Here is a 57,671-nt window from a genome sequence, read left to right on the forward strand (position 1 = left end):
AGAAGTGCCAGCGTTTAGCGCAGAAGCAAACCAATTCCTAGACGACCTTGCTGCAAACTTCTCTGAAGAAGATGCACGCCGTATCAAAGAGATCGAGCGTACAACTAACCACGACGTTAAAGCGGTTGAGTACTTCCTCAAAGAGAAAGTAGCAGACGTTCCTGAACTGCACGCAGTAAACGAGTTCTTCCACTTTGCATGTACTTCTGAAGACATCAACAACACATCACACGCTCTAATGCTTAAAGAAGCGCGTGAAACTGTGATTCTTCCAGAAATTCGCAACCTAATCGACGCAATCAAAGCGCTTGCTGTTGAATACCGCGACATCCCACTTCTGTCTCGTACACACGGCCAGCCAGCTTCTCCATCTACAATGGGTAAAGAAATGGCAAACGTGGCGTACCGTATGGAGCGTCAATTCAAGCAAATCGAAAATGTCGAAATTCTTGCGAAAATCAACGGCGCGGTAGGTAACTACAACGCACACCTTTCAGCTTACCCAGAGCTAGATTGGCACCAGTTCTCTGAAGAGTTCATCACTGAATCTCTAGGCGTAACTTGGAACCCTTACACAACTCAGATCGAGCCTCACGATTACATCGCAGAACTATTCGATGCGGTTGCACGCTTCAACACAATCCTGATTGATTTCGATCGTGACGTTTGGGGTTACATTGCACTAGGCCACTTCAAGCAAAAAACCATTGCTGGTGAGATCGGTTCTTCAACAATGCCTCACAAAGTTAACCCAATCGACTTTGAAAACTCTGAAGGTAACCTAGGCCTTGCGAACGCAGTATTCGGTCACCTAGCACAGAAACTGCCTATCTCTCGTTGGCAACGTGACCTTACTGACTCTACGGTTCTACGTAACCTTGGCGTTGGTGTTGGCTACGCAATCATCGCTTACACTTCAACGCTAAAAGGCATCAGCAAGCTAGAAGTAAACCGTGAAGCGCTTCTTGCTGAACTCGACAAGAACTGGGAGGTACTAGCAGAGCCAGTGCAAACAGTAATGCGTCGTTACGGCATCGAGAAGCCATACGAGAAGCTAAAAGAGCTGACTCGTGGTAAACGTGTAGACGGCGAAGCAATGCGTAACTTCATTGACGGTCTTGAGCTTCCTGAGCACGAGAAAGCACGCCTGAAAGAGATGACACCAGCTAACTATATCGGTCAAGCAATCGAGCTGACAGACAAGCTGTAAGATTCGGAATTCCAAAAATCGTGAGGGTTGACGTGAAAGCGTCAACCCTTTCTTTATTTTAGGGGTAACAGGCTTCGCCCTACAGAACGCTACGATTCGGGGTAAGGGATAAGACTCGATTATATCCATCCAAAAGGCATCTTTGCCAACACTTCCAAAGTTAAGCTTGCCTTTACTAAAATACTAGTTCCTCACTCTCGGTTTCTAGAGCGAAGCGCTCCCGCATCTCGATTCTTTATTTCTATTGCCTCTGGAAGAAAAGAGTAATCGTCCCTACTTCAACGCCAAATTTCTTAATCTTGGTGAGATTAAACACGTGCATTTCATCCTGGCGGTAAAGCCAATCATCAAACGACACCGTGATAGTTGAATCATCCATTTTCAACTCGAAGTCATATTGCCATTGCAGCGCATTACCCGTCTCTTTACCGGTCGCTACACCAATAATGTCGTCCGCTTTCCCTTGATAAGTACCATCTTCGAGTCTGGTAATGACCCATATACGCTGGTCAAGCTCGCCATCATCAAAGACAAAATCTTCCACCAGTGTTAGCTCATTGCCTTTCACTGTACCGACGATATCGACCTCGAAGCGACGCGTTTGCTTATCGGTGTAATCCTGCACCATCCCCCATGCTTTGACATCACCTTCGAAATAGCCGAACAAATCGAAGGCTGGAGTAGCGGGTTGGTAATTGTCGATATCAGCAGAACATGCGCCAAGCAGTGTTGCCGCTGCGACAATCGAAGTTTTTAAGATACGCTTTAGTACTTTCACTACCTTACCTGCCCAATAAGTTGTTTACGAAGTTTAGGAAATTCAGTTTTTGGTGATAACCAAATGGAAAGAAACGCATCATTAAGTCCCTCATCCTTAACATAACCAACTATCTGATAAGGCTTGCTGCCCGCTTGTCGATAGATAAGTTGCCCTGTTTTTCCATCAGTGAGGTAGGTAAGCTCATCGCCTTTTTTGATGTTAGGGAACATGGTGTCAAATTCAGAGATCCAAGCCTGACGGTAAGCTTGCGTGAAACCAAGCTTTTGCCATTGTTCATCCGTCACATCAAGAAGTTGCTGCTTGCTAATGTCTCTTTGATAATTAATTTCGAGCGCAAATGGGTGAGGAGAAATGTCATTAGAAACGAGATACTGTCCGTCTGGTGCTTTTAAGGTTGACTTATAAACATCAAAAACGAACCAAGTAAGTTGTGCTTCTCCAACCGTTTGCCACTGCTGCCACATCGGTAAAGCGCTTGTTCCTGTAATCATCTGAGCTTGTGAAGGCATCACAAAAAGTAAAGCCGTCATCAACAAACTGTTAGTCAGGTTCTGTTTCCAATTTCTCTTCAAGCTTTTCATTTCCGTATACCCTGAGTATCAAAAGCATTACTAAACACCATTCGACAAACAAAATTGCGAGGGTAATGCTTGTGTTGAATCCAAATTCAACGGCTTGGAGCTTGTAACCAGCAAAGTAGCTCGCTGTTCCTCCGATGCCGCCTACTACTGATACGTAGTTTTTTGGGAAACGGTACAAAATTGACTTGAGTTGGTAGGCATACCAAGAAAATAAAACCCACAAGCAGACAAGCCACATGGGCAACCAGACAGTTGGGAATAGGAGGACAGACAATTGCTTGTTGAGAGTGTCAAGTACCAAGCCCATGAACACGACTATGGCAACACTTTTGAGAGCGAAGGGCTCGACTCTCCAACAATACACCAACGTTAGTAACGTAAGCACTAACGTCAGCCATTGCCACTGATAGGTTCCAAGCACGGCGGCGAACCAGCAGAGTTGGAACCATGTTGATGCAATAAACAGTCTCATAAAGGGTTACGGACGTTGAAACGTCATATGAACAGCACTGATGGTTCGAGCTAAAAAGCCCCCTTCACAGTAGCTCAAGTAGTAACGCCACATGCGTACAAATCGGTCATCGTAGCCAAAGCTTCTGACTTCATGCTCTGCTTGATTGAATCGGAAATGCCATTCATTAAGCGTTTTCGCATAATCCAGGCCGATATCGAACAAATCTCGAGTCACCAAATCACTGTGCTTGGTTGTCGCTTGTGTTAACGATGTTACCGAAGGTAGAAAGCCCCCAGGGAAAATGTACTTTTGAATAAAATCGACGTTATTGCTGTAGTAATCGTAACGCTGGTCAGCAATAGTTATCGCTTGAATGGCCATCAAACCACCGGACTTCAGCAAAGATTCACATTTCTTAATGTACGACGGCAAGAACTGTTTACCGACCGCTTCGATCATTTCAATAGAAACCAACTTATCGTACGTTCCGGTTAAGTTTCTATAATCTTCTTTCAGCAACGTTACTTTGTCTGTTAAGCCACGCTCTTTGATTTTCTGCTCAGCGTAAGCATGTTGCTCTTCAGAGATAGTTGTCGTCGTAACTTTACAACCGTATTGCTCCGCCATGTAGATCGCCATAGCGCCCCACCCTGTGCCAATCTCGATAACATGATCGCTAGGTTTGAGTTCGAGCTGCTGGCACAAACGATCCATCTTATTGATTTGTGCCTGTTCCAATGAGTCGCTCTCTTGGTTATAGAGTGCTGATGAATACAGCATGTTGGTGTCAAGAAATGCTTCATAGAGATTATTACCCAAATCGTAATGTGCGTGTATATTCTTGCGCGAATTTTCTTGAGAGTTTCGGTTTGTCCAGTGACTGAATTTATACAATATCTTAGTCAACCAACTGCCTTGTTCTTCAAGTCTATCGAGGGCTCGCATGTTGAGCGCCATTAGCTTCATCAGTGCAGTCAAATCTGGGCTATCCCACCAGCCGTCCATGTAAGCTTCACCCGCTGCGATGCTCCCGCCTTGCAAAATGCGGGAGTAAAAACCAGGATGCTTCACCTCTATCGTTGCGACAACGGGCGAACCTTTGTAATCACCATTTGGTGTAGAAAATCTCTCACTGCGCTCGGTTGTTTCTGTCTTGAAGCTTTCAATCACGGTTAAGCAGCCGATTTCCATTTTCTGTAGACACTGAAAAAGAACCCCACGAGCCGCTTTTTGTGTCGTCGTCAATTCTCGCGGCATCGCCATAGAAGTCGTGTTTAACATGCAGAGTTCTCCTTGTGCTTATTATTTTTCTCGTCTTCACTCACTTGCTCAGGTTCCGCTGTGTCTGGTTGAGCATACTTAGGGTGTGAGTAAAAAGGCGCGCCTTTAATCCAGAGTTTTAATGCGTGCCAATAAATGCCAACCATTACTTTTACCGTTTGAATCGGTGTAACGATCAAGCACTTAAGTAAGCTTTTACTCAAAAAAGGTTGCCCTTTCATCGCCATCGTCGCGTCAAAGTGTTTTTCACCTTTGTGACACTCGAGATGGATATTAAGTTTGTCGGTCAACGGTTTTATCTTCCAATGGTAACGCTGGTCGATAGGGTTAAATGGCGAGACGTGAAATGCTTTGTCTTGTTCCCAGCCAAAGTGTTCATCATCCTTATCCGCAGCAACCGCGTAATAATGGCATTCATTCCAAGGGGTATTGCTCACTTCTGCGAGAAGGTACTGCCATTCGCCTTTATCATCGTAAACGTAGTAAAAGTTCACAGGGCTGAAATAAAGACCGAGATAGCGCAAGTGGCAAACAGCGATAACTTTCCCCGAACAACGAACACCGGTTAATGCTTCAACTTTGTTTTGTACTGCTGATTTAATGCAACCTTCACCAATGTAATCGCTGCGCTTGAAACGAGCCCAGTGCCACCAACGTGAACCAAAGCCCCATACATTCTTCTCTAGCTCGACAAGCTCATCGACATCAATCGCAGGCATGAACAGAGAGTAGTTCAGTTCATGCTTAACTGGGGTAAATCGGCGATGACGAACATTGCCAATAAATAATCTGCTGTTCAACTCGCTCCCCATATCATGCCGCGCCTTTTTCAAAAGGAACCACATTTTGATAGCGGTACTTTTCTTCCAAGCCTTTCACTACGTCAAGTGCACTACGTACACCATCTTCATGGAATCCGTTGTACCAATAAGCGCCACAGAACCAAGAGCTTTGCTTTCCTTGTATCTCATCTTTGCGCTGCTGCGCTGCTATCGACTCCGTGGTAAATACAGGATGATGATAAGTGAATGAGCGTAGAATCTTGTTTGGGTTGATTTGATTGCTACTGTTCAACGTTACGCAAAACGTATGCTCTGATTGAACGTGCTGAAGAATGTTCATGTTATAAGTCAGCGAAGGTAGACGTTGCTGCTCGCCGTCACTGCCATCCAACAAATAGTTCCATGCCGCCCACGCCGCTTTACGTTTTGGCAACAAACTGGTGTCCGTGTGTAAAACCACTTCATTCGCTTGATAAGTCATATTACCCAAGATATCTTGTTCTAGAGGCGAGATTTCATTGAGCATTCTCATCGCTTGATCACTGTGACAAGCGAAGATAACGTCATCAAACCAATACGTCTCACCATGTACCTGAACACCAACACCGTTGTCACTCCTAACGACTTTCTCAACCGGGCTATTGAGTCTAATTTTATCTGCAAAGCCTTTGGTCAATGGTGGGATGTAAGCGCGCGAACCACCTTTTATTACATACCATTGCGGTCGGTTCGTCACATCTAACAAACCGTGGTTTAAGAAGAAACGTAAGAAGAACATGAGTGGAAACGCACGCATGTCCGCTAACGTCGACGACCAAATAGCGGCGCCCATCGGCAATATATAATTGTCAGAAAAGAAAGGGCTGAATTTGTGCTCGTCAAGAAACTCGCCCAGCGTTTGTGAATTTGTTGATTGTTCATTGGCAAAACGTTTTGCCAACTTGTTGAAGCGAAGTATTTCGAAAATGAAACGATAAAATTTAGGGTTTGCCCAGTTACGCTTTTGCGCAAACAACGTTGAAACCGTATGGCCGTTATACTCTAACCCATTACTGTCATTTCGTACGCTGAAACTCATTTGTGTTGGTAACCCTTCCACACCTATCTCGTTCATCATTTGGATGAAATTAGGGTAAGTCCGGTCGTTGTAAACGATAAACCCAGTATCAATAGCGTAGTCTTTGCCAGCGACGTTCACATCGACAGTGGCGGTGTGTCCACCAATGTAGTCGTTGGCCTCAAATAACGTCACGTCATGTTCTTTGTGTAAGTAGTAACCGCAAGTCAGGCCAGAAATACCCGTTCCAATAATCGCGACTTTTTTTCTTCCTACCGTGTTCATGCTTCTTCCTTCTTATGATACGAGTTTTGCGGTGAGCCGAGCTTGCCAGCTGTATGGAAGCAACGAGATAAAACGTAATATTCCGGTGAATCTCGCTGGGAAATAAATATGGCTTTTGCCTGCATCCAATTGTTTTCTGATGGCTTCAGAAGCCTGATTGACCGAGATAATCATTGGCATATCAAACGTGTTTTTGTCTGTTAAAGGGGTCTCTACAAAGCCGGGAAATACGGTTACGACTTTGATGCCTTTCGCTTTCAAATCTACGGCAAGCGTGCGTGCGAAATAACTGACAGCAGCTTTCGATGCTCCGTAGGCTTCAGCGCGAGGCAGCGCGATTTCAGAGGCAATAGAGCCGACGATCACAACACGGTGGCCACGTTCGAATTGCGACTGGCACGCTTCGACACAATTCGCGACACCAACGACATTAACGTTCATAACACGCGCCATAAGTTGTGCATCTACCAAACCGTCATCCATATATTCACAGTCACCCGCATTAAACATCCATGTCTCGGGGGTAAACGGCAACGCATTGAGTGCGGTCTGTGTTTGTTCATAGTCAGTTATATCAAATCGCAATGTAGCGATATTTTGAGATGAAGCTTCTAGCTCTGACAGAACCGCTTGATTCCGACCACAAGCGATCACCTTCCATCCAGCTAGGGCGTAATCGAGTGCGAGTTGTTTGCCGATACCCGACGTTGCTCCAGTTATCAAAACCGACTCTGTCATTGCCCTAACCTCTGTTTAATGGTTCTCACTACTGACCCTAGCAAAGGTAAGTTTTCATAAAGCATCTCACCCAAATCGAAATAGTCTCGGTGATAAATAACCTGCCCCTCGCAAAATTTAAGATGCGATACGCCGTTAACAAGGATCGGGGCGCCTTTCTGCAACTTTGGATGCTGAAGATCCATCGTCCATGTCAAGAACCCAGTTTCTCCAACTTGTTGGTGATCATGAATAACAAAGTCGCAGCGTATTACATTGGAATATAGCGACTGAAAATAATCAGAAAGCGCAGGCCATCCCTCTAGGCGATGAGCAGCATCTTCAAACACCACATCCTGGTGGTATACCCCTTCAAGCAAGTGCAAATTCGCTTTGCTCAACTTCTGATATATGTTGCCAACTGACTGAATGTCCATTTCTATACTCCTACGCTACTTCAACAGTTGTACAAAATTATTATATGTACAAGATAGACCAAACAAGAAAAGTTGTACAAAAATATTTTTGTATAACTTTGTTTCTGTAGAGTGATACGTGATGAAGTACGGTAGCGATCAACAGACACAAAAAAAGGCTTGGTTAAAAAACCAAGCCTTTTCATAGGATTAACTATTTATCTGCTGAATAATTACGAGCAGTTAGTATTGTTGGCTACGAAGTGCAGCAATGCGCTTGTCTAGTGGTGGGTGGCTCATAAGAAGCTCTGTGATAGATTGCTTACCATTGATACCAAACGCCATCATTGTGCCGTCTAGTTGAGATTCATGGCTCATCTTCAAGCGCTCAAGCGCAGCAATCATCTTCTCTTTACCGACCAATTGAGCAGCACCCGCATCAGCGTGGAATTCACGGTGACGGCTGTACCACATGGTTAGGAAGCTTGCTAGGAAACCGAATACCAGTTCTAGCACCATTGAAATACCAAAGTACACCATCATGTTAGTGCCTTGGCCTTCTTCATCATCATTAGATGCCACGATGTTTGCGATAAAGCGAGACAGGAAGATAACGAATGTATTCACCACGCCTTGCATCAATGTCATGGTTACCATGTCGCCATTAGCAATGTGACTCACTTCGTGTGCCAATACTGCTTCAGCTTCATCACGCGTCATGTTGTGTAACAGACCAGTAGAAACCGCAACCAGAGAGTCATCGCGCTTTGCGCCTGTCGCAAATGCGTTGATATCTGCAGCATCGTAAATTGCCACCGTTGGCATACCAATGCCCGCTTGTTGAGCTTGACGACCAACAGTTTCCAACAACCAATGCTCAGTCTCATTACGTGGGCTCTCGATGACCATACCGCCAACAGAACGTAGCGCCATGCCCTTCGACATCATTAATGAGATAAACGCACCACCAAAGCCGAACACTGCGGCCATGACAAGTAGACCAGACAGACTGCCTGGTTGCATTCCAGTTACAGCGTAAACAATATTCAGAACAACACTAAGAACCAGCACAACGGCTAGGTTAGTTGCTAGGAATAACATAATTCGCTTCATTACTTTTCTCCGAGGAAGCTTATCGTTTTTTAGAACAGGTTGTTTTTCAAGACACCTATTTTTAAAACGGATTATTATAAGAACACCTTGTTATAAGAAACAGAACGCTACAAAAGGCATTTCTGCTTGGTTTTGTGTTCCGTTGCGTTATAGATATAGTCTATCCGCGATAAAAACAAGGTTAAGCAATAAATTGCAACATTTGTTTTCGAGACTGAAATAATACACACCTTTTTACACTCTTAAATCAGTACTTTATCGTCGGTATAGACTTTGGTCTTATTGTGCGACTTTCTGTACATGCTAAATTCGGGTCAGATGAACGAAACGGAGCATGCTCTAAAGGACAATAAAGCAGCTCTAAACTTCCATGTCTTGAGGGAAAAATCATGGTAGAAACTAACGACTATCAAATGGCTATCGATTTACTTTGCTGTCACCTAGGTATCTCAGAGGATGAGGCAAAACAGCAACTGGGTATTTCAACAGAAGCTCAAATGGCAAAACGTGTTTCTGAAACACAGTCGGCTTTGATGGGTCTGAGCCAAGAAAAATAACCAGAATCTTTATTTGTTATTCAGACACAAAAATTTACATGAAAAAAGGGCTGCATGATGCAGCCCTCAGATTGATGACGAACCCCACCTTTTTCGGTGGGGTTCTTTTTTATAAGCGACCGTAGGTCGCGATCGCGATATTTTTCGCTATACCAGATTTAATCTGTTCCAACTCTTAAACAAGTATTTAGAAGCTAATATTTGTCTTATTTGAGCCATATTGAACCCCATTTTTTGTAAATAACTCATTACTAGAGCTATCTTCTTGATGTTTTGAGCTGCGGCAGCTAACCAACACTGCATTTGCACTTTGCTTAGCCCACGGAAGCGGGCATAACGGTGCCCATGGTGCTGCTTAGCATCAGCGAAGCTTCTTTCTACCGTCTCACTTCTTCGTCTATACGTCTTCTTCCCATAGGGAGAGAGCCGCATTTGGTTCGCTCTCTCCACTGCATCTGTATAGATGTGTCTGGTGATGACTTTCTTCATGTTTTTACTTTGAGTACAGTCATTTCGCATTGGGCAGAGCACGCATTCTTTCGGGTCTGAGTGATACTCTCTATAAGCATCTCGTGACGTCGTTTTGTAGATAAGCGTTTGCCCATTTGGACATCGATAACTGTCACTCTCTTTGTGGTAGATAAAGTGCTTCTTCTTGAACGTGTTCTTTGTTCTTGATGGCCTACGGTAGCCGAACACACCTAAGATATTTCGGCGCTCTAATGACTCTGCCACGGGAGCGGTAAAATAGCCGGCATCGAGACCAACAGCTATAGGGTTAAGGTTGAACTGCTCTAGCGTGTAGTCCAGTCGTTCAATATAGGGTTGAGAGTCATTGATATTACCTGCCGTCGCATGAGTGTCGACGATGATCCCATGCAGACCATCGACGGTACGATGGTCAAGGTAGAAGAAGCCTTGTGGTTTATTGTCTCTCGTCATAAAACCACTTTCTGGGTCTGTAGTACTGACTTTCGTATTCTTTGTTTTAGGCTCGGATACTCGTGCCTTAAGCGACTTCTTTCCTTCTCGTTCTCGGTCTAATGCAACGTCTTCATCAAGCATGTCGAGGTAAGCACTGGCTCGAACGTCTCTGACCTCATTGGTGTGTTTATTTTTGTTAGCGTTTGCTTTGAGGTGAGTGCTGTCGGTAAAGAGTTGCTGCCCAGCGACCAAGCCTTTGGCCATAGCCTGCTCAACGATGTTGATAAAGATACGTTCGAATACGTCGGTATTATTGAAGCGGCGAATACGGTTTTGGCTCAGTGTTGAAGCATGGATAACCTTCTCCGTTAACGACATGCGCAAGAACCAACGATAGGCTACATTGACTTCAATCTCTTTAACGAGCTGTCGCTCGCTTTTGATTCCGAAGAGGTAGCCAATAAAAATGATTTTGAAAAGTCGAACAGGGTCAACAGGTGGTCGACCGTTATCTTGACAATAGAGGTGAGCGACTTGGTCCCGGATAAATTCGAAGTCTATGGCTTTATCAATTTTGCGGACTAAATGGTCTTTAGGAACTAACTGCTCCATCGTCACCATTTCAAATTCGTATTGTTGAGGAGAAGGATCTTGTAGCATATTGGAGTATCCATTTTTCGATACCCCTATTAGATCAAAGGTCTAGCCTGATGGCTAGACCTTTGTCAGCAGTCTGAGGGCTGCATGATGCAGCCCTTTTGATTTCTGATAAAAAGTCAGCAGTTAAACGTTCAGTAACGGGTCCACGTTGATGTATTTGCCCAACTCTTTACGTTTTGCACTCGGGATATAAGGGATCTCACCGAGTTTTGGTGCATCTAGGCGTTCTTCAAGCATATCAATGATTTCTGCGTAGTGCTCAGTGCCCGGATTTACTCGGTTTGCCACCCAACCTACGAGATTCAAACCATCCGCTTTGATGATCTCAGCAGTGAGCAAAGCATGGCTCAAACAGCCCAGTTTAATACCGACAACCAATACAACTGGCAACTGCTCTTGCTGTACCCAAGTCGACAAGCTATCTGTATCAGACACAGGAACACGCCAACCACCAGCCCCTTCCACAAGAACAATGTCTGATTGCTCTTTGTGTTGAGCCAATTTTTCACTCAATACTTCGTACTTAATTTCTACATGTTCATGCTTTGCGGCGATGTGAGGAGAAGCTGGCAATTCCAAAGCGTATGGGTTTACATCATCGTACGCGATATCTAGCGTTGCCGCTTTTTGCAAATGCAACGCATCAGAATTACGCCAACCTTGCTCAGTTTTATCGCTTCCTGCTGCCACTGGTTTATAACCAATGGTATTTAGCCCTTTTGCCGCTAATGCTTGCAGAATGGCTTTAGACGCTACGGTTTTGCCTACATCAGTATCCGTACCAGCAATAAAAAAAGCATCAATCATAGATGTATTACTCCAAAACAAACCTGATAACTTGCAGGTAGAAGACCTTGATCATTTCTAAATGCTTGGTACGCGCCCTCAACTTGCAACAAAGTGCGACGGCTCGTTAGGCCATGTGAGCGCCCGCTTACGTGATTTGCACCAATGCCTTTGAGATCACGCATGACAGAAAACGCTGAATCGTACCAAACTGTGATGGGGGTCAAGTCTAGATGATGGTTGTGGCACCAAGATTGCGCTAACGCAATTTTTACCTGATTGTGGGTAATAAAGTTATTCACGTGTTGATATGCATCAATTTTTGACCACGATTCGCGCAACTCATACAGAGAGCCATCCATTAGTGTCGAAAAGCAGCCAGTGCCTCCCTTTTTTAACACACGACGAATTTCTCTAAGTGGGTAACTGAGATCCGCACACCACTGCAATGCCAAGCTGGAGAAAACATAATCAAAACTATCGTCCTCAAAAGACAAATTTTCAGCATCAGCTAACTGGTACTGCATTCGGTGTGCACCACAACGCTGCTTCGCTTTATCTAACATAGCTTGTGAGATATCACCACAAACCACTTCGGCGCCACGTTGTTGGAGCAGTTGAGAGAAGTAGCCCGTACCACACCCCAAGTCTAAGACTCGTTTATTGGTTAAGTCGTCAGGCAGTTTTTGTAATAGCCTTTGTCCCACATCACGTTGAAACGCGGCATGCCGGTCGTAGGTATCTGCTGCTTTGCCAAAAGACGACGCTATCGCCTCTTTATCTTGAAGGAAATTGTCTAACGCAACGTGCTCTGCATTATCCATTACTGCGCTCCTAATGCTTGCTTCAGTGCCATTGAAAGCGTTTGTATTTGTTCTTTAGTGTGATTGGCCGTCAGTGTAATTCGGAGTCGTGAGGTCCCTTTCGGAACCGTTGGTGGGCGAATCGCGCTCACCCAAATACCGTTTTGACGACAAGCGCTTGCAACCTGTAAGGCCAGTTCCGATTCACCAATCATAAATGGCTTAATCGAAGTTTGCGTTTCGACAAAACCGTCGAGATCGTTGAAGCTATCTCGATAAACTTCACTAAGCTCTGTAAGCTTTTCACGTCGCCAAGACTGCTCTTGAACCATCGAGACAGCATGTGTCAGCGCGTAGGCTTGTGCTGGAGGCATCGCCGTGGAATACACATGGTGACGAGCAAACTGAGTTAAAAAGTCTCCCGTTGCGTGATCACATAGAATGGCAGCGCCAGACATTCCAAATGCTTTGCCGAAGGTAACGATCAATATCTCGGGCTTAACCATCGCCAATTCGCAAGAACCACCACCAGACTCACCAAGAACACCAATGCCATGAGCGTCGTCTACGGCAAGCCATGCATCATAGTTCCCAGTGACTTCAGCAATATTCGCAAGCGGTGCACAATCGCCGTCCATGCTGAATACCCCTTCGGTCACCACAAGGTTGTTATCTTCACCGCTTATGAGTGATGAAAGGTGCTCGATGTCATTGTGCTTGAAGCGCTTCATCTTAGCCGGTGACAACGCCCCCGCTTCCATCAATGAAGCATGATTCAAACGGTCTTGAATGAGTACGTCTGATTTTTCTAGTAAGGTAAACAACAAGGCTTGATTAGCACTGAATCCCGAACTAAACAGAATTGCTCTGTCGTAGCCCAACCATTCGGTCAGTGCGGCCTCTAAATTGCTGTGTGCTGCACTAAAGCCAGTGACCATTGGTGATGCCCCACTGCCACTGCCGTATACACTTAAACCTTGCTGCCATGCACGAACGAGCGCTTGGTCATTGGCCAAGCCCAAATAATCATTACTTGAGAAATTAATGTAGCGTCTGCCTTCGTGTTCTAAAACGGACTGGTTACCGGCAAACACCACATTCATAGAACGATTCAACCCTTGCGTTTTACGCTCAGCAAGGGCGGACTCGATACGAGATTTAAACGCTGGCATCGTAGAAAAGGTCGTCTTTTGTTGGACGTGCAGCAACGCGCTCTACGACGCGATCCAGCAACTCGTTTTCTTCGATTTCATCAGGTTTTTGAGACACCTCTTGGCTGTTGATGCCGAGCTTGTTAAACAGCATCATGTCCTTGTCTTCAGAAGGGTTTGGCGTGGTCAGAAGTTTGCAGCCATAGAAGACGGAGTTTGCACCAGCCATAAAGCACAGCGCTTGCATCTGCTCGTTCATATCTTCACGGCCAGCCGATAAACGAACCGCAGACATAGGCATCATAATGCGGGCAATTGCTATCAAACGAATAAAGTCAAAGGGCTCAACGTCATCCACTTCTTCCAGTGGTGTGCCCTTCACCTTCACGAGCATGTTGATTGGCACGCTTTCCGGATGTGTTGGTAAGTTAGCCAGTTCCACAAACAAACCTGCTCGGTCATTGGCACTTTCGCCCATGCCGATAATGCCACCAGAACAGATCTTCATTCCGGCATCACGTACGTGAGACAGGGTATCTAAACGGTCTTGGTAAGTACGTGTGGTAATGATGTTGCCGTAAAACTCAGGTGAGGTATCAAGGTTGTGGTTATAGTAATCCAGACCAGCGGTTGCCAGTTGCTTAGCTTGATCTGGCGTTAACATTCCAAGCGTCATACACGTTTCTAGACCCATGCCCTTCACACCTTTGATCATGTCGGTCAAATGCGGCATGTCACGCTCTTTCGGGTTTTTCCATGCTGCGCCCATACAAAATCGGGTTGAGCCAGCGTTTTTCGCTTTTTGTGCAGCATCGAGTACACGTTCAACTTCCATCAGACGCTCTTTTTCGATGTCTGTGGTGTAACGAGCACTCTGAGGACAGTACTTACAATCTTCTGGACAAGCACCTGTCTTAATCGACAGAAGCGTGCTTACTTGAACATGGTTGGTTTGTTGATATTGACGATGTACAAGCTGCGCTTCGAATAGGAGATCCATGAATGGTTTTTCCATGAGATCGCGCACTTCAGCATGCGTCCAGTTATGACGAACTTCCACGTGTATTCCTTTAGTCACTTTTGTTGTTGTGTTGACAGTCTACTGAGTCTCGATAAACTGTCAACACAACACAAAAGAACAAAGTTTACATCTGTTTATTTTTTAATCTCAATTATTATTGGAATCGCACATGGATCTCGCCTTCGACCGCCAGCATATCTGGCATCCTTACACTTCGACATTGACACCTCTGACCTGCTACCCAGTAGAATCCGCAAATGGTGTTCACATTAAATTGGAAGACGGTACAGAGCTTGTCGATGGCATGTCTTCTTGGTGGTCGACGATCCACGGCTATAACCATCCGCACTTAAATCAAGCCGCTCACCAGCAGATCGATCGGGTCTCTCACGTGATGTTTGGCGGGATTACCCACCAGCCAGCAATCAGTTTGTGTAAGAAGTTGCTATCCCTCGCACCAAGTAACCTTGAACATGTATTCCTTGCCGACTCAGGCTCTGTTGCTGTAGAAGTCAGCTTGAAAATGGCGCTGCAATATTGGCATGCGAAGGGCGAACGCAGACCAAAGTTTCTTACTTTGCGACACGGTTATCACGGCGACACTTTCGCGGCAATGTCGGTTACCGACCCAGATAACTCGATGCACTCCCTCTATAAAGGCTTTTTACCTGAGCATATCTTTGCGGAGTCACCAACTTGTGGATACTGGGACGAATGGAAGCCAGAAGATCTTGCTGACTTTGAGCACAAGATTGAGACGCACCATCAAGAACTCGCTGCGGTGATTCTAGAGCCTATCGTTCAAGGCGCCGGCGGCATGCGTATCTACCATCCAGAATTTCTCAAAGGCGTGCGTAGGCTTTGTGACAAATACGGCTTGTTATTGATTGCAGATGAGATCGCAACCGGATTTGGGCGCACAGGCAAATTGTTTGCCTGCGAACATGCAGATATTCAACCAGACATTCTGTGTGTCGGGAAAGCACTCACTGGCGGCTACATGACGCTATCAGCGACCCTAGCCAGCAAACACGTCGCAGACACCGTTTGTGGCGGTGATGCTGGGTGTTTTATGCACGGTCCAACCTTTATGGGGAATCCACTCGCTTGTGCTGTAGCTACTGCAAGTTTGGAATTGATCGAACAAGGTGATTGGAAGCAGCAAACCCAACAAATCGAAACACTGTTTTCTGAATTACTGCCAAAACTTGAAGAATACGAGTTGGTGAAGAACACCCGTTGGTTAGGTGCAATTGGTGTTGTAGAAACGCATCGCCCAGTGAATATGGAAACCATCCAAGCCTTGTTTGTTGAACACGGAGTTTGGATTCGTCCATTTGGCAAACTGATTTATATGATGCCGCCGTTCATCAGCAAGCCGGAAGATATTGAGAAGCTAGTTAATGCGATTGATGCTGCTTTGCAACGTAAAGACTGCTTCGCTTCATAGTCCAATTCAACACGAAAACGGTTTGAGTATTAAACTCAAACCGTCTCTTTATTTATTAGAACAGTAAAGCTATCGAAGTTGACTGTCTTTACTCGCTCGTCGATTGAATAATACTTGGCGTTGAGACACCAATTCGATTGTTGACTGACATTCGATACACAAACGAACGCCTTTCATAGCAAGACGACGCGCTTCCGGAATCTCATCACCACACTCATCGCAGTAATGGGCGCTTTCACCCTTTGTGATACTGCCACGAACACGGGAAATCTCGTCGTCTATTGTGTTTTGAATTTGTTGGCTGACGCTATCGTCGTTTGCCCACCCTACGGCCATAAGCCCTCCTCGTTACTTGAATGAGAAAATCTACTTACCGTGGTAAGGTGGATGATTATATCGATTACAAATAACAAGATAATTAGGGTAAATTTGAAAACACTATTACACTTTGGTAATAATCATTCTGTAATCGATTATTCGGCTCTCTCTTGGAAAAGCAATGCAAGGTGACTCATACTCCCTTCCTCACATTGGAAATACTGCGTGTGCTCTGACTCTCTCAAAGTAACACTGAGTATCTTATCTGCCTCATTAAACTCCTCGCTAAAGTACTCACTGACTAATATGACGCGCTCACCAATACTAAATTCCAGTGACTTCTCATCTACCAACGCTCGATGGTAATGTTCGACACTATAATCTTGAGGTTTTATCCGCTGTAAAACTGGGCTTTGATTCACAATGGACTTATTAAAGATAAGCCCGCCTTTGCCTTGCTCTATCGAAATACTAAAGTTCATAGTTTGGTTTACCGCGCATTCAAAGACTTTTCTATGCGAGGTGTTAGCAACAGCAAACGTGCTCATCATGGCAGCACCTAAACCCCAAATAACCACCAATCGTTTCATTACCATTCAGACAACACAGTAAATAGCGCTTGTTCAGACATACGGGTTAATACATACCCATGTGAAGATGAATAAGAGCCACTGAGTACACTATTCTCTTTCGTAATAACGATATCTTCGATGCCATCAAGATTGTAATCACCTTTTGCTACAACCGTAATAACTTGAAAACCGTCAGTCGAGTCGTAGTACTCCGCTCTCAATTCGCTGACGATCCGAGTTCTTTGGATGTGGTCCGCTTCATCCCACGTTGATAGCTTCTTTGCTTTCTTCGCACTCTCGTCAGAAATAACAAAAGCAAGCGCACTTGGAGCTAAACTAGGAAAGCTATCATCTAACTTAAAATCCGATATAAATGAGCGCTTAGAGGCAGCTAACTTTGCCATCTCACTCCATGTTTGACACTGTGTTAAGTACGCTTTAAACGCACCGTATTCATAAGCTTTAGCCGCAGTAAAGCCCGCTGAGTTTGCAGTAGCTAAGTCTTTGCAATTAGACACTGAGTTTGTGTCATCAGACGCACTTCTCAACTCAAGCTCATACCCCCAGTCTAGTGAATTACGCAGCTGCATATTTTCTTTGGAAGGTTGCGCTACTTCGCGCGCGAAAAAGAGGTCGGTTCGCTCACTATCTAAGTAACGAGGCTGAATAAATTCACTTGCGACGACACTCTCGCTAGCGAGCAAGGTGAGCGCAAAAGTAGCAAGCAATGAAAAATGGTTTAGTGACATAACGTTTAGCAACAAGGACAAATAAGGCCGTTAGATTGTCACGTTGAAAACCGCTTAGAAAAATATCATTTGTTACGCACTATCAGATTCTGGGCGAACTCATCATTACACGGTGCATTAATATACAAACAGTACGTTTTCACGCGACGCAGATAACAAAAAACCCAGCACTGAGGCCTGTCTCTTGATCACAAGTCTAGTGATCAAGAGACATTGCGAGTTCGTAGCCTTCAAGGATGGTTTGTAGTTTAAACCATCCTTCCCAAAGCACCTTTATTGAAGCTCTACCCGTCCTCTTGGTATCTTTCCAACCGCCTAATTTAGCGAGATTTTTGTACGCCCAGCCCATATCGGGCACTTCTTTAGGTAACGTCTTACTTTCTAGTTTCAACCACAGTAGCTTCCAAGCTTTTTTGCCCAATACCTTTTCACAACTTTCTTTCGTTAGCTCATCAACTTCTTTAATGAAGCGTAACGCCAATAAACGCGTAGCAACAAAGGCATAGATGACACTTAATCTCTCTAAGTTATCTTTACTTTGTAGCCTGAGTGACTCCACATCTGTCCCTTCACTTTTCCAGACTTTATGAAAATCTTCAATCAGCCATCTGCGCTCGTAATAACCGATAATTCTCATAGCGTCTTCAACGTTGTTTATTGGCTCCGACGTCAAGAGGTGCCATGCTAACTTGTCTTTTGATGTCCCTTGCTCAAGGCAACCAACATAATAAACAGGTATGCCTGCGTGCTCTTTTTTGTTTGCCGGAGCCTTTAATGTCACCTGACCATATTTAACATCAAGCTTTACATCTCTCGCTTTTCTCCCTCCTTTTTGGGGGATGGTAAGCTCTTTTGTCTCGACGCTTGGTAACGCTTGCGCATAGTCGTAAAGCTTTTGAGCGTGCTCTTCTAGACAACGACTTTGCATTGAACGAACGACAAAACGCTGCTGATGTTGACGTTTATAAGTTAAGTATTCGAATAGGTCAGCTTCTCGGTCACAGACCGAGATAACATCTAACATTTTATCCCCTAGGCGTTCAACGACACGGCGAGAAGCTTGCTCCCATTTGTAACTCTCTTTCTCCTTATAAGGACGAGTCGCGTGTTGGTGCTTTTGCCCACGCTTAGTAATATCTCGGCTCCATCGTTGCTGCTCTATCAGGCCAACAATGGTCTGACTTTGTGGTGCAAAAAGTAACGTCGAATGTACGTGGAGAGCTCGAATTCTATCGCCTTGATTCGTGTGCCCGAGTTCATCTTTTATACTTCGATGCGGAAAACTGAGCGTTGTTGTATCTTCAAGCGCGAGTAATTCCTCATGCTCGTTAGCTCGGGATACAGTTGATTGAAAGCCTGCTTCTGCGATGTCTTTTGCATCGATGTTTTCATTGCGGATAAAGCGATATGCACCTTCCATATCGGCGGGAGAAAAAGGAAGTTTAGCCACGGAGACTCCTGGTTGATTAGCAATGGAAGTCGCTAAACTGATGAGGCGTTGTGTTCTTCGAGGGTCTTTAAGTTGTGCTTGTCCAAATTGTTCTTGTGCCCAAAGTTTAGCGTCTGAGTGTGTCATCTTAGTGTTTCAGTAAGGATTACTAAGTGATCAGATCGCACACACGTGAAAGAGTTCAAAAAAAATCCCCAAGCTACAAGCTTGGGGATTTGTGTATAAGAGACAGGCACTGAGGCTGGGTTTTGATGTTCTAGTGGTTAATGCATTAACCGATGTGCGTTGCGCCCGCCATGTACTTTTGAAGTACAGTAGGGATTGCAATGCGACCGTCTGCTTCTTGGTTGTTTTCTAGAATAGCAACCATGGTACGACCTACAGCTAGACCAGAACCGTTTAGCGTGTGTACAAGTTCAGGTTTCTTCTCACCTTTACGACGGAAACGCGCTTGCATACGACGAGCTTGGAAGTCCCACATGTTAGAACATGAAGAGATTTCACGGTAAGTTTCTTGAGCAGGAACCCACACTTCTAGGTCGTAAGTTTTACGAGCACCGAAGCCCATGTCACCTGTACATAGAACAACCTTACGGTAAGGAAGTTCAAGAAGCTGTAGAACTTTCTCAGCGTGACCTGTTAGTTCTTCTAGCGCGTTCATTGAATCTTCTGGCTTAGTGATTTGTACTAGCTCAACTTTGTCGAACTGGTGCATACGAATCAGACCACGTGTATCACGACCGTAAGAACCGGCTTCAGAACGGAAACATGGAGTGTGAGCTGTCATCTTAAGTGGTAGATCCGCTTCGTCAGAAATCGTGTCACGAACTAGGTTCGTTACAGGCACTTCTGCTGTCGGGATTAGAGACAGTTTACGTGGTTCTTCGTCGTTTACTTTTTCTACTAGCGGCTCTGTGTGGAAAAGGTCTTTACCAAACTTAGGAAGCTGACCAGTACCGAATAGGCTGTCAGAGTTTACTAGGTAAGGTACGTACATTTCAGTGTAGCCGTGCTCTTCTGTGTGAAGATCCAACATGAATTGAGCGATCGCACGATGTAGACGAGCAAATTGGCCTTTCATCACGATAAAACGTGCACCAGTGATCTTAACTGCGCTTGCGAAATCAAGACCGCCACCCATTTCACCTAGGTCAACGTGATCTTTCAGATCGAAGTCGTAAGTCTTTGGCTCACCCCAACGAGAGATTTCAACGTTGTCGTTTTCATCTTTGCCATCTGGCACTTCATCTGCTGGGATGTTTGGTACAGAAAGCGTGAATTCGTCTAGTTGAGCCATTACTTGCTCAAGTTCAACTTTCTTCGCATCAAGATCGCTACCTAGCGTACCGATTTGTTTCTTGATTTCTTCTGCGCCTTCTTTGTCGCCAGCCGCCATTTTTTGGCCGATTTGCTTGGAGATGGAGTTACGCGTGGATTGTAAATTTTCTACTTCTACTTGAATGGACTTACGTTGTTCTTCAAGTTTACGAATAGTATCTACGTCTAGCTTAAAGCCACGACGCGCCAGTTTAGCAGCTGTTTCATCCAGCTCTGTACGAAGTAATTTAGAATCCAGCATTGTTAATCCTATGCTTTTTGTTGTGAAATCACGCGCACTTTCCAAGCGTGCGCGTTAAAAAAATTTACTGAACAAATGTATCCAAAAACGCCTACTTTTCATAGCGCTTTTGTGGGCTATTTGCGTCTAAAGTAGCCAAGTAATCTAACTTTTCGCCGATTTTGGTCTCTAGACCACGATTTGTCGGCTGATAGTACCTACGATCGCCCATTTCAGGTGGCAAATATTGCTCACCAGCAGCGTAAGCGCCAGGCTCATCGTGCGCGTAACGATACTCTGCCCCATAACCCATATCTTTCATCAAACTGGTTGGTGCGTTTCGAAGGTGATGCGGCACTTCATATTCAGGTAAGTTATGAGCGTCCGTGAGCGCTTGTTTCCACGCCACATATACCGCATTACTTTTTGGCGCACACGCTAAGTACACGATCGCCTGTGCAATCGCACGTTCACCTTCTGCTGGACCAACACGGGTAAAGCAATCCCAAGCAGACAGTGCCACTTGCATTGCGCGAGGGTCAGCGTTGCCTACATCTTCAGAAGCAATCGCCAATAAACGTCGAGCAATGTACAAAGGATCACAGCCAGCAGCAATCATACGCGCAGACCAATACAGCGCGGCATCAGGGTTAGAGCCACGAATCGACTTGTGTACAGCAGAAATAAGGTCGTACCAAATATCGCCCTTGTTATCGAAACGGGAAACCTTCTCTCCCGCCACTTCAGCAAGCAGCCTTAAGCTTATCTCTTTTTCGCCTTGCTCATTGTCCTCTGCCATATCGTAGAGTAGCTCAAGGTAATTGAGAGACATACGAGCGTCGCCGTTAACCAGCTCAGCTAAACGGTCCAGTACATTGTCGGCAAAGTTCGCAGGCGTATTACCAAGGCCGCGTTGTTTGTCGTTAATCGCTTGATTCAGTGCCAGTGAGATTTCATCCTTATCGAGAGACGTCAGCTTGTACACGCGAGCACGAGACAACAATGCGTTATTCAGCTCAAACGATGGGTTCTCTGTCGTCGCACCGATAAAAGTCACCGTGCCATCTTCGATATGTGGCAAAAACGCGTCTTGCTGTGATTTATTAAAGCGATGCACCTCATCCACGAATAGGATGGTACGACGACCCGCCATTTTGTTCTCACGCGCTTTCTCGATAGCAGCACGAATCTCTTTCACGCCTGAGGTCACAGCTGATACACGTTCTACTTCTGCGTTGGCGTAGTTTGCCGCCACTTCCGCTAGCGTCGTCTTACCTGTGCCCGGAGGCCCCCACAGAATCATGGAGTGAATATGTCCAGCCTCTAACGCACGGCGTAGCGGCTTGCCAGGATCTAAAATGTGCTGCTGACCGATGTACTGTTCAATCGTTTCCGGTCTCATACGTGCAGCAAGGGGACGAAAATCTTCGTCCCCCGAGAAATCTAATGTGTAATTGCTCACTACCTATTAATTCCTTTGGTCATCCACTTCCACACCATCTGGAATTGTGAATGTAAATCTGTCTGCTTTGGGTTTACCAAGCTTCACATTTTTGAACGTGAACAAGCCTTTTTGCCCATCTTGTTCCACTACATTGAAGCCTTTTACCACACCTTTGGCATCAATATTAATCTGGAATTGACCTTGTGTGGAGTCTACCGCCGTAGGAATGAGGGTGAATTCGTCACCTTTTTGCGAAATCTTGTAGTTATCCCAATCACTTGCACGATTACGAGTTAACAAAACAAATGGCGTTTGCTCAGTAGCTTGTTCTTGCCAGTAAATACTCACTTGCTCGATAAATGGGCTGTAGTACCACAACGTTTTACCATCAGAGACAAGCAAGTTCTCATCCGGGAATGTGGTGCTCCAACGGAACAGACTTGGACGAGAAATCTCAACCGTTCCTTCCCCTTCCATGACGGTTTCACCTTCAGGACTGATGACCTGTTGAGAAAAATCCGCACTGAAGCCTTCGTTTATCGCTAGGCGTTTGCTTAGTTCATCTTTTGGAGACGCTGCATGTGCAGTTGAAAAGAGAGAGAAGCTTAAAACAAGCGCAGAGAATAGTTTCGCTGGAAATAGTTTTTTCATTCAGATACCTATCAGAGGGTCAAAGACCTAAAGTTGCTCACCTCAGTTCGACTGAGGTGAGTAAGACAAGTTCATTAATCTTTTGGTGGCGCAGGAGCAAGGACTTCGCGGTTTCCGTTATGGCCCGGCGCACTCACGATGCCTTGTGCTTCCAGTTGCTCTACGATACGCGCAGCTCGGTTGTAACCAATCTTGAATCGACGTTGAACGCCCGATACAGAACCGCGACGAGACTGAACGACGTGTTCCACAACTTGATCGAACAATGGATCGACTTCTTCGTCAGATTCCATTTGTTCACCCGGTAGCAAGGCTTCAGGACCTTGGTCACCACTGATGATTTCATCAATGTAGTTTGGCTTACCGCGCGCTTTCCAGTTATTTACAACAGCATGAACATCATCATCCGATGCAAAAGCACCGTGAACACGTGTCGTATGACTAGAACCAGGCGGTAAGTAAAGCATATCACCCATACCAAGTAGCGACTCTGCGCCACCTTGGTCAAGAATGGTACGTGAGTCGGTCTTCGTCGATACCGTAAACGCAACACGAGTTGGGATGTTTGCTTTAATGAGACCAGTAATTACATCAACCGATGGACGCTGAGTCGCAAGGATTAAGTGAATACCTGCTGCACGAGCTTTCTGAGCAAGACGCGCAATCAGTTCTTCAACTTTCTTACCCACAACCATCATAAGGTCGGCAAATTCATCGACAACCACAACGATGTAAGGCAGTTTTTCTAGCAACGGCGGCTCAGTATCCATACTGTCGCCTTCTTGCCAGAATGGGTCGTGAATTGGGTGGCCAGCATCTGCTGCCATCTTCAACTTCTCGTTAAAGCCTTTCACGTTACGCACGCCCAATGCAGACATCAGTTTGTAACGACGCTCCATCTCGCCTACACACCAACGTAGTGCGTTAGACGCATCTTTCATATCAGTTACAACTTCAGAAAGAAGATGAGGAATACCTTCGTAGATTGAAAGCTCCAACATTTTAGGGTCGATCATGATGAAACGTAGGTCTTCTGGAGACGCTTTGTAAAGCATACTCAAGATCATCACGTTTACACCGACTGATTTACCAGAACCAGTGGTACCAGCAACCAGCACGTGAGGCATCTTCGCAATGTCGGCAATCACCGCTTCACCCGCGATGTCTTGACCAAGAACGACCGTTGTTGGTGACGTGGCTTGTTCAAACTGAGGGCTACTGATTACATCAGATAGGAATACCGTCTGACGGCTCATGTTAGGAAGCTCTAGACCGATGTATGGTTTACCCGGAATCACTTCAACAACACGCACGGCCATAGCAGAAAGTGCACGCGCTAAGTCCATTGATAGACCAGAGATTCGACTTACTTTCACACCCGGAGCCAAATCTAGCTCAAAACGAGTGATAACCGGACCTGGGTAAATCCCCACAACATCCGCTTTGATTTTGTAGTCTGCAAGCTTGGTTTCAACCAAACGAGCCACTTGTTCTAGCGCATCACGATCAATAAAGTTTTCACGTTTCTCAGGGTGGTACAACAATTCAATAGTCGGCAATGGCTCTTCTGGTACTGGCAAGTTTTGATCTTGCTGTACCAAGAACGGGTTTTGCTTCGCCGCGACCTTCGCTTGAGCACTCGAAACCAGATTTTGGAACGCTGCTACGTCTTGATCGCCTTCTTGAACTTCTTCTACCTCGACTTCTTGAGGAGCAGGTTCAAACGTTGCCGAAGGTGCCTGCGGTTGAGCTTGAGGTTGAACGGCAACTTGCGGTTGCACATTCTGAGTTGGTGTTACTGTTGATTGCTGTGGTTCAGCGTGAACAGGTTGAGCTTGATGAACAGTTTGCGGTGCTACGAATTCATCTTCTTCATCCAATACATCAAAGTTAGAAATCGTTGGTTCGATGTGTTGGTTCGGCTCTGTCTGTTCAGTGATGTTATCAAGAGAAGCCGAATCAATCATTGGCTCATCTTGCTGATGTACTGTGTCTTGAGCAACATAAGACTGCTGAATTTGCTCCGCTTCGAACTGCTCGTATTCAGAGTACATTGATTCATGCTCAACAGGCTCAGACACAAAAGGTTCAGCTTGAGCGATCTGCTCACGTTGCACATACGGTTCAGCCTGAACGTCAACTTGAGGTTGAACTGGCGCTTGGTATGAAGCTTGTTCTGATTGCGCAGCATAAGCAGGCTGAACAGGTGTCGGCTCAATAGGTTGCTGTATCGGCGCTGCGACATTTTCTTGTGCAACTGGCACTGGTTGAACTTCATCCGCCCAGTCATCCGCTTGTTGTGCCGCGGCTTCTAACTCTTCAATCGTGACATTAAGTTGCTTAGTGCGTTCAACCGTTGGGTCCACGTTGTCAGTGTTTACTGCTTGAACAGGCTCAACAGGCTGTGCTTGAACAGGTGCCGCTTGAGCAGCAGTTTGAGCAATAGAGGCAGGGATAACAACTGACTGCGGAGCAGGCTCGGCCGGTTTCGGTGAAACAGACTGAGATGTAGCTTGTTCTGCCGCCGCGGATTGAGGCATGTAGATTGGGTACTCATGCGCAGGAACCGACTCTTTTGGTTCATCCACTTCGTACGCGGTTAAGTGCGGTAGCGGCTCATCTTCCAGATCGTCACCACGACGTTTCGTCATAACACGATCGTCAACAAACTCATCCAATTGTGGTTCTAGCGTTTCTTGCTCTGAGCCACGTGCCTTATTAGTGACTGCAGCAATCAGACCCAAAGCGCGATCGCCAAGCCACTCGACAATTTTTAACCAAGAGATACCACTAAATAGCGTAAAGCCTGCGCCCCACAAGAACAGTAATACCAAGGTTGTGCCAAGCACATTCAACGTTGGTAACGCGAGACTCGTCAGCACATCACCAACAACACCGCCAGAAGAGAAATACCAAATGTCGTCAAAGTTAATGTCTGCAAGACCACAGCTGGTAAGAATAAGGATAACTAAACCTAATAGACGGGTTCCCCACAGCATTAGGTCAATTGGATCGTCCTCTGAGCGTTTACGACAGATCACCCATGCCCCTGCAGTAAGCAAGAATGGCAGTGGATACGCTAGGGAACCAAATGTGAAAAATAGCGTGTCGGCAAGCCAAGCGCCGAACAAACCACCAGCGTTATCGATCTCTCCGCCCCAAGCAGTTTGGGACCAAGACGGATCGGCTGGGCTAAACGTAAATAGTGCAACGGCCAACAATACCGAACTAAGAACGCCAACGATAAAGCAGCACTCTTTTAAGCGTTGGAAGCCATTAAGACGCGAAGACTGAGGCTCTTCACTGGTTTTGATGATGGTTTCGACTTTCTTTGCGTTCTCTTTGAACATAAATCAACTTGAATATGGAAATGAATTAGGAATAAGCAAAACATTCCGAGCGGCAAAAGCCGCTCGGTAAATTGATTTAACCATATCAAAGAGAAAAACCCAATTACTCTATCGAGAAAGCGGAAGCATTTACCGCTTTCTTTGCAAGAATTTAACGAGTTTTAATCACAAGCTGGTTACTTTGCTTCACTTCTTCCATAACTACGTAGGTGCGAGTGTCATTTACGCCAGGTAGACGTAGTAACGTATCGCCAAGTAGTCGACGGTAAGCACCCATATCAGATACACGGGTTTTTAGAAGATAGTCGAAATCACCTGATACTAGATGACACTCTTGAATGTCGTCTAGCTTTTGAACAGCTGCGTTAAACTGTTCGAATACATCTGGCGCACCACGGTTAAGCGTAATTTCTACGAATACCAATAGTGATGCATCTAGGAACTGCGGGTTTAATAGCGCAGTGTAACCTGTGATGTAACCTTGACGCTCTAAGCGACGCACACGCTCCAAACACGGCGTTGGAGAAAGTCCTACACGTTTTGAAAGTTCAACGTTCGAAATACGACCGTCTTTCTGCAGTTCATTAAGAATGTTGCGGTCGATACGGTCTAGTTCCTTGGACGGCTTCTTATAGTTCTCTGCCATTTTTTATTCCACCTTATTACTTCCTTGCAAAAAAATATACTACAACTTTTTAATATTTGGTGCCAAATATTACAAATCAACATCTATACTAGATATTAATTCGACAATAACACCCTACAAACAGTTAATACAACCATTTTAGAAAGAGGACACAGGATGATCATTGGCGTACCTAAGGAAATCAAAAACCACGAATACCGTGTGGGAATGATCCCAGCTAGCGTGAGAGAACTTATCTCACATGGTCACCAAGTTTTAGTTGAGACCAATGCAGGTGCCGGCATTGGTTTTTCAGACGATGATTACATCGCTGTAGGCGCATCCATTCTTCCTACTGCTGCAGACGTCTTTGCGAAAGCAGACATGATTGTAAAAGTAAAAGAACCACAAACCGTCGAGAGAGCAATGCTCCGCGAAGGGCAGATTTTATTTACTTATTTACACCTAGCACCAGATTTTCCACAAACTGATGAGCTAATCAAGAGCAAAGCTGTCTGTATAGCGTATGAGACTGTAACAGATAATATGGGTCGTTTGCCACTGTTAGCACCAATGTCAGAAGTAGCAGGTCGGATGTCTATCCAAGCTGGTGCACAAACGCTGGAAAAATCACACGGTGGCCGTGGTTTACTGCTAGGTGGTGTACCTGGTGTTGAGCCTGCGAAAGTCGTTGTTGTTGGCGGTGGTGTCGTTGGTGCGAACGCAGCTCGTATGGCTGTTGGTCTTCGTGCTGACGTAACAATCCTAGACCGCAACGTAGATACACTGCGTAAACTAGACGAAGAATTCCAAGGCCGCGCGAAAGTGGTTTATTCTACAGAAGACGCGATCGAGAAGCATGTTCTAGAAGCTGACCTAGTGATTGGTGCAGTTCTAATCCCTGGTGCAGCTGCTCCTAAACTAGTAACAAAAGAGCACATCGCTAAGATGAAGCCAGGCGCAGCGGTCGTTGACGTAGCAATCGACCAAGGTGGCTGTTTTGAAACTTCTCACGCAACGACACACGCAGAGCCAACTTACATCGTTGACGAAGTTGTTCACTACTGTGTGGCTAACATGCCGGGTGCCGTTGCTCGCACATCAACATTTGCACTGAACAACGCAACACTGCCTTACATCGTAAAACTCGCGAATAAAGGCTACCGTGAAGCGCTTCTAGCAGATAACGGATTCCTAGAAGGCTTGAACGTTATCCACGGTAAAGTGACTTGTAAAGAGGTTGCTGAGAGCTTTGACCTAGAATACGTTGAACCAGAGAAAGCTATCGCAATGTTCAACTAATGACAAAATAACGCACAAATTGTCACGTTTTGTTTACAAAAGCCCACTGAGAAGTGGGCTTTTTTGTATAGAGCATTTAATTATAAAAAAGATCTAAAACTTATAAGCACAAATTAAAATGTTTCGAGGTGTAACTGATTTAGCGCAAAATTCTGCCAATCTAACACGATAACCACGTTCTTCAAGATAAAGTGCTTTGTCTAAAGCAAGCCAAATCTCCAATGGTCGTTGAAACACCAATTGAACCAAACTCAAACGCTCCATCTGCCAAAAACGCTGCTCAGCCAAGTTTTCAAACTTCGAGAAGTCAATATCTTGAGTCAACTCGATATCCTTTTGCTCTGCGGCCCAATGGCACAAAGATTCAAAACCATCACTTAATTGCGACTTACGAATACTCGGCACCGGTTGATATTCGGTCACCCCTAACGCTTGTCGCGTGATCAAATCAAACCCTAAGCGAAACACCATTTCTTGCTGACGATGACGGCGCACACGCTCACCTCCAGTCACAGTTTGCTGTAAAGGAATACGAAGCTCTTGCTTGGACAAAGAAAGAGAAGAAGCGCTGCCCTGCTCCGACATTGGCTGATATTGCTCAGACTGAATCAAATGGTAACAGCAAGGCGAGATTGTCATCGCGGCGATGCCGTTTTCGCTGCCGTACTGCATTAATCGAACATGGAGATCGCCACATGCGTGCAATGCCACCGCATGTTGTGTCGGCTTGAACACGGCTTTTGCCGCAGAATCAAACGCGTCACCTTGAATAAACGTCATGTTCCAATGATGCTCATTCGCCGCTTGTTGCCCTGAATCACACAGTGCTTGTTGGAATTCAAAGCTCGTCACTGGCTGGTTCGTTTGTGTGGTAAGAATTCGCCCTAAATAGCCTTTGCCTGAGCACCACTCTAACCATTCTTTGCCGTGATGATGTTGAATAGCCGCCTCGCCCATCGAACTTATTTGCTCTAACTTGCGGCCAGGAATACCACTGTCTAGACCGCGAGCAAGCTCCAATCCATTTAATGAAAGTGTTTCTAAACGAGTAAGAGCGGCAAGCTGTTCAAGATCAGGTAAACAAGTTCCGATCGCTTTTAATAAAAGCTCAGGTTCTGATTTGTATTCTTCGATCTGAGAAGGAGTAAGAGACGCTAACCATCGACACAACTGAGGGTGTTGCTCTTGCCAAGGTAATGATGCGTGAACGCTGCTTTTAAAGGGCTCAAATCGCCACAACGATTGATTCTCGATTAAGCAGTCATTAATAAATTGAAATTGCGTTTTCATAGCTCCCCTACAACGAGCGCATTGTAGAGGGAATCGAAACTTGAATGAAGTGTTATCTGACCGGAAGCTCGATGTCTTTAAACATCTCTTCGATTTCCGTATTGGATTTAAGCGAGATCGCCTGTTCCACAACCGGACGAGTCAAGTGCGGCGCAAAGCGCTCCATAAAGTCGAACATGTAAGAGCGTAAGAACGTACCGCGACGGAAGCCAATGCTGGTCGTACTCGCACCAAACAAGTGGCTCGCATCAATCGCCACCAAATCACCATCTTGGTCGTGATCGACTGCCATGCTCGCAATCACACCAACACCAACCCCCATACGAACGTAAGTCTTAATGACGTCTGCGTCCGTAGCGGTAAATACTACTCGTGGTGTTAGACCTTCGCGGTTGAATGCGGTATCAAGCTCAGAGCGACCCGTAAAGCCAAACACGTAAGTCACCAGCGGATACGCCGCCAAATCGTGGATCGTTACTTTATCTTTCTTCGCTAGTGGGTGGTCTTTTGGTACCACGATAGAGCGATTCCAGTGGTAACAAGGCAGCATGATCGCATCTTGATAAAGGTGAAGCGCTTCCGTTGCAATCGCAAAATTCGCCGTACCTTTTGCGATAGCCTCAGACATTTGGGATGGTGTGCCTTGGTGCATGTGCAGTGACACTTTCGGGTAACGCGCCGTAAAGCCCTTAATCACATCAGGCAACGCATAACGTGCTTGGGTATGTGTAGTAGAAATGTTCAGCGTACCCATTTCAGGGTGGGTGTGCTCCCCTGCTACCGCTTTAATGCTTTCAACGCGAGCGAGGATCTCTTGAGAAATTCGCACGATTTCTTCACCAGCGGGTGTCACCTGCGTTAAGTGTTTACCACTTCGTTCGAAGATCTGAATACCCAATTCATCTTCCAGCAAACGTACCTGTTTACTGATACCCGGTTGGGATGTGTATAGGCTCTCTGCCGTCGCAGAAACATTCAGATTATGGTTCACAACCTCAACAATGTACTTCAGTTGTTGCAGCTTCATCGTAATCCCTTACTCATTTATCGAGATAATAACGTCATACCCATCGTGGCCGCTCTCCCGAGCATATGAATGCACACGATATAATGTTTAGTTATAACGTGTTAGCAACTAAATGAACAGTAATTTCTAACTTATACCCGAAGCTCATAGCAAGGTCGTTCAGCGCTGCCAATATGCAAAGGGTTGAATCATTAAAAATAGGTTTTTTCAGGAGCTCACCGCATTCCCTACTGATTTCCACAGGAAAACGTGTTTGGAGCAAAATAATCAGATAAATAGGGTGCCGAGAAAGATAAGATTCATGTATTCTTGAACGCTGGACACAGAAAAGTAACAAGTAGTAGAAGCAAAGATATGAATTTGACTTTAATAATCGCTTTGGTTGCCATCCTACTGGTATTGATCCTTGGCTATAACATCATGTTGCAGTACAAGGTAAAAGTAGAGACCGCGAAAAGACAGGAGTCTGCTCGCTATGTGGCGCTGATTGACGGTACTGAAGAGCTCATCGGGCACGCTCATCATATTCCTTTCAGCAAGGACTTACTGCTGTGTCTTAACAACCGTATTCTTGATGCACTTGAAAGCATGCGCGACCTTGATCCAAAGAACAAGCAGCTCGTGCAGCGCATCGAAAACATGAAGCAGCAAATTTCTCAATTGAATGAGAGCAGCGCAAACGGCGAAAGCACCACATTCAAGATGCCGAGCAGCGATAAACAAGCCATTGTAATGTTAAAGCTCGTCAAACGTCTTCGTGATGCGGTTCGTAATGAGCACAACAAAGGCCGTTTAGATACGCAAACTTACGTAACAGAGAACGCGCGTCTGGAAACCATGCAGATTCGAATTAACATCGAAAACGTTATAAAGCGTGCGAATGATTCTATTGCTCGTGGCCAGCCAGGCACTGCACTGCAACTGCTTCGTAAAGGCATTGATGCCCTAAGTACAAAGAACGATGCGTACTCGATTCAAGCAAAACAAAAGCTGGAAGAAATGCTTGGTGATCTAGACAAGAAACGCCAAGACAAGAATGAAGCAGAGATGCAGCAGCTTGCCGATAAAGAACGCGACAGTGATATGGATGCGCTCTTCGGCGAAAAGAAAAAGTGGTAAACTCTCCACAAGCTTTTCGCACTACTCGATTAAAGGCTGCGTTTGCGGCCTTTTTTGTATCTTGTATTTGCTCAAGATGCCGATGGTTACACCAAAACAGAATACAAAGTACTAAGAACTAAAATGATTAATCTCGACGCCTATCAGGACCTTCTTGCTCCAATTAACCAATTCTTGCAATGCAGCACCCCAGATGAATGGGTTGAGGAAGCAAAGAAACCCGAAAACCTGCCAACGATTTTAGTAGATCACCTACTGTGTGAACTCAAAGCAGGTCAGTCTGCTATGCTTTTAATCCGCAAATACGCAGTAGACGACGCAAGCTCACTTGCCCTACTTGATTGGTTCAAACCTTATGAGGACTTCGCTTACCGCAAAACTGGCTCACTCGAGACCTTAAAAGGTAAGAGCAACATTTCCAAAGCGATTATTGCTAAGTCGGATTCACCATACAGCCAAGATCTTATTGATAAGATGGTTCTGCTGATCAAAGAAGAGCTGCACCACTTCTACCAAGTTCTAGAAATCATGGAAAGCCGTAGCGTGGAATACAAAAACATTCCGGCAAGCCGCTATGCCAAAACGCTGCTTTCGCACATGAAGACATACGAGCCAGAAACTTTGATTGATAAGCTCATCATCGGTGCCTACATCGAAGCTCGCTCGTGTGAACGTTTCGCCAAACTGGCTCCGCACATGGATGACGATATCGCCAAGTTCTATGTTTCTCTATTGCGTTCAGAAGCACGCCATTACCAAGATTACCTAGTTCTGGCAGAACAAATTGCAGGAAAAGACATCAGCGAGCGTGTGGCGGAATTTGGTCGCATCGAAGCAGAACTGATTTCAACACCAGATGAAGATTTTAAGTTCCACAGTGGCGTTCCAGTGTTAGCGGCGTAGATCATAAACCCGACGTTAAATAGCAAAAAGCCGGACATCGCGTCCGGCTTTTCTGTATCTTGTTCGTCGCTTTCGAGAATAACACATTTCAGGCTACTCGTAGCATAAAAGTCGTCACCCCAGCAAGACTAAGGATCTACTTTCTACGAGACTAGGGTCTGTTGACCTTTTGAGCTGATTTTTGCAGCGAATTGTTGGACATTTATACAAGGCAGAGACTTTACTGTGTAGCTAGCCTACATGAGAAGTCGATAACGCAGTAGAAATGACCAACAAACGCTGCCCGAAGGGTTCGGCTAGGCGCCCCCGGCTAAAACGATTTTGACTAGGTGTCCCTATCCGAACAAAATTCAACCGCGAAAGGCCAACAGACCCTAATTAGTTAAGAGTCGGCTGCTCGCAAACTAAGAACGCGCACTCAACTCAATACGTTGTAAATTCGCATCAATACTCTGGTCGCCTTTGAGCCTTTCCCAAAGCTGCCCTAACAAATCTAAGCTGCGTTCACTTGGATAACGCTCAGTCGATTCTAATAGCTGCCACTCACCGTTCGCTCCCTTCTCAGCAAAGATAAACTCGAACGACAAGTTGTTAGACATACCCAAACGTAGGTCCGACACAATCAATGCATCGTCTTCTACGCGGTAGTTGAGGTAATCGTGAGAGAAAGCCTTAAGCCCTTTCAATGTATCGGGCTTGTCAGCCAATGGCCAACTCCCAAGTGGGTGAGAGACAAAATCAATATGGTCGCTGCCATCAAGAACAGACGCCAATCCTTCCCAATATTGCCCTTCATCCATGACCACTACACGCCACAAGAATGTGTTAAACGGCGTTGGCGTAATCAATACCTGTTGGTTCGGTAAGTTCTGCGCAAGTAAGTTTTGCTCAACCCGAGACGAGATCATCTGCTGAGAAGCATAACCCCAGCCAAGATAAAGCGTCGAAATCAGCACCACGCTTTGGCACCAGCGTCCACCGCGCGTTTTAGAAAACAGTGCCACACCAATCGCCAATAATAATGGCAAGGTATAAAGCGGATCGATAATGAACACATTCCGCAGCTCAAAATAGCCCTCAAACGGCCAGATCAGCTGCGTGCCATAAGTGGTCATCGCATCCAACAAGGTATGTGTAACAAACACGCTTACAGTCAGAAAGAAAACGCGTGAAAGATTCCAGAAAGCATCTGGTCGCCAACGACAATAAAGCCACGAGATCAACAACGCAAAAGGAGGCAAAACGAGTAGAGAGTGGCTAAAGCCTCGATGCTTAATCGTATTTTGCACCGCATCGCCATAATCTAGCATCACGTCTAAATCTGGCAATGTTCCCAGTAGTGCGCCTGACAGCAGTACTTTCGCGTTACAATGTTTACCTGCAATTGCGCCAGCAACCGTTGCGCCCAAAGCTGCTTGTGTGATTGAATCCATACCCTGTTATCTATACTCATTCATGACAAAGATTGATTGAGTCGAAAACTAAAACGCAATCTCATGAGTGTCAAACAACTCACCCAATTTACTTCTCTTCTTTACTTACTTTTACACAACACTTGCCGATCAAATGTAGAGCGCATTCAAGAGCATGAGATTACGTCATGATTCAGGTTACAGCGTTCTTTCAGCATCCGAGATTTTCTTCACTAACGCTTCTCGGCGCAGATCGAGTATTTCATCGATCAATTTCTCTTTCGCATTGATGCCAAAATGCTGAGCGTAGTTTTTCACTTTTTCAATTTCATTCGGGTGTAAACGGTACACCTCTTTTTTTAAACGCGCTTCGGCTTCACTTTTAATAAAGCCTTGGCTTTGCAACAATTTAATGATGGCTTCATCGGTTTGGTTTACGTCTCGTGTCATGGTGTTCCAGTTTAAAAGTCTGCGTTTTCCGTAATGCGGCTTGTGCTTTCAAGTCGCACAACTTATAGACCAAACATGACAACGTTATTGCAGACCAAGGTCATTTATTAGCAAAATATGAAATGCACCTATAAAAGAAAACGCTCGCTCTTCGCCAAACGGTTCATCCAAATGATAAAAAGCAGAATCTAAGACTAAGGGTGAACGACCTAATCTAAACCATAACAAACGGAAGCTTTATTTTTTCAAGGCCGGATTGCACCTCCGGTTTTATTTTCATCACGGCCCTTTCTTGCTCAACGGGTTCCCTAAATATGAAAGTAAGAATCCTCACGTTCTGTGCTTTGGAGACAGAACCTTTCAAGAGCATAAAAATCGATCTGCTTCACATAAATCATATTATATTGGCTATTCTTTGACCAAACCAACCAGCCCCGCAGCATTCACACACTCAATTTCAGAAGCAAAATCATAATCCACAAAGCATAAGTGACGGGTTACATTGTCAATAATTGCCGTTGGTCACTTTTTGAACAGCACTAATTTCAATATTTGTGCTTTCCCACTCCACTCCATACTTTGCATAGTCAACATTGTTCATATTTGTGTTATTTAAATACAAGCAAGGCCAATTTCTTTGCATTTCGTGAAGAATGAAGTTAACCGCTGAAAACCATGGAGAACAATATGAAGAATACCCTCACGAATATTGTCGGTAGTGCGTTGTTACTGACAACATTTGCCTCACATAGCGCTCAAGTGAATTTAGTTAACCCTAGCTTTGAAGAAAACTTTTCTGGTTGGACAGAAGTCGATCCTACCGCAGTGTCTGGTGTTGCTTACGACGGTGCTAAATCGGCAAAATTCCAAGGCGACGGTGCTCGACTAGAGCAAACCATCACGGTCAGTAGTAATACGGAATACACGCTAACCGCATATGTACAAGGAGAAGCCAACATTGGTGTGGATGTGGGTCAATACACCTACAGTCAAGCGGCATCCAACAGTGATTGGGCGAAAACAACAGTCACATTCAACTCATCAAACGCAACCGAAATCACCATCTTCGGCGAATACAATACTGCCGAAGGACGTGTCGATTTGTTCGAACTCTCATCATCAGAGCTCGTCGCCCCACCGACGACGTCCTTACCTATGTTCGATCTGGAACCATCTGCTTCACCTTCGGTCAACTTTCCATTAAACGGTTGGAAGTTGGATTTACCCGTTGATGAAAACGGCAACGCTTCTGGCAAATCAAGGGAAGTCAAAGAAGACGAATTGCAAAGCGGATACGAAAGTACAGAATTTTTTTATACAGGTGATGATGGTGGCCTCGTCTTTATCTCTCCGGTTCAGGGAGCAACCACCTCAAGCAATACCAAGTACACCCGTTCTGAAATTCGTGAAATGCTACGCAAAGGCGACACCAGTATCGCCACCAAAGGCATTACAAAGAATAACTGGGTTTTTTCGAGTGCTCCAATCGACGACCAAAATGCGTCTGGCGGTGTTGACGGCGTATTAGAAGCAACGCTTGCAGTGAATGCTGTAACTTCAACGGGTGATAGCAACCAAGTAGGACGAGTTATCGTTGGTCAGATCCACGCCAATAATGATGAACCGATTCGACTTTACTATCGCTTATTACCAGGTCACACCAAAGGCTCACTGTATTTTGCGCATGAACCTAACGCAGAAGCCTCTACAGACAAAGAGCAATTCATCAACTTAATTGGCAGCTCCGCTGATAATGCCTCTGAACCATCTGATGGTATCGCACTAAATGAGCTTTTCTTATATCGTATCGAAGTTCAAGGTAATCAGTTGATCGTGACAATTCAGCGAGATAACTACGAAGACGTGACAGAAACAGTCGACATGACGACGAGTGGTTACGATGTTGGCGGTCAGTACATGTACTTTAAAGCAGGCGTCTACAACCAAAATAACACTGGTGACCCGACAGATTACGTGCAAGCGACATTCTACCTCCTCACCAATACCCATGTGGGGTATGTCGGCAACTAACCCAATAGCTCACAACCATGCGGAAGGCTAACCACCTTCCGTATTCTTGAGTATCACAACCCTATAGAGCTTAGATAGAAGCGTGTTATAGACAAAACAAATGGCATAAATTCACGATTTATTGTCTTAGTTATAAAACTTGATTCAGCCCTCACTTTCCCCCCAACCCTTGTTATAAAAGTTAGATCCCTCGCACTATTCTCTTGATTAGCAAGTGATCTGACCATCATTTAGCCACATCGTATATATCGCACTCACTTGTCATACAATATCATTTCTTTTGTAAGTTTAGGCACGAACACCAAAAGGAATTCACGATGAAAAGTCACGTTGAAATCGCCATGGATGCCGTTGAATTAGTTAAGCCATCCATAGAGCGACTGTTCGAACGCACCAACAGGAAGGAACTACATATCGTGGTGATGGATCCAAGGATCAAACCTTGGGAATCCTCATTCAATGAAGCCATCCTTTACCAAACCTCTTTAGGTACCCCAGAAGAATGGACTATTCCATTCGATGAATTTGCACGTAACAAAGCACACCAAGCATGGCGTAACTCACGTCCAAACATTCACAACCAAACCACTCAAACATCTTCACTGCAAGAGAACGACTTACTGTTTTTTGGCTCCTTTGTACACGGCGACGTTGTTGTTGCGTGCAGTGGTGTCGAACAATGGTATGACATGCTCGTCAGTGGCTGGATTGCGGTCGCTTTTGAGCAACTCTGCATGAGCGAATATCAAAAAAACAAAACAAACCACCCTACACAAGCTTATAAAAACTAACGGAAACAAAAGGTCGATTATTATGAACAAGCTTCTTAAATCTCTACTTGTCGCCGCTGGCATCATGGTTTCTGCAACTGCCGTTGCCGCTGATTATCCAACCAAGAACATTCGCCTCATTGTGCCGTTTGGCGCAGGTGGCGGCACAGACGCAGTTGGCCGCACACTAGCGAACTCTGCCAAAGATATTCTGGGACAAAACATCGCCGTGATGAACCGAACTGGTGGCGCAGGTGCGGTTGGCATGAGCTTTGGGGCACAGCAACGCCCTGATGGTTACACCTTAACTGTCGTAACGCGTGAAATTGCTTCTCTGCCACAAATGGGCTTGATGCAACATGACGCGAGCGATTTCAAACTCATCCGAATGGTAAACCTCGACCCTGCGGTGGTACTGGTTCATAAAGACAGCCCATACAACACGATTAACGATTTGATCGCCGAAGCGAAGAAAGGCGATGGCCGCGTGAAGTTTGCTTCTACCGCAGCACCAAACTTCTACTTAATGGCGTTGGAGCAAAATCAAGGCATCAAACTTAATGCGATTCCTTACAACGGCGCGTCTGAAGCGATTCCTGCGGTATTGGGTAAACATACGGATGTCACCATGGTGACGCCAGGGGAAGCTATTGCGCAACTGCGTTCTGGCCAATTGAAAGCGCTGGGTGTGATGTCAGATGAACGTATCGAATACATTGCTGACGTTCCAACATTGAAAGAGCAAGGTGTCGACGTTGTAACAGGAACATGGCGTGGTATTGGCGCTCCGAAAAATACTCCAGATGAAGTCATTGAAACACTAGGTAAAGCCTTTGATGAAGCAATGGCATCGGCAGAATTCAAAGAGTTCATGGAAAAAGGAGCAATGACCATTCACAACATGGATGCAGAAGCATTCACACAGTTTGTAGACCAAGACAGCAAATCGCTGAGCAAACTGATCCAATAAGTGATGTTCTGAAACGAAGAGCATCGCTTTGATGCTCTTCGATATGAGGAGAAGCGACATGAGTCAAAATAGCCTACAACAAAAAGGCTCACAGCCAACTATTTCGGACAATAATCAAGTACCGAAAAACAATCATTCATCATCCAATGCTTCAACCCTATCGCTATTCGATAGAGACATCATCTTCCCTTGCTTGATGATCGTCATCAGCGCCATCATTTTGGTGATCATCAGCCAATTCGACAAGCCACACTTTCAAGACGCCAGCGTAAACGCTCAGTTCTTCCCAAGTGTTATCGCCATCGCTCAGATCATCATCTGCATTGCCTTAATCGCACAACGCAAACTTAAAGCCCCTTTGAAAACCAACTCCCTACCACTGTTTTCTAAGATGGCCGTATTTGGCATTGGCTTTTTGATCGCTTATGCCGTTCTTATCAACCTCGTCGGTTACCTAATCGCAAGTCTGATTGCCTTCACGGTTTACCTAATGTGCTTCAAAGTCAAAAAACCGTTGTATTACCTGATTGCTTGGGTATTTGTTTTTGGCGTTTATTACCTATTCGGGGAAGTCTTTTACATCTCACTTCCGCAAGGTTTGTTTTATTAAGGAGAGGCTATGTTTGAACACTTACTTAATGGCCTACTGACTGCATTTAGCCCTGAAGTATTGCCTATCTTAATCTTTGGCGTCGTTGGCGGTATTATCCTCGGTGCTTTGCCGGGCTTAACCGCCACCATGGGTGTCGCGATCTTATTGCCATTCACCTTTGGTATGGAATCCACTCCTGCTCTCGTCATGTTGATCGGTGTTTATATCGGCGGAATTTATGGCGGCTCAATTGCGGCAATATTATTAAAAACCCCCGGCACACCAGCTTCTGCCGCGACCGTATTGGATGGACATACCTTAGCAGCTAAAGGTCAAGCCGCGCGCGCACTCAGTATCTCTGCCGTCGCCTCTTTTGTGGGGGGATTACTAAGTACCATCGTATTAATTGCAATCTCTCCTTTACTAGCGAACTTTGCATTGCGCTTCAACGCACCAGAATACTTCGCCCTTGCATTGTTTGGTTTAACTATCATCGTGAGTGTTTCTTCGCAAAACATCTTGAAAGGCTTGTTGGCAGGCACGATTGGCTTACTGGTGTCTACCATCGGATTAGATCCAATCAGCAGCGTCCCTCGCTTCACCTTTGGTGTGATGGATCTTTATAGCGGCATTAATGTAATTCCGGTTCTGATTGGTTTGTTTGCTTTGTCTGAGGCCATCAACCAAATTGAAAAAATCCTCAAAGAGAAGCAATCAGAAGTCCCGAACTTTGACCGTAAACTACTCAGCAAAAAAGACCTTAAAACCATTCTGCCAACCGCGACCAAAAGTGGCCTTATCGGTACCGCTATTGGTTCAGTTCCGGGGGCTGGTGCAGATGTGTCTGCGTTTGTTTGTTATAACGAAGCAAAACGTGCCGCGAAGAAACCGGAAGAGTTTGGCAAAGGCTCATTGCATGGTTTAGCAGCAGCCGAATCGGGTAACAACGGCGTGACGGGGGGCTCATTGGTTCCCTTACTGACCCTCGGTGTTCCGGGAGATGCAGTAGCCGCCGTACTACTTGGTGCCCTCATCGTACAAGGTTTAACGCCAGGGCCATTGTTGTTTGCTCAAAACCCTGAAGTAGTATACGGCGTATTTAGCTCGATGCTAGTCGCAAACGTCGTGATGCTTTTGGTTGGCTTACTTGGTATTCGCTTCTTCTGCCGAATCATTGAAGTGCCAAAAATGCTGATGATTCCAATCATCATCTTCTTGTCGGTTGTTGGTGCTTATGCCATCAACAACTCAATGTTTGATGTAGGTATCGCCATCGCCTTTGGTTTGCTTGGTTTCGTGCTTGGTAAGATGGACATTCCATCCTCTCCTATCCTATTAGCGATCATTCTTGGGCCAATGGCAGAAACCAATCTACGCAAAGCCTTGCTCATGTACGATAACTCCTGGTCATTCCTTTACGAACGACCAATTGCGCTAGCGTTTGTTTTGCTGGCTATCTTCTCTGTGTATTCGACATTAAAAATGAAGAAGAAAGCCCAACCTCAAACGACTACTTAGCGATACACTTTATTGAGAGAGTTTCCCTCTCTCAATCCAACAAAAAGCCGGACATTCACGTCCGGCTTTGTGTTAATGAAATGCAGAGTTCTTAGTGGAAATACACCAGCATCTCGACGTCATCCCCTTGCTGAACAGCATTCAATGAGAAGTGTACGTAGCCTTCATCTGTCACTGGGATTTGCAGGTATTCATTGCTGCCCCAGTAGTTTGATGCGTACTCGTGTTGCTCTGCGGTTGGCCAATAACTACGGCTTGCGTATAAATCAACATTGCCACTGTCTGCATCGCTATTTTTATCCGTTAGCCACACTCGCACTTCTTGCACACCCTGAGGAACATAAACCGCCGCATAGCGTTGTTGATGCACCGTTAAGGTTTTGGCCTGACCCGACTCTAACACCACAGGCGTTAAGTCATCTTGCTCTTGCGTTGGCGGCGTTGGTGTTTCAGTCTCTAAAGAAGCAACGAGGGTCACTGCGCTAAAGTCCGTTCGACCAGCGATGCTGATGTAGTAACGGCCCGCCTTAATATAACCCGATTGCTCCGGCTCAAACGTCACAAATTCATTGCTGCCATCGCCATATTGGCTGAACTCAAAATCGTAGTAATGCGCTTCTTTCTCAAAGCTCATGTACAAATCCGCATCGCCCTGGCTATCGCCGTGAATCGTAACTTCAAAGTGGGTACTGTTCTCAGGTACATCAACATAGAACAACTGCTCACTGTAAGCCGCACCACTTAACACCACACTTTGATTTGCTGCGAGTTGCGTTACTTGATCAGAAGGCTCTGTCGGCTCACCCGGATTTGGTTCTGGGTTTGGATCAGGCAGCTGTGGTTCGCTAGAGACAGAATCTAACCAACGCTCAAACTCGCCATTGTATTGCTCACCCAATAATTGAACTTGTTTTGCCCACTCAGCAAACTGACCAGAGCGAGAAAGCGCCAGTAAGCTATCCACTTCTTGCGGATGCTCTTCCAACATAAAGCGTACCGCTAAGTAGCCCCAACGATAAACGCGATTGGTATCATGAGAGTAAGTGGTCGCCAACACATCGGATAGGCTCATTTTACCATCGGCAATCAAACCAATCGCTGCGTCGTAACCTTGCTTGTAATGCATGTACTCAGCAAAGCCCTCTAACCACCACACAATGTAACCATGCGCCAAGTTATCGCTAAAAGAACCATATTGGTTGAATCGTGCATCAAGGTAATGGGTGTATTCATGCTCCAAGTTGAGAATGGATAACTCGTCACCATTAGCGTAACGGTAAGCCACAAAGCGCGCCACGTTGCCTGCTTGTGCAGGATTTCCTTCAAGATACTGACCGCCGTTGTCCGTGGTGTTGCCAAACAAGAAAGACGAGTAATCCACGTAGCTGCTTTTGTTGGCAAACACCGCCACTTCTACTCGCTCATTGTTGTCGTCTGCCACTGGTTGTTGACCAGTATTCGCCACTTGGTGGAAGTCCGTCTCTTTCGCTGCCAGCACATCACACGCTCCAATCGCTTGTGCTTCAGTCAAGTCTTGGGAACGGATAATCGCTGGGCCTTGGCACTCGTAACGGTTCGGTAGCACTCGCGCCGCTAAATCACGCTTCGCTTGGTCTAAATCCAGACCATTCAAACCTTCTGGTGCGAAGTAGCTCATCATCTCAACTGCCGCTAGCCAAAGTTTGTCGTGTTCGCTACCAAGTGGATTTTGATCCATCACTTGTTGCATAGCTATCAATGCTTTTTGTTTTGTCGCTTTATCTGGACTTGCCAATAAACGACCCGTTTCACGCACTGCGTTATAAACCAAGAAACTTGCGTCCGTATCTAACGCCCAAGCATTATCACGGGCGAATGTCACTAATGTATCGATGTGTTGAGTATGGCTTGCCATATAGCGGTAAAAATCATCTCTCGCCGCATGCCCTGCCATTGCTCGGAACAAGTTATTTAACCCATCTACCCACTGAGTATCCTTCGCGGTTTCAAGGTTGAAATGACCCAGCGCCGCGAGTTGGGCCTCCATCGTGAGCGGCAGTTGCTTCACGTTATCAACCATCAAGGTTAGGCTTTTCATTGCGTCCACTTGTTCGCGACCTTGGTCTAAGGCGTGTGGATTGGCTAAAAACGCATTAATCGACTGGGCAAAACGTTGGCTCAACGCGTCAGAAAAGTTCGGCGCTTGCGCGTTATAACGAACGTAATAAGCGGCGCGGACAAACTCACCCAGATTTTCGAGTTTACGTGCTTGTTCAGCTTTACCTCTATAGCGTGTAATTTCTTGATTCAATGCAATTTGGATACGGCTTAAGCTCACTTCGCTGTAGATATCGTTTAACGAATCGGCAGGTGCAGAGAACCAAGAACCGTAACAATTGTAATCCGCTGCAGAAACCGCAGAAGCGAGATCAGCTACTTGCTGAAGATCGTTAACATCACATTGTTCTTGAGCAAATGAAAAACAGGACACACTGGCGAGCATGCATGCAAGCGCCAAGCGATGACGCGGGAATAGACGGGTATGAGACATAACAACACTCATTAATTAGTTATATATTTGAGGGCGCTGTTATATTCCTTACAACAAACAAGGTGAATTGAGTTGCATAGGATTTATGAAGTTAGTTCAGAAATTAGATATTTAACTCTAATTTATAAAGACAAAACCAACATATTCATTTGCTCGTAAGTCATCAAAACGGTTAACAAACACACTAGGGCATCCCAAGAGCCAATCCGACTTTAACTGTCTTTGTCACAAATTGGTCCGCTTTTTTATCTAGTTTCCTTTAGTTAACTACATTATCTTTTAGAATATCATGCTGTATAGAATGTGACTCTACATTTCTAACGTCCGAATTTATACCTATATAGCTAGTTTGACATTGTGTATTTCATTACTTTTCTTATGTATAAGATTATAATGTTATGGTAGGCTTTAATGAACATACGTTAATATTATAAACAGCCTACCTTTATTTGTAATCATCTCTTTTAGATAATTACAATCATATGATATAAAAGTATTCTCACTATGTTAATTTTAAGATTTAAACTCTATCTTTCACTTTTGCATGATAGTTTTGTCTAGTCAACTCAGAAATAAGGAACTCTTCATCTAGTAACTTTAGAAAGTTATCACATCTAACTAGACTATTTAAGTCAAACTTACTCCCATCCTCACTAAATTTCAATTTATCTTTAAATACAGGATGCTTCAATGCATAGTCAATTAGTTTTTCATTAGAAATATTATTTTCTACAACTGCTGAACCATTAAATATTTTCACAAACTTTCTAGCAAACCTTATATCATTTTCAAGTTTACTTTCAAACTTATTACAACATTCAACTAAAGACATTGATTTTAGTTCGACAACATACTCTTTAGCTTTGCTTTTTAATATCTTATCAAAAGCAAAATCTTTCTCAAATTTAGTGGCGTCCTTTACTAAATAATAATCTTTTACTCTAGCAAAGATAAAGTTCTCGTTTAATCGAATAACATCTTCACTAATTGGTACAATTCTATTACCACTAAAAGTTACCATTAGCCGTGACTTATGTTTAAACAGATTGACAGGCTGAATTAAATTGTAAAAGCTCATAGTTTCACCATTACTACTTTTAAGCCTTACAATAACCGCATGCACATCACTCAGACCTGAGTGCTTTACGGGGTATGCCTCAAGAGTTTTGTTCGCTGGTAAAGTATGCGCAGTATCAATTGCATCTAGCTCAGCTAATCTATCGTCAAAGTCATAGAAATACAGGGCGTTGGGTCTTCCATCATTCTGAGATAACGGTAAACATTCAAACCCCAAATTATCAGCAAACGTTTCTTTTATCGATGATACATACTTTTGCTTATACTCATGTAACGCAGTATTATCAATATCAGAATCGAAAACATTATTGAATTTATCTAAGAAGAAAACTTTAATACCAATACAATTATCTACAACCGTCTTTATATCGTTCTTAACATCGTTTTTATTCATAACTTTATATCTCGCGCAAAACATACAGAATTTGAAAGGAACTTATAACTAACATTATCACCAATCTTTATTTCATTTTTTGTAATTATTAATATTGATTGATAGAAAGCATTACTATCAGACAGATCAGTTTTATACAGTTTATAACCAAATATAGCTAAAGTCGGGTTTGCATAATACTTCTCTGTTCTTACAAAGATAACCCCTATAACTAATATTAGGATTAGATATGCAATCACTTTGTTTAAGCTATCAAAACTCATCCCAGCAAATGGCACAATATACGTAGCTAAAAAAGTAAGACTTTCATAATCCTCTCCCTCACAACGCATAACTTTTAATGTATCTTCGCCACCACCTTTTAAATAATATTTAAATTGCCTACGTAAATACTCACAATAAATTATCTGAATTATTGAAAACAAGAATAAAAAATCTTCAGATTTTACTTTTTTGAAGTCAAAATCATTCAATAAAAGAATAAAATCAAGCCTAAAAGTTAGGACTGCAACAATCACAAACAGAAAGTAAAGAGAGAGTAAATACAACTGTGATTGCTCTCTAGTCCCCAGTTTCATTTTTATTTTCCTGACTAAAATCGTTCATAATTATCACTTAAAATAATGTTCACGATGATACTGGAGAAACGCCTGTTCAATCTTGTGCTTTTTGTTCAGCGTTAACTGTTCGTCTAGGCCAATCAAACTGAAATCATCCGCGATTGAGAACACACCGTTATCAAACATCACGTGATGGTTTGGACATAAGCACAGGATATTTTCGACCACATCAGGGCCGCGATGCGGTTCACCCAACGGTTGAATGTGTGCAGCTTCTGCGTAGTGCCCTGCTCCAGTATCAATGGCTAAACCGCATACTTGGCATTGATATTGATGCCAGTCTTTTACCTGCTTTGCCTTGTTGTAATCTCGGACGATCTTGTTGACCGTAACGGCTTGGCGGGACGTTACCTCATAACGTGCTTTGGTTGTGTCTTGCACCTCTGCCGCAGGTTCCGAATCAATTTGGACAAGTTTGTAGCGCCATACTTTGAAGCCAGAAAGTCCTCGCTCGCACCAATAGTCTTCAACGCGGTATAAACCCGCGTATTGATAACCTTTGACTGGAGAGTAATGGCTTTGGTGTTTATGGCTTCGAGTAACGCGAACAGGTAAGCCCTCTAGCTTGTTTCTAGCCAGAGCGAGGTTGGTGCGTTCTAATTTTTGATCGGCAATTTGTTTATTGCTGTTTTCGTCACGGCCACCTGCTCCGGTATAGATGATGACGTTGCCAAAATCTTCGTCGTCTTCATAACCACCGGAAAGCACGATTGAGTCAGCGCCTTCTTTAGCGCCGCCACTGATACCAGCCTGCGTTGGGGGATGAATGCCAGATTTGGCTAACGCGGCTCGATTTTCGAACATGTCACCGACCTCAGTATCGGGTATGTGTCCAAAAACTCTCATAGTAAACCCTTGTCTGTGTACTACTCAGCGGAAAAACGTGTCGAGAGGAGTGACGAATTTCCAACTGACACATGCACTAACGGTATCACATTCAATCAGGTTAATATGCGTGAAACCTTCTCATTTTTCACAAGAAGTTTTTATGGTGACAATCGTTTATTTTCATATAGATAGCGAGCAGCATCGGGTAAACGACATGGTCAATTTTACATCTCAAACAAAACGAAGATCACAACTTATTATCAAAGTCCGACGTGCGGTTTTCTGTCATCCATATTTAACGTGCTAGTCATAATTATCAATAAGAATAATCACGCTAATTCGACTTATGGACAGACAGATGAAATTGACACAATGGATTGTTGGGCTAAGTGGCTTACTCACATTACCAAGCCTTGCAGACACAGATGTATACCTTACGAATAACTCAAACCAACCGTTAACTATTCAGGTAAAACATGAGGGCAGCGATTTACTGGAATACGGTGAAGAATGGCAACAACATGTGCAAGTGCTTGGTCCTTGGGAGACCAAATCAATCCTGAGCTTTAACCGTTGGGAAGGTGTAAAAACCGGCCAGAATTATCGCTTTGAGACGGTGGTTTCTAACCCGCGGGGTGAAAACATAACGTTAAACCAAGTGATGGAAGGCCATTGGTATAATTCAACGATTGAATATGGCTTGTCGGCTACGGACGTCAGCTTAGCGCTGAAAAACGATCGCAATATTCACCGTTCTAGCACCGATGCGTTTGGCACTCGCACTTCAGAACTGGCTTTTAAATCGGCCAGCACGGCTCGTTACGATGATTTGTATTACACCATCACACCGAACAAGGTCGATGAAGTTGTCGATATCGATGAGCAAAACCTCAAATTGATGACTTATAACATTTGGGCGCTGCCTGCGATTGCTTCACACATTGGTGATCGTTACGAACTGATTCCTGATTACGTCAAAGGTTACGATGTGCTGGCACTACAAGAAGTGTTTGCCAGCGGCCGTGATGCGTTCTTGCGTGAACTTGCAAAAGAATACCCTTACCAGACTAAGATGCTGGATAAAGAGGGGTTCAACATTTACGACGGCGGCGTGATCATCGTTAGCCGTTACCCTATCGTCAATCAGGCGCAATATGTGTTCCCAGATTGTAGTGGTACCGACTGTTTTGCCGATAAAGGCGTGAACTATGCAGAGATAATTAAAGGTGGCCAAGCTTACCATGTGTTTGCAACGCATACAGCGTCTCTCGATACAGACACTTCGCGAGACTATCGTCAGCGTCAGTTCAAGCAAATACGCTCGATGGCTCAGTCTTTGAATATTCCAAGCGATGAAACCGTGATTTACAGCGGCGATTTTAACGTGAATAAGCTTAAGTTCCCGGGGGATTACCAACAGATGTTGGCAAACCTGAGCGCGATTGAACCACAATATTCGGGCTATACTGCATCAACGTTTGATCCTCGCATCAATAACTTTGCAGGAGAGGCTTTATCCGGCGGTGAAAATGTGGAATACCTAGATTACGTGATGGTGAGTAACGAGTACGGTTTGAAATCGTTCAATGACAACCGTGTTGATGTTCCTCGTTCAACGGCAGAGAGTTTGTGGAAGCACTTCAACCTGTCGGATCACTTCCCTGTTAGCGCTGTGATCAAGCCATGAAACGTAATGCGTTAATCACTGCGTCCGTCGTACTGGCGGGCATGGTTTTATTTTGGATGAACGATAACAAACGCGAGAGCTTAATATCGCTCTCCCCTGCTTTTGACCGAGCCCCTAATTCACAAACTGAGAGCACGGCTTCAGTTGCATCCAGCTTGATTTCTAATTCAAAAACCAAGGCCAAAGATACTGCGTCCCCGCTTGAGGTCCTCGCCGAGGGATTGAATCAGTCACAAGGTCGCGCTTTAAAAACAGAAATTGAGACGTTTTGGCACACTTGTATGTCCGACCACAATTGTGAAACCAAACTTGCTGAGTTAGAAGCTTATTTGTTCGAAGAGCGTTTTGCTTTAGTGGCGAACTACCATCAACTTAATAGTCTGTGGCAACAAAGCGTGGGTAGTTTATTGTTTGATGAGCAACAACCACTCGCCTCTCGAGTGGCGTTATTAAAAGCACAAGCAAGCAAGATATGGGGTGAGTTGGCAGAAGTAATTTTTGCTGATGAATTTGCCCTTTACGATTTTAGTTTGCAGGCAGAGCTGTTGGATTCGACTCCCGCTCAAGACTACGTGCAAGCCTTTGACGATTTAGTTAGAGAGTGGCAAGGCAATGAGGAAACGTTGGGATTAGCCAGCGAGCAAGCAAAGTACGAGCGCGCGGTGGCGTTAATTCCGGATAACGTGAGCCAGACAGAGCGCGAGGCTTTGATTGAAGAGCTTCAACAAACTTACCTTTCTGAGCAAGAGAGTGACGAGATACGCGCTCGCGAACAACAAGTCGCTGAGCAAAAGCAGCAAGTTCGTGATTATCAGAGTGAGTTGCAACAGCTTGAATCCAAACTAGCAACGCAAAGAGCGGCCAGCCACTCGGGTTTATCGGACTCGGAATGGCAGCGTTATTACCAACAAGAGGTGGCGGATTTTCGTCGCAAGTTCTTTGCGGGTTAATGACTCTTCTGTATGAGCAATTGGAACTAGAGATTCCCTACTCGCTCATTCTTCGCTCTGGGGAATGACGCAGTCGGGCATCTCAGTGCGAAGTGAGCCCCTATAAACCACCTCTCAAACCTCAAACGAGTCGTTCCAGCAAGCCTAGGCGCGACTAGGAATCTGGTTTCCGCGAATGCTTGATACAAGAGGTCGCCCACTTAAAGCGACCTTTTGTTATTCATTCTGTTGGTACAACTCAAGAGTTACAACACGCGTAAGCATTCTTCTGGCGGCAAGCTTAGGAGCGAGTTGGCGAAGTTGATCTTCTCATCTCGCCATCTCAATGCGGCCTCTCGGCTTTCTTGCGAGTGTCGGTCGGCCTGAAAGTAGCTTTGTCTTGGTAGTCCGTTCGCTGGTGTCATCACCATAGATTGTTCATTCAAACGAATCGTAAATAGGAACTGACCACGTTGCCCTGTTTGCGCAGCTGGGTGGTGCAATGTGGTATCACAGCAATAACGTTTATCGCGTAGTGCACGGCATGTGTATTCAAAGACATCTTGAGCACCACGCCCAGGAAACGCGGTATAAACACTAATACCATCACGTTGCAAAGACTGATCACCCGCCGCCAGTTGCACCGCGTATTGGATCATCCTAAAGCCCAGAACCACACCACCAATACTGTTCAATCCACTATATTGAATTGCGCCTTCTAAGCTCAGACGAAGTTTGTCTTCCCCTTCATAAAGAAAAAGATCAGGCGATGCCCAATCACTCTTTGGAATAAGCAGTTGAGTAATATCCGAGTGTTCCATGCTGGTCTCCGCAACAATGAGTGTGTTTGAGACCACAAACATATCGTAATGAGAATTATTATCAATGAATTTAAAGAAAAACTGAGAGAATGAAAAGGCACGGCTCACTACAATACATCGTGCCTATATCAGAAATGCCAATCCGCTGAACTCAAATTGAACTCCTTGAGCCAAACCGGATTTCGATCGTAACTTCAGAACAGATTCAAGCCAAAGACCCCTTTCACATCAAATAGCACTTGCTCGGTTTTCTCACGCGAACGTTGGCTGCCTTGTTTTAGAATTTCGACAAGTTGTGCTTTGTCATCTAAGAACATGGCGCGTTTTTCTCGGATTGGACGAAGCATCTCTTGCAGACACTCTTCCAACACATTCTTGGTTGTTCCGTCACCCAGTCCACCATGGCGATAATACGCTTTTAACTCTGCCACATAAGCTTTATCAGTATGGAACGCATCAAGGTAAGTGAACACGATGTTGCCTTCTACTTTGCCTGGATCTTCAATACGTAAGTGGTTTGGATCGGTGTACATGGATTTCACCGCCGCTCTGATTTCTTTCCCTGTCGCCCCTAAGTTGATTGCGTTACCCATACTTTTCGACATTTTGTTTTTGCCATCAGTGCTTGGCAAACGTGGCGCGTCACTGAGCAGTGGACGACACTCTTTCAGAATGGCTTTTCCGCCAAGATGGTTTATCTTTCTCACGATTTTATTGGTTTGCTCTAGCATTGGCAATTGGTCATCACCAACAGGGACAAGTGTTGCGTGAAAGCCGGTAATGTCGGCCGCTTGAGATATTGGGTAAGTCAAAAATCCAGCCGGAATGGAACGCTCAAACCCTTTGCTTTGGATTTCGTTTTTCACCGTCGGGTTACGCTCCAAGCGTGCGATAGAAACCAAGTTGCTGTAGTACATGGTTAGCTCAGCAAGCGCCGGAACTTGAGACTGCAAGCAGATGGTGGTTTGAATCGGGTCGATACCAACGGCAAGATAATCCGCCACTACGTTCAAGATATTGGAAGAGACTTTGGAAGGATTGTGCGCGTTATCGGTTAAACCCTGCATATCGGCAACGAGAATAGTTTGATCGTGCTGAGTTTGTAGCGCAACACGCTGTTGTAGTGAGCCGACGTAATGACCTAAATGCAGAGGGCCTGTGGCTCGGTCGCCAGTGAGAATGACTTCGCGTTGTTGAGTGTTTTGTGTGGTATCCATAACTTATCTCCGAATAAAAATAGATCGCTACTGGAGATAAAAAGATATGACACTCTTAGCTACCGTCCAGCAGCGTAAGAATGCGAGGATTCCGCGCCGCTCTAATTAGAGCGCCACCAGAAGAAGTTTGATGAAGGTGTGAATGTCGTTTTCATGCTTTTAAAACTAACAAGGAGCAGAGCTGAAAACAACCCTACTCCTTGTACAATTTGATTTTTCAGTTTTGGCACGCATTGCCAGCACGGCATCAAATCTGGATATACATGGCGATGACCAGTGCAGCGCCAAATAGGCTACCCGATACAAACGCACACAATACCGCTTTATTCTGTTTGCTTCTCATCCTTTACTTCTCGACTTTAGAGCACGTAGAGCAACGCTGATTGCTGCGCTCTCATACTAAGTTGAACAGTGATAAATCCTTTCCGGTGAATCGATACGCCAAACAATCTTCGGTTCACTCTGTTGCACACAGCGTTACGATTTTTGGCGAAAACTTAAACCACTTAGTCCAAGAAGTGTGATGGCGTTAGAACAAGTTAAATAAGAACCGACATTGTTTACTAAACAGCGTTTATTAAATTAGGCGGGTCTCAATAGAAGAATACGTGCGATTGGTTGCGCTTAACAGCCCACGGTGACGGTTTCAAAATTCGGTTCTGTTTCTTCTCCCGAAGTTTGGGTATATAGCCATTCTCTAACGCTTCTGCAGTTTAAGCGAACCCAATGTTGAGTTTATTTTTACCCGGCGCTTCTGAATCAGAAACGGAGGCATCCGCGCCTCCGCTTCAGTTAAGTACTTCAGTTAAGTACTTCAGTTAAGTAATAGTACCGATCATGCAGGATATTCGTGGAAACCCATTTTCTCGGAGATCACGCGGCCAGCATTGTGTAGCATGGATACGTACTCTTCACGACGAGACTCTTCAAAGCGCACCGTTGGGAACGACATGGACACACCCGCAACCACATGCCCAAAGCGGTCATAGACAGGAACCGCGACACAATATAAGCCAGGTTCTTGCTCTTCGTTATCTTCCGCGTAATGCTGCTTACGAACTAACTCAAGCTCTTTGAGCAAAGATTCAACGTCTTTATGAGTATTTTTTGTATGACAAATAAACTCAATATCTTTCAATGATTCTCTGACAAATGCTTCTTCGCGTTCCGCTAAAAGTACTTTACCAATCGCGGTACTGTAGAGTGGATTGCGGCGTCCGACACGTGAGTGCATTCGCAATGAGTATTTAGCATCCAGTTTATGGATGTAGATGATCGCGTCTTCATCTAATGCTCCAAGGTGTAATGCTTCCCCTGTTACATCGGCGATCTTGGTCATCTCGATGTCTGCTAATTCGATAAGATCTACATACTCTAGCGACTTCGCTCCCAATTCAAACAAACGAATAGTTAAGCTGTACTTATCGGCTTCACCCTCTTGGGATACATAGCCTAACGTCTTCATTGTTTGAAGAAAACGGTAAGTCGTCGCCTTCGACATCATCAATCGTTGAGACAAATCCGACACGCCAATTTCTTTCTGCTCGCCTAACGCTTCTAAGATACTAAAGACCTTTAGAACGGAAGAGACGGATTCTGGTTGTGTGTTCTTTTCTGCCATATTTTCGCTTTTCCACATCAATGTTTCAGCCAGTATACCTTTAGTGTTCAAAAAAAATGAAAAGCTTTTTCAATAAAAAATCTTATTTGTATGATAAATCGTCGCGTAAAGGTGACGTACATCATAAAATTTTTAAAACACCTTTTCATTTTAGTTGATCGCCTGATTTCATTTCTATAAAGTGACCTCATCTGATGGCAATAAGTCATACATTAATACTTAATTTGCATGGTAAGGAACTCATTATGATTCTCGATTCGTTCAATCTTGAAGGAAAAGTCGCTGTTGTGACTGGGTGTAATACTGGACTTGGTCAAGGTATGGCGTTGGGTTTGGCTAGCGCAGGCTGTGACATTGTCGGCGTGAACATTTCTGAACCAACAGAAACCAAACTACAGATCGAAGCGCTTGGTCGCCGCTTTTTGGATGTACGTGCGAATCTTATGGTTCTAGACAATATTCCGAGCATCATTGATCAAGCTGTTACTACGTTTGGCAAGGTCGATATCTTGGTAAACAACGCTGGCATCATTCGTCGTAATGACGCTCTCGAATTCAGTGAGCAAGATTGGGATGACGTAATGGACATCAACGTCAAGTCGGTCTTTTTTATGTCTCAAGCCGCAGCCAAGCAGTTCATTGCTCAAGGTACTGGCGGCAAGATCATTAACGTGGCGTCCATGCTTTCATTCCAAGGTGGTATCCGCGTGCCTTCATACACGGCATCGAAAAGCGGCGTGATGGGCGTAACGCGTTTAATGGCGAATGAATGGGCAAGCAAAGGTATTAACGTAAATGCGATTGCGCCGGGCTATATGGCGACTAACAACACCGCAGCTCTGCAAGCAGATGAAGAACGAAATAAAGCAATCGTCGAGCGCATCCCTGCAGAGCGGTGGGGTACACCAAAAGATCTGGCAGGGCCGTGTGTCTTCCTTGCGTCTTCTGCTTCTGATTACGTGAACGGCTATACCATCGCGGTCGATGGCGGCTGGTTAGCTCGTTAAGGAGAAAGTGATGTTTGTATTTAATAAAGACATTGCTCTGGAAGATCTTGGCGATGGTATCAAACGCAAAGTTTTGGCTTACAGTGACAACATGATGAGCGTCGAAGTGTATTTCGACAAAGGTGCGGTCGGCGCTTTGCACAGTCACCCTCATGAGCAAATTACTTATGTGCTCTCCGGTGAGTTTGAATTCACCATTGGCGACGAGACGAAAGTCGTCAAAGCCGGAGATGCGCTATATAAGCAGCCGAACATCATTCATGGCTGTACTTGTTTAAGCGAAGGTGTGTTGCTCGATAACTTCACGCCTATGCGCAAAGATTTTGTCTAAATTTAAAAGATTATTATTGGAGAAACCCATGAAAATTGCACTGATGATGGAAAATAGCCAAGCGGGTAAAAACGCGATTGTGCTAAACGAGCTTGAGCAAGTGGCTCGTTCACAAGAATACTCAGTATTTAACGTAGGCATGAGTGATGAAAACGATCATCACCTAACTTACATCCACCTAGGCATCATGGCGAGCATCTTAATCAATTCTAAAGCAGTGGATTTCATCGTGACTGGCTGTGGTACAGGGCAAGGTGCCATGATGTCATTGAATATTCATCCGGGCATTGTTTGTGGCTACTGCTTAGATCCATCTGACGCATTCTTGTTTAATCAAATTAACAACGGCAATGCCTTATCGCTTGCGTTCGCAAAGGGCTACGGCTGGGGTGCAGAATTGAACGTTCGTTATATTTTCGAGAAAGCATTCACAACCGGAGATCGCGGCCAAGGTTATCCACTAGAGCGAGCAGAGCCACAGCAGCGAAATGCTGCCATTCTTAACGATGTGAAGTCTGCTGTCGTAAAAGAAAACTACCTCGATACGTTAAAAGCCATTGACCCAGAACTGGTAAAAACTGCAGTAAGTGGCATGCGTTTCCAGCAGTGTTTCTTTGAGCACTGTCAAGATGCGGAGATCGAAGCATTCGTACGCGAAATCTTAGCTTAATGTCTTAAATCCCGTTGCCGCTTTTCTTCCATCTTTAAGCGGCAACGGTTTTACGCATATATTCCACTACAAAATATAATAATACATATCACTCTTTCTTAGCGTGGTATATTTTCTAATTCCTTCAAAATAAAATCGTATCATCGCCCTACCTCCCCTCCAATCAAAACCAATTTAAAACACAATATTTCAATCACTTAATCTAAAAATCTATAAGCAAAACCATTTCTTTATTGTTTAAATAACAAAATTGAAATGCGTTTCATTTGTCACATTTTTTGTGTTTCCTGTTCGATCTTTTGTCATACATATTAAATAATGAACCAACGTTTTAAAAAACAGAAACCTTATTTTTAAAATCACTAGGGGTACAAAAATGAACATAGATATACTCGTAGTCGCCGTTTACTTTGTGTTTATGATCGCCGTGGGGATCATCTTTAAACGCTTGGCCGGTAACTCAACCAGTGACTACTTTAGAGGTGGCGGCAAGATGTTGTGGTGGATGGTAGGCGCAACGGCGTTTATGACCCAGTTCAGTGCGTGGACGTTTACCGGTGCAGCAGGCAAGGCCTTTACTGACGGCTTTCCGATCATGGTGATCTTCATGGCGAATGCGTTTGGCTTCTTGTTGTCTTGGTTATTCTTCTCGTACCGTTTCCGTCAAATGCGAGTAGTGACACCTGTAGAGGGTGTGCGCCGCCGCTTTGGTGCGACGAACGAGCAAGTGTTCACTTGGGCAACAATGCCAACCAGTATTGTTTACACAGGTATTTGGTTGAATGGCTTGGCGCTGTTCGTGAGTGCGGTGTTCAAAATTGACATCGAGACCACCATCATAGTCACGGGTTTGATCGTTCTGTTTATTTCTGTGATTGGCGGCTCATGGGGCGTTGTGGCGTCAGACTTTGTCCAAATGGTTGTCATCATGGCCGTAACTGTAGTGTGTGCCGTAGCGGCGATCATTAAGATCGGTGGCCCAAGTAACTTGATCGAGCAGTTCCCTACCGATTCAATCATGGGACCGGGTATGAACTACCCATTGCTGTTCGTCGCTTGGTTTATCTTCATGTTCGTTAAGCAGTTGCAAAACATCAACAACATGCAGGACTCTTATCGTTTTCTTACTGCAAAAGATTCTATCAACGCACGTAAAGCGGCTCTGCTTGCCTTTGTGTTGATGCTTGTTGGCCCTGCGATTTGGTTTATGCCTCCTTGGGTAACTGCAGTTATCTACCCAGACGCAGCACTTGCGCACGTCGATGCACTTGGCGGAAAAGCAGCCGATGCGGTTTACCTTGTGTTTGTAGAACGTGTGATGCCAGTCGGCATGGTTGGCCTACTTATGTCTGCCGTGTTTGCAGCCACCATGTCTTCAATGGATTCTGGCCTCAACCGAAATGCGGGGGTTTTCGTTCGTAACTTCTACAACCCAATCATCAATAAAGATGCGTCTGAACGTCAGCTTATGCGTGTCAGCCAAGCGGTAACCGTTGTGTTTGGTGTACTGATCATCATGGTCGCATTGTTCATCAATTCATTGCGTGGTTTGAGCTTATTCGACGCAATGATGTACGTGAGTACCTTACTTCAAATGCCGATCTTGGTGCCGTTATTCTTCGGCATGTTCATCAAGAAAACGCCGGATTGGGCAGCATGGGCAACGCTTGCTGTTGGTATGGTGGTCTCTTATCTCGTGAGCTTTGTGATCACACCTGACGTTATCGCTAACATGCTAAATCTTGAAAATGGCTTTACCAGCCGTGAAGCGTCTGACCTGATTGTAATGAACGGCATCATCGGTCATCTACTGATTACGGGTGGCTTCTTCTGCTTAACCACTAAGTTCTACAAAGCACCTCAAGAAGCGCGCGCAAAAGAGCTTTCGGAATTTTGGACGGATGTTGATACACCAGTGGTGGAAGCTGAAGGACAAGATGAAGTGGATCGTCAACAACGCAGCATGCTTGGCAAACTGATCTTGGTGTTTGGTGCTTTGGTTATCACCATGGTGTTGATTCCAAATCCATTCTGGGGACGCATGGCCTTCCTATTCTGTGGTGGCGTTGTGCTTACCGTTGGTGCCTTGCTTCTTAAGAGCGCCAAGAAAACTGAAGTACTGTCGACACAGTTACAACACTAACTCTCGTTTGAATTCAGACCTTGGAGGCTCGAAGGGTTGAGCCTCCTACATTCACAACGAACAACAGACAAGTCTTGAGTCAGTCATTTTTTGCAGAGTGACTCGCTGAATACTTTTTGAGGCAAGAACCATGAATCAAGATTACATTCACGATAATTTTCTTCTCTCCAGCCCACTTGCTCAGGATCTGTATCATCGCTTTGCCGCACCGATGCCGATCATAGACTTTCACAATCACCTTGAAGCAAAAAACATTTGGCAGGACACAAAACACGAGAACCTCACCCAAGCATGGCTTAATAGCGATCACTATGTGTGGAGAGCGATGCGAAGTAATGGAATCGACGAGCACTACATCACTGGTGATGCAACGGACACAGAAAAGTTCGCCAAATGGTGTGAAGCAGTGCCTTACTTGATTGGCAATCCCCTTTATCAATGGTCTCATCTGGAGTTAAAACGTTTCTTTGATTGCGATTTATTACTCAATCCAGACAATCAAAAAGACATCTGGGGGTTAAGCCACCAGCAATTCAAACAAGGAAACAACAGTACTCGTGATGTACTGAAACAATTAAACGTCGAAACCTTGTGTACCACGGATTCGCCTTTATCCGACCTTGAGCATCATCTTGCGCTCAAAGCGTCTGACTTTGACGTACAAGTGTTACCGACGTTCCGTGCTGACGAATTGTTTTGTTTCAACCAAACCGACAAGTTTCATCCGCTACTCAAACACTTATCGAAGTTAACCGATACCTCAATTGGCACTTTCCAAGATTATCTTTGTGCAATCCAAACAAGGCTAGATGTCTTTCATGAAGTGGGTTGTCGTTTATCTGATTCGGGCTTGCCAAGCGTTAACTTTGAGCCATGCAGTGAGGAGCAAGCAGAACTCATCTTCCAACAGCTTCTACAAAACCAAGCGATTACCCAAACTGCACTCGTTCAACTGACATCCAGATTGTTTTTCGAGCTAGGCCAACGTTACTACCAACTCGGCTGGAGCATGCAACTTCATATAGGCGTTTTGATGAACGTCAATGAAAGACGCAAAGCTCAACTTGGTGGAGGAACGGGTTTTAGCGTCATTAACAGTGATTCGTATGCCCACGCCCTTTCCCAGTTACTGAGTGAACTGGATCGAAGTTCGTGTTTGCCTAATACGGTACTCTTTAATCTTAACTCCAACGATAACCCAGTACTTAGCTGCATGGCGGGTGCGTTTCAGGACAGCGATACGGTCGCGGGGAAGATTCAATTTGGCGCAGCATGGTGGTTTAACGACCATAAAGACGGCATCGAGGCACAACTGACGACGCTCAAAAATCTCGGCGCGCTCGGACGTTTTATCGGCATGCTGACAGACTCTCGCAATGTCTTCTCTTTTAGCCGACATGAATATTTTCGCCGAGTATTGTGCAACCTATTAGCAAGATGGGTCGAGGATGGAGAAATACCTCACGACGAACCATTACTCAAACAAACCATAGAGAACATTTGTTACTACAACGCCAAACGCTACTTTCGCTTCAATTCTGATCAAGGCTTAGAGGGGTAATCGCCATGCTGCAATTTTCAAACAAAGAAATGGAGAACATTCGTCATCGCGCGACGCCTTCTGTCATCAAAGCGCTTATTGAAGATAACCAAATTGTGCTTAATC

52 protein-coding genes and 1 pseudogene (2 of these 53 only partly in view) are annotated in these 57,671 nt (G+C 44.9%); 19 read left to right on the forward strand and 34 right to left on the reverse strand.

Annotated elements, in window-relative coordinates; translation table 11 throughout:
- Positions 1-1,210, forward strand: partial view of an adenylosuccinate lyase gene (purB, locus tag C1S74_RS04625; RefSeq protein ID WP_045403490.1) — the 3' portion only. It extends 161 nt beyond the left edge of the window; only the last 1,210 of its 1,371 coding nucleotides appear in the window; the start codon falls outside the window, past its left edge; the stop codon is at positions 1,208-1,210.
- A 241-nt stretch (positions 1,211-1,451) separates the two neighbouring features.
- Here purB and C1S74_RS04630 read toward each other — a convergent pair whose 3' ends face one another.
- The 9 genes from C1S74_RS04630 to htpX all read right to left on the reverse strand — a co-directional run bounded on the left by C1S74_RS04630 (position 1,452) and on the right by htpX (position 8,677).
- Complete coding sequence (locus C1S74_RS04630) at positions 1,452-1,988, reverse strand: DUF3833 domain-containing protein (protein WP_425275330.1); 537 nt, start codon at positions 1,986-1,988, stop codon at positions 1,452-1,454.
- Positions 1,988-2,572 carry a chalcone isomerase family protein gene (locus tag C1S74_RS04635; RefSeq protein WP_045403487.1) on the reverse strand — a complete coding sequence of 195 codons (585 nt, stop codon included), beginning with the start codon at positions 2,570-2,572 and terminating at the stop codon, positions 1,988-1,990. Before C1S74_RS04635 ends, C1S74_RS04630 begins: the two co-directional genes overlap by 1 nt.
- Positions 2,532-3,044: a DUF2878 domain-containing protein gene (locus tag C1S74_RS04640; protein WP_045403484.1), complete on the reverse strand. Its 513-nt coding sequence runs from the start codon at positions 3,042-3,044 to the stop codon at positions 2,532-2,534. Before C1S74_RS04640 ends, C1S74_RS04635 begins: the two co-directional genes overlap by 41 nt.
- Positions 3,045-3,050: 6 nt before the next feature.
- Positions 3,051-4,307, reverse strand: a complete 1,257-nt coding sequence (locus C1S74_RS04645; RefSeq protein ID WP_038867078.1) for an SAM-dependent methyltransferase — start codon at positions 4,305-4,307, stop codon at positions 3,051-3,053.
- Positions 4,301-5,119 carry a DUF1365 domain-containing protein gene (locus tag C1S74_RS04650; protein WP_045403481.1) on the reverse strand — a complete coding sequence of 273 codons (819 nt, stop codon included), beginning with the start codon at positions 5,117-5,119 and terminating at the stop codon, positions 4,301-4,303. The genes C1S74_RS04645 and C1S74_RS04650 overlap by 7 nt, the downstream gene beginning before the upstream one ends.
- A 1-nt stretch (position 5,120) precedes the next feature.
- On the reverse strand, positions 5,121-6,431 hold the full coding sequence (locus C1S74_RS04655) for an NAD(P)/FAD-dependent oxidoreductase (RefSeq protein ID WP_045403480.1): 1,311 nt from the start codon (positions 6,429-6,431) through the stop codon (positions 5,121-5,123).
- A 12-nt stretch (positions 6,432-6,443) separates the two neighbouring features.
- Positions 6,444-7,169 carry an SDR family oxidoreductase gene (locus C1S74_RS04660; RefSeq protein ID WP_045403478.1) on the reverse strand — a complete coding sequence of 242 codons (726 nt, stop codon included), beginning with the start codon at positions 7,167-7,169 and terminating at the stop codon, positions 6,444-6,446.
- On the reverse strand, positions 7,166-7,585 hold the full coding sequence (locus C1S74_RS04665) for a nuclear transport factor 2 family protein (protein WP_038867072.1): 420 nt from the start codon (positions 7,583-7,585) through the stop codon (positions 7,166-7,168). Before C1S74_RS04665 ends, C1S74_RS04660 begins: the two co-directional genes overlap by 4 nt.
- 222 nt (positions 7,586-7,807) lie before the next feature.
- The gene (htpX, locus tag C1S74_RS04670) at positions 7,808-8,677 is read right to left on the reverse strand and encodes a protease HtpX (RefSeq protein WP_038867070.1); all 870 of its coding nucleotides are present in this window, start codon (positions 8,675-8,677) and stop codon (positions 7,808-7,810) included.
- A gap of 389 nt (positions 8,678-9,066) precedes the next feature.
- Between htpX and C1S74_RS04675 the strand changes: the two genes are divergently transcribed.
- Positions 9,067-9,234, forward strand: a complete 168-nt coding sequence (locus tag C1S74_RS04675; RefSeq protein ID WP_095759866.1) for a hypothetical protein — start codon at positions 9,067-9,069, stop codon at positions 9,232-9,234.
- Between the two features lie 147 nt (positions 9,235-9,381).
- Here the strand turns inward: C1S74_RS04675 and C1S74_RS04680 are convergent, their stop codons facing one another.
- From C1S74_RS04680 to bioB, 5 genes are all read right to left on the reverse strand, one after another.
- On the reverse strand, positions 9,382-10,818 hold the full coding sequence (locus C1S74_RS04680) for an IS1182 family transposase (RefSeq protein ID WP_103415238.1): 1,437 nt from the start codon (positions 10,816-10,818) through the stop codon (positions 9,382-9,384).
- A 123-nt stretch (positions 10,819-10,941) separates the two neighbouring features.
- A complete protein-coding gene (bioD, locus tag C1S74_RS04685) occupies positions 10,942-11,625 on the reverse strand; it encodes a dethiobiotin synthase (RefSeq protein WP_045401180.1) in 684 nt (227 codons plus the stop codon).
- Positions 11,622-12,428 (reverse strand): malonyl-ACP O-methyltransferase BioC, encoded by an 807-nt coding sequence (bioC, locus tag C1S74_RS04690; RefSeq protein WP_045401179.1) that lies wholly within the window; start codon positions 12,426-12,428, stop codon positions 11,622-11,624. The genes bioD and bioC overlap by 4 nt, the downstream gene beginning before the upstream one ends.
- The gene (bioF, locus tag C1S74_RS04695; protein WP_045401177.1) at positions 12,428-13,579 is read right to left on the reverse strand and encodes an 8-amino-7-oxononanoate synthase; all 1,152 of its coding nucleotides are present in this window, start codon (positions 13,577-13,579) and stop codon (positions 12,428-12,430) included. Before bioF ends, bioC begins: the two co-directional genes overlap by 1 nt.
- Positions 13,566-14,618 carry a biotin synthase BioB gene (gene bioB, locus C1S74_RS04700; RefSeq protein WP_045401176.1) on the reverse strand — a complete coding sequence of 351 codons (1,053 nt, stop codon included), beginning with the start codon at positions 14,616-14,618 and terminating at the stop codon, positions 13,566-13,568. Before bioB ends, bioF begins: the two co-directional genes overlap by 14 nt.
- Positions 14,619-14,748: 130 nt before the next feature.
- On the opposite strand from bioB, the gene bioA reads away from it, so the two are divergent.
- Complete coding sequence (gene bioA, locus C1S74_RS04705; RefSeq protein WP_045401175.1) at positions 14,749-16,029, forward strand: adenosylmethionine--8-amino-7-oxononanoate transaminase; 1,281 nt, start codon at positions 14,749-14,751, stop codon at positions 16,027-16,029.
- 69 nt (positions 16,030-16,098) lie between these two features.
- On the opposite strand, the gene C1S74_RS04710 is transcribed toward bioA, so the two are convergent.
- The 9 genes from C1S74_RS04710 to lrp all read right to left on the reverse strand — a co-directional run bounded on the left by C1S74_RS04710 (position 16,099) and on the right by lrp (position 26,767).
- A complete protein-coding gene (locus C1S74_RS04710; RefSeq protein ID WP_045401173.1) occupies positions 16,099-16,365 on the reverse strand; it encodes a DksA/TraR family C4-type zinc finger protein in 267 nt (88 codons plus the stop codon).
- A 137-nt stretch (positions 16,366-16,502) separates the two neighbouring features.
- On the reverse strand, positions 16,503-16,943 hold the full coding sequence (locus C1S74_RS04715) for a hypothetical protein (protein WP_082039073.1): 441 nt from the start codon (positions 16,941-16,943) through the stop codon (positions 16,503-16,505).
- Entirely contained in the window at positions 16,937-17,668 is a 732-nt protein-coding gene (locus C1S74_RS04720) for a hypothetical protein (protein WP_045401167.1), read from the reverse strand. The genes C1S74_RS04715 and C1S74_RS04720 overlap by 7 nt, the downstream gene beginning before the upstream one ends.
- A 196-nt stretch (positions 17,669-17,864) precedes the next feature.
- Positions 17,865-19,244, reverse strand: a complete 1,380-nt coding sequence (locus C1S74_RS04725) for an IS4 family transposase (protein WP_103415241.1) — start codon at positions 19,242-19,244, stop codon at positions 17,865-17,867.
- A 145-nt stretch (positions 19,245-19,389) separates the two neighbouring features.
- Complete coding sequence (serS, locus tag C1S74_RS04730; protein ID WP_042605009.1) at positions 19,390-20,697, reverse strand: serine--tRNA ligase; 1,308 nt, start codon at positions 20,695-20,697, stop codon at positions 19,390-19,392.
- A 91-nt stretch (positions 20,698-20,788) separates the two neighbouring features.
- Positions 20,789-22,078: a replication-associated recombination protein A gene (locus tag C1S74_RS04735; protein ID WP_269425254.1), complete on the reverse strand. Its 1,290-nt coding sequence runs from the start codon at positions 22,076-22,078 to the stop codon at positions 20,789-20,791.
- A 66-nt stretch (positions 22,079-22,144) separates the two neighbouring features.
- Positions 22,145-22,771, reverse strand: coding sequence for an outer membrane lipoprotein periplasmic chaperone LolA (lolA, locus tag C1S74_RS04740; protein ID WP_045403078.1), 627 nt, complete (start codon positions 22,769-22,771; stop codon positions 22,145-22,147).
- A 74-nt stretch (positions 22,772-22,845) separates the two neighbouring features.
- The gene (locus tag C1S74_RS04745; protein WP_045403076.1) at positions 22,846-26,121 is read right to left on the reverse strand and encodes a DNA translocase FtsK; all 3,276 of its coding nucleotides are present in this window, start codon (positions 26,119-26,121) and stop codon (positions 22,846-22,848) included.
- A 151-nt stretch (positions 26,122-26,272) separates the two neighbouring features.
- On the reverse strand, positions 26,273-26,767 hold the full coding sequence (lrp, locus tag C1S74_RS04750) for a leucine-responsive transcriptional regulator Lrp (RefSeq protein ID WP_009842652.1): 495 nt from the start codon (positions 26,765-26,767) through the stop codon (positions 26,273-26,275).
- 156 nt (positions 26,768-26,923) lie between these two features.
- Here lrp and ald point away from each other — a divergent pair, with 156 nt between their 5' ends.
- Positions 26,924-28,048 (forward strand): alanine dehydrogenase, encoded by a 1,125-nt coding sequence (gene ald, locus C1S74_RS04755; protein WP_045403075.1) that lies wholly within the window; start codon positions 26,924-26,926, stop codon positions 28,046-28,048.
- Between the two features lie 93 nt (positions 28,049-28,141).
- Here the strand turns inward: ald and C1S74_RS04760 are convergent, their stop codons facing one another.
- Entirely contained in the window at positions 28,142-29,338 is a 1,197-nt protein-coding gene (locus C1S74_RS04760) for a methyltransferase (RefSeq protein WP_045403073.1), read from the reverse strand.
- A 52-nt stretch (positions 29,339-29,390) separates the two neighbouring features.
- Positions 29,391-30,365, reverse strand: a complete 975-nt coding sequence (gene cysB, locus C1S74_RS04765; protein ID WP_038867045.1) for an HTH-type transcriptional regulator CysB — start codon at positions 30,363-30,365, stop codon at positions 29,391-29,393.
- 354 nt (positions 30,366-30,719) lie between these two features.
- Between cysB and C1S74_RS04770 the strand changes: the two genes are divergently transcribed.
- Both C1S74_RS04770 and miaE read left to right on the forward strand, forming a co-directional pair.
- Positions 30,720-31,484 (forward strand): hypothetical protein, encoded by a 765-nt coding sequence (locus C1S74_RS04770; protein ID WP_038867041.1) that lies wholly within the window; start codon positions 30,720-30,722, stop codon positions 31,482-31,484.
- A gap of 123 nt (positions 31,485-31,607) precedes the next feature.
- The gene (gene miaE, locus C1S74_RS04775; RefSeq protein ID WP_045403071.1) at positions 31,608-32,387 is read left to right on the forward strand and encodes a tRNA isopentenyl-2-thiomethyl-A-37 hydroxylase MiaE; all 780 of its coding nucleotides are present in this window, start codon (positions 31,608-31,610) and stop codon (positions 32,385-32,387) included.
- Between the two features lie 404 nt (positions 32,388-32,791).
- On the opposite strand, the gene C1S74_RS04785 is transcribed toward miaE, so the two are convergent.
- Both C1S74_RS04785 and C1S74_RS04790 read right to left on the reverse strand, forming a co-directional pair.
- Entirely contained in the window at positions 32,792-33,820 is a 1,029-nt protein-coding gene (locus tag C1S74_RS04785) for a metal-dependent hydrolase (protein ID WP_045403070.1), read from the reverse strand.
- Positions 33,821-33,997: 177 nt separating this feature from the next.
- Positions 33,998-34,249 (reverse strand): hypothetical protein, encoded by a 252-nt coding sequence (locus tag C1S74_RS04790; protein ID WP_045403067.1) that lies wholly within the window; start codon positions 34,247-34,249, stop codon positions 33,998-34,000.
- Positions 34,250-34,936: 687 nt separating this feature from the next.
- Between C1S74_RS04790 and C1S74_RS04795 the strand changes: the two genes are divergently transcribed.
- The 5 genes from C1S74_RS04795 (at position 34,937) to C1S74_RS04815 (ending at position 40,130) form a co-directional block, all read left to right on the forward strand.
- A complete protein-coding gene (locus C1S74_RS04795; protein ID WP_045403064.1) occupies positions 34,937-36,280 on the forward strand; it encodes a polysaccharide lyase family 7 protein in 1,344 nt (447 codons plus the stop codon).
- Between the two features lie 317 nt (positions 36,281-36,597).
- Positions 36,598-37,071, forward strand: a complete 474-nt coding sequence (locus tag C1S74_RS04800; protein WP_045403061.1) for a hypothetical protein — start codon at positions 36,598-36,600, stop codon at positions 37,069-37,071.
- Positions 37,072-37,093: 22 nt separating this feature from the next.
- A complete protein-coding gene (locus C1S74_RS04805; RefSeq protein ID WP_045403059.1) occupies positions 37,094-38,020 on the forward strand; it encodes a tripartite tricarboxylate transporter substrate binding protein in 927 nt (308 codons plus the stop codon).
- Positions 38,021-38,216: 196 nt separating this feature from the next.
- Positions 38,217-38,630 carry a tripartite tricarboxylate transporter TctB family protein gene (locus C1S74_RS04810; protein WP_045403089.1) on the forward strand — a complete coding sequence of 138 codons (414 nt, stop codon included), beginning with the start codon at positions 38,217-38,219 and terminating at the stop codon, positions 38,628-38,630.
- A gap of 9 nt (positions 38,631-38,639) precedes the next feature.
- Positions 38,640-40,130, forward strand: coding sequence for a tripartite tricarboxylate transporter permease (locus C1S74_RS04815; protein WP_045403057.1), 1,491 nt, complete (start codon positions 38,640-38,642; stop codon positions 40,128-40,130).
- A gap of 91 nt (positions 40,131-40,221) precedes the next feature.
- Here C1S74_RS04815 and C1S74_RS04820 read toward each other — a convergent pair whose 3' ends face one another.
- The 4 genes from C1S74_RS04820 to C1S74_RS04835 all read right to left on the reverse strand — a co-directional run bounded on the left by C1S74_RS04820 (position 40,222) and on the right by C1S74_RS04835 (position 45,597).
- Positions 40,222-42,660 (reverse strand): M9 family metallopeptidase, encoded by a 2,439-nt coding sequence (locus C1S74_RS04820; RefSeq protein ID WP_045403054.1) that lies wholly within the window; start codon positions 42,658-42,660, stop codon positions 40,222-40,224.
- A gap of 520 nt (positions 42,661-43,180) precedes the next feature.
- Positions 43,181-44,131: an anti-phage protein KwaB gene (gene kwaB / locus C1S74_RS04825; protein WP_045403051.1), complete on the reverse strand. Its 951-nt coding sequence runs from the start codon at positions 44,129-44,131 to the stop codon at positions 43,181-43,183.
- The gene (gene kwaA / locus C1S74_RS04830) at positions 44,128-44,709 is read right to left on the reverse strand and encodes an anti-phage protein KwaA (protein WP_045403049.1); all 582 of its coding nucleotides are present in this window, start codon (positions 44,707-44,709) and stop codon (positions 44,128-44,130) included. Before kwaA ends, kwaB begins: the two co-directional genes overlap by 4 nt.
- Before the next feature lie 33 nt (positions 44,710-44,742).
- Entirely contained in the window at positions 44,743-45,597 is an 855-nt protein-coding gene (locus tag C1S74_RS04835; RefSeq protein WP_045403046.1) for a YDG/SRA domain-containing protein, read from the reverse strand.
- A 340-nt stretch (positions 45,598-45,937) separates the two neighbouring features.
- Between C1S74_RS04835 and C1S74_RS04840 the strand changes: the two genes are divergently transcribed.
- Together C1S74_RS04840 and C1S74_RS04845 are read left to right on the forward strand one after the other, a co-directional pair.
- The gene (locus C1S74_RS04840) at positions 45,938-47,266 is read left to right on the forward strand and encodes a sphingomyelin phosphodiesterase (protein WP_045403043.1); all 1,329 of its coding nucleotides are present in this window, start codon (positions 45,938-45,940) and stop codon (positions 47,264-47,266) included.
- Positions 47,263-48,216, forward strand: a complete 954-nt coding sequence (locus C1S74_RS04845) for a chromosome partitioning protein ParA (protein WP_045403040.1) — start codon at positions 47,263-47,265, stop codon at positions 48,214-48,216. Before C1S74_RS04840 ends, C1S74_RS04845 begins: the two co-directional genes overlap by 4 nt.
- 245 nt (positions 48,217-48,461) lie before the next feature.
- Here C1S74_RS04845 and C1S74_RS04850 read toward each other — a convergent pair whose 3' ends face one another.
- From C1S74_RS04850 to kdgR, 3 genes are all read right to left on the reverse strand, one after another.
- Complete coding sequence (locus tag C1S74_RS04850) at positions 48,462-49,016, reverse strand: hypothetical protein (RefSeq protein ID WP_045403086.1); 555 nt, start codon at positions 49,014-49,016, stop codon at positions 48,462-48,464.
- A 194-nt stretch (positions 49,017-49,210) separates the two neighbouring features.
- Positions 49,211-50,233 carry a tryptophan--tRNA ligase gene (gene trpS / locus C1S74_RS04855; protein WP_045403036.1) on the reverse strand — a complete coding sequence of 341 codons (1,023 nt, stop codon included), beginning with the start codon at positions 50,231-50,233 and terminating at the stop codon, positions 49,211-49,213.
- Between the two features lie 835 nt (positions 50,234-51,068).
- Positions 51,069-51,854 carry a DNA-binding transcriptional regulator KdgR gene (kdgR, locus tag C1S74_RS04860; protein ID WP_045403083.1) on the reverse strand — a complete coding sequence of 262 codons (786 nt, stop codon included), beginning with the start codon at positions 51,852-51,854 and terminating at the stop codon, positions 51,069-51,071.
- Positions 51,855-52,099: 245 nt separating this feature from the next.
- Here kdgR and kduD point away from each other — a divergent pair, with 245 nt between their 5' ends.
- From kduD to C1S74_RS27070, 6 genes and pseudogenes are all read left to right on the forward strand, one after another.
- Entirely contained in the window at positions 52,100-52,861 is a 762-nt protein-coding gene (gene kduD / locus C1S74_RS04865) for a 2-dehydro-3-deoxy-D-gluconate 5-dehydrogenase KduD (RefSeq protein ID WP_045403033.1), read from the forward strand.
- 10 nt (positions 52,862-52,871) lie between these two features.
- The gene (locus C1S74_RS04870) at positions 52,872-53,192 is read left to right on the forward strand and encodes a cupin domain-containing protein (RefSeq protein ID WP_009705706.1); all 321 of its coding nucleotides are present in this window, start codon (positions 52,872-52,874) and stop codon (positions 53,190-53,192) included.
- Between the two features lie 28 nt (positions 53,193-53,220).
- Positions 53,221-53,862 (forward strand): RpiB/LacA/LacB family sugar-phosphate isomerase, encoded by a 642-nt coding sequence (locus tag C1S74_RS04875; protein ID WP_045403030.1) that lies wholly within the window; start codon positions 53,221-53,223, stop codon positions 53,860-53,862.
- A 376-nt stretch (positions 53,863-54,238) separates the two neighbouring features.
- Positions 54,239-56,005, forward strand: coding sequence for a sodium:solute symporter family protein (locus C1S74_RS04880; protein WP_045403027.1), 1,767 nt, complete (start codon positions 54,239-54,241; stop codon positions 56,003-56,005).
- A gap of 130 nt (positions 56,006-56,135) precedes the next feature.
- Positions 56,136-57,566 carry a glucuronate isomerase gene (gene uxaC / locus C1S74_RS04885; protein ID WP_045403024.1) on the forward strand — a complete coding sequence of 477 codons (1,431 nt, stop codon included), beginning with the start codon at positions 56,136-56,138 and terminating at the stop codon, positions 57,564-57,566.
- A gap of 5 nt (positions 57,567-57,571) precedes the next feature.
- A pseudogene (locus tag C1S74_RS27070) lies at positions 57,572-57,671 on the forward strand (heparinase II/III domain-containing protein); it runs 1,939 nt beyond the window's last position.

Origin of the sequence: Vibrio hyugaensis (assembly GCF_002906655.1) — a bacterium.
Lineage (GTDB): Bacteria > Pseudomonadota > Gammaproteobacteria > Enterobacterales > Vibrionaceae > Vibrio > Vibrio hyugaensis.

Coding starts and splice junctions, on each gene's coding strand:
- C1S74_RS04760 (WP_045403073.1), bottom strand. CDS start 29,338: ATGAAAACGCAATTTCAATTTATTAATGACTGCTTAATCGAGAATCAA.
- C1S74_RS04815 (WP_045403057.1), top strand. CDS start 38,640: ATGTTTGAACACTTACTTAATGGCCTACTGACTGCATTTAGCCCTGAA.
- C1S74_RS04875 (WP_045403030.1), top strand. CDS start 53,221: ATGAAAATTGCACTGATGATGGAAAATAGCCAAGCGGGTAAAAACGCG.
- bioC (WP_045401179.1), bottom strand. CDS start 12,428: ATGGATAATGCAGAGCACGTTGCGTTAGACAATTTCCTTCAAGATAAA.
- bioA (WP_045401175.1), top strand. CDS start 14,749: ATGGATCTCGCCTTCGACCGCCAGCATATCTGGCATCCTTACACTTCG.
- bioF (WP_045401177.1), bottom strand. CDS start 13,579: ATGCCAGCGTTTAAATCTCGTATCGAGTCCGCCCTTGCTGAGCGTAAA.
- C1S74_RS04640 (WP_045403484.1), bottom strand. CDS start 3,044: ATGAGACTGTTTATTGCATCAACATGGTTCCAACTCTGCTGGTTCGCC.
- C1S74_RS04645 (WP_038867078.1), bottom strand. CDS start 4,307: ATGTTAAACACGACTTCTATGGCGATGCCGCGAGAATTGACGACGACA.
- C1S74_RS04840 (WP_045403043.1), top strand. CDS start 45,938: ATGAAATTGACACAATGGATTGTTGGGCTAAGTGGCTTACTCACATTA.
- C1S74_RS04720 (WP_045401167.1), bottom strand. CDS start 17,668: ATGTCACTAAACCATTTTTCATTGCTTGCTACTTTTGCGCTCACCTTG.
- htpX (WP_038867070.1), bottom strand. CDS start 8,677: ATGAAGCGAATTATGTTATTCCTAGCAACTAACCTAGCCGTTGTGCTG.
- C1S74_RS04785 (WP_045403070.1), bottom strand. CDS start 33,820: ATGGATTCAATCACACAAGCAGCTTTGGGCGCAACGGTTGCTGGCGCA.
- C1S74_RS04635 (WP_045403487.1), bottom strand. CDS start 2,572: ATGAAAAGCTTGAAGAGAAATTGGAAACAGAACCTGACTAACAGTTTG.
- C1S74_RS04680 (WP_103415238.1), bottom strand. CDS start 10,818: ATGCTACAAGATCCTTCTCCTCAACAATACGAATTTGAAATGGTGACG.
- serS (WP_042605009.1), bottom strand. CDS start 20,697: ATGCTGGATTCTAAATTACTTCGTACAGAGCTGGATGAAACAGCTGCT.
- uxaC (WP_045403024.1), top strand. CDS start 56,136: ATGAATCAAGATTACATTCACGATAATTTTCTTCTCTCCAGCCCACTT.
- lolA (WP_045403078.1), bottom strand. CDS start 22,771: ATGAAAAAACTATTTCCAGCGAAACTATTCTCTGCGCTTGTTTTAAGC.
- C1S74_RS04650 (WP_045403481.1), bottom strand. CDS start 5,119: ATGGGGAGCGAGTTGAACAGCAGATTATTTATTGGCAATGTTCGTCAT.
- kduD (WP_045403033.1), top strand. CDS start 52,100: ATGATTCTCGATTCGTTCAATCTTGAAGGAAAAGTCGCTGTTGTGACT.
- C1S74_RS04845 (WP_045403040.1), top strand. CDS start 47,263: ATGAAACGTAATGCGTTAATCACTGCGTCCGTCGTACTGGCGGGCATG.
- C1S74_RS04850 (WP_045403086.1), bottom strand. CDS start 49,016: ATGGAACACTCGGATATTACTCAACTGCTTATTCCAAAGAGTGATTGG.
- bioD (WP_045401180.1), bottom strand. CDS start 11,625: ATGATTGATGCTTTTTTTATTGCTGGTACGGATACTGATGTAGGCAAA.
- trpS (WP_045403036.1), bottom strand. CDS start 50,233: ATGGATACCACACAAAACACTCAACAACGCGAAGTCATTCTCACTGGC.
- C1S74_RS04675 (WP_095759866.1), top strand. CDS start 9,067: ATGGTAGAAACTAACGACTATCAAATGGCTATCGATTTACTTTGCTGT.
- C1S74_RS04735 (WP_269425254.1), bottom strand. CDS start 22,078: ATGAGACCGGAAACGATTGAACAGTACATCGGTCAGCAGCACATTTTA.
- C1S74_RS04805 (WP_045403059.1), top strand. CDS start 37,094: ATGAACAAGCTTCTTAAATCTCTACTTGTCGCCGCTGGCATCATGGTT.
- C1S74_RS04655 (WP_045403480.1), bottom strand. CDS start 6,431: ATGAACACGGTAGGAAGAAAAAAAGTCGCGATTATTGGAACGGGTATT.
- C1S74_RS04810 (WP_045403089.1), top strand. CDS start 38,217: ATGATCGTCATCAGCGCCATCATTTTGGTGATCATCAGCCAATTCGAC.
- C1S74_RS04835 (WP_045403046.1), bottom strand. CDS start 45,597: ATGAGAGTTTTTGGACACATACCCGATACTGAGGTCGGTGACATGTTC.
- C1S74_RS04820 (WP_045403054.1), bottom strand. CDS start 42,660: ATGTCTCATACCCGTCTATTCCCGCGTCATCGCTTGGCGCTTGCATGC.
- C1S74_RS04725 (WP_103415241.1), bottom strand. CDS start 19,244: ATGACACACTCAGACGCTAAACTTTGGGCACAAGAACAATTTGGACAA.
- C1S74_RS04870 (WP_009705706.1), top strand. CDS start 52,872: ATGTTTGTATTTAATAAAGACATTGCTCTGGAAGATCTTGGCGATGGT.
- C1S74_RS04665 (WP_038867072.1), bottom strand. CDS start 7,585: ATGGACATTCAGTCAGTTGGCAACATATATCAGAAGTTGAGCAAAGCG.
- kwaB (WP_045403051.1), bottom strand. CDS start 44,131: ATGAATAAAAACGATGTTAAGAACGATATAAAGACGGTTGTAGATAAT.
- cysB (WP_038867045.1), bottom strand. CDS start 30,365: ATGAAGCTGCAACAACTGAAGTACATTGTTGAGGTTGTGAACCATAAT.
- C1S74_RS04770 (WP_038867041.1), top strand. CDS start 30,720: ATGAATTTGACTTTAATAATCGCTTTGGTTGCCATCCTACTGGTATTG.
- C1S74_RS04800 (WP_045403061.1), top strand. CDS start 36,598: ATGAAAAGTCACGTTGAAATCGCCATGGATGCCGTTGAATTAGTTAAG.
- C1S74_RS04660 (WP_045403478.1), bottom strand. CDS start 7,169: ATGACAGAGTCGGTTTTGATAACTGGAGCAACGTCGGGTATCGGCAAA.
- lrp (WP_009842652.1), bottom strand. CDS start 26,767: ATGGCAGAGAACTATAAGAAGCCGTCCAAGGAACTAGACCGTATCGAC.
- kwaA (WP_045403049.1), bottom strand. CDS start 44,709: ATGAAACTGGGGACTAGAGAGCAATCACAGTTGTATTTACTCTCTCTT.
- C1S74_RS04715 (WP_082039073.1), bottom strand. CDS start 16,943: ATGGTAATGAAACGATTGGTGGTTATTTGGGGTTTAGGTGCTGCCATG.
- C1S74_RS04790 (WP_045403067.1), bottom strand. CDS start 34,249: ATGACACGAGACGTAAACCAAACCGATGAAGCCATCATTAAATTGTTG.
- C1S74_RS04880 (WP_045403027.1), top strand. CDS start 54,239: ATGAACATAGATATACTCGTAGTCGCCGTTTACTTTGTGTTTATGATC.
- miaE (WP_045403071.1), top strand. CDS start 31,608: ATGATTAATCTCGACGCCTATCAGGACCTTCTTGCTCCAATTAACCAA.
- C1S74_RS04795 (WP_045403064.1), top strand. CDS start 34,937: ATGAAGAATACCCTCACGAATATTGTCGGTAGTGCGTTGTTACTGACA.
- C1S74_RS04710 (WP_045401173.1), bottom strand. CDS start 16,365: ATGGCCGTAGGGTGGGCAAACGACGATAGCGTCAGCCAACAAATTCAA.
- kdgR (WP_045403083.1), bottom strand. CDS start 51,854: ATGGCAGAAAAGAACACACAACCAGAATCCGTCTCTTCCGTTCTAAAG.
- C1S74_RS04745 (WP_045403076.1), bottom strand. CDS start 26,121: ATGTTCAAAGAGAACGCAAAGAAAGTCGAAACCATCATCAAAACCAGT.
- ald (WP_045403075.1), top strand. CDS start 26,924: ATGATCATTGGCGTACCTAAGGAAATCAAAAACCACGAATACCGTGTG.